General features: G+C 63.8%; 62 protein-coding genes and 1 pseudogene (1 of these 63 cut by a window edge). 33 read left to right on the top strand and 30 right to left on the bottom strand.

Annotated features, from left to right (window positions below):
* The 7 genes from crcB (AC0L3B_RS28800) to AC0L3B_RS28770 all read left to right on the top strand — a co-directional run.
* On the top strand, window positions 1–40 hold the 3' end of the coding sequence (crcB, locus tag AC0L3B_RS28800; RefSeq protein WP_249804690.1) for a fluoride efflux transporter CrcB. It extends 359 nt beyond the left edge of the window; 40 of the gene's 399 nt are visible here — the last part of the coding sequence; the start codon falls outside the window, past its left edge; it ends in the stop codon at window positions 38–40.
* A 6-nt stretch (window positions 41–46) separates the two neighbouring features.
* On the top strand, window positions 47–475 hold the full coding sequence (gene crcB, locus AC0L3B_RS28795; protein ID WP_247298690.1) for a fluoride efflux transporter CrcB: 429 nt from the start codon (window positions 47–49) through the stop codon (window positions 473–475).
* Between the two features lie 2 nt (window positions 476–477).
* Entirely contained in the window at window positions 478–819 is a 342-nt protein-coding gene (locus AC0L3B_RS28790; protein WP_085352544.1) for a DUF190 domain-containing protein, read from the top strand.
* Between the two features lie 43 nt (window positions 820–862).
* Entirely contained in the window at window positions 863–1,168 is a 306-nt protein-coding gene (clpS, locus tag AC0L3B_RS28785; RefSeq protein ID WP_007594672.1) for an ATP-dependent Clp protease adapter ClpS, read from the top strand.
* A 179-nt stretch (window positions 1,169–1,347) separates the two neighbouring features.
* On the top strand, window positions 1,348–1,542 hold the full coding sequence (locus AC0L3B_RS28780) for a hypothetical protein (RefSeq protein ID WP_085361372.1): 195 nt from the start codon (window positions 1,348–1,350) through the stop codon (window positions 1,540–1,542).
* 178 nt (window positions 1,543–1,720) lie between these two features.
* The gene (locus tag AC0L3B_RS28775; protein ID WP_026233118.1) at window positions 1,721–1,972 is read left to right on the top strand and encodes a hypothetical protein; all 252 of its coding nucleotides are present in this window, start codon (window positions 1,721–1,723) and stop codon (window positions 1,970–1,972) included.
* 61 nt (window positions 1,973–2,033) lie between these two features.
* Entirely contained in the window at window positions 2,034–3,200 is a 1,167-nt protein-coding gene (locus tag AC0L3B_RS28770; protein WP_204513892.1) for a sensor histidine kinase, read from the top strand.
* A 44-nt stretch (window positions 3,201–3,244) separates the two neighbouring features.
* Here the strand turns inward: AC0L3B_RS28770 and AC0L3B_RS28765 are convergent, their stop codons facing one another.
* The 4 genes from AC0L3B_RS28765 to fabI all read right to left on the bottom strand — a co-directional run bounded on the left by AC0L3B_RS28765 (window position 3,245) and on the right by fabI (window position 7,199).
* Window positions 3,245–4,435, bottom strand: coding sequence for an adenylate/guanylate cyclase domain-containing protein (locus AC0L3B_RS28765; protein WP_018456244.1), 1,191 nt, complete (start codon window positions 4,433–4,435; stop codon window positions 3,245–3,247).
* Window positions 4,436–4,515: 80 nt separating this feature from the next.
* Window positions 4,516–5,604: a chorismate synthase gene (gene aroC / locus AC0L3B_RS28760; RefSeq protein ID WP_018456243.1), complete on the bottom strand. Its 1,089-nt coding sequence runs from the start codon at window positions 5,602–5,604 to the stop codon at window positions 4,516–4,518.
* Window positions 5,605–5,769: 165 nt separating this feature from the next.
* A complete protein-coding gene (locus AC0L3B_RS28755) occupies window positions 5,770–6,369 on the bottom strand; it encodes a histidine phosphatase family protein (protein ID WP_204513890.1) in 600 nt (199 codons plus the stop codon).
* 14 nt (window positions 6,370–6,383) lie between these two features.
* Window positions 6,384–7,199 carry an enoyl-ACP reductase FabI gene (fabI, locus tag AC0L3B_RS28750; protein ID WP_027568710.1) on the bottom strand — a complete coding sequence of 272 codons (816 nt, stop codon included), beginning with the start codon at window positions 7,197–7,199 and terminating at the stop codon, window positions 6,384–6,386.
* 172 nt (window positions 7,200–7,371) lie between these two features.
* Between fabI and AC0L3B_RS28745 the strand changes: the two genes are divergently transcribed.
* On the top strand, window positions 7,372–7,860 hold the full coding sequence (locus tag AC0L3B_RS28745) for a sigma-70 family RNA polymerase sigma factor (protein WP_007594679.1): 489 nt from the start codon (window positions 7,372–7,374) through the stop codon (window positions 7,858–7,860).
* A 106-nt stretch (window positions 7,861–7,966) separates the two neighbouring features.
* On the top strand, window positions 7,967–8,737 hold the full coding sequence (locus tag AC0L3B_RS28740; protein ID WP_473381473.1) for an anti-sigma factor family protein: 771 nt from the start codon (window positions 7,967–7,969) through the stop codon (window positions 8,735–8,737).
* A gap of 327 nt (window positions 8,738–9,064) precedes the next feature.
* Here AC0L3B_RS28740 and AC0L3B_RS28735 read toward each other — a convergent pair whose 3' ends face one another.
* Both AC0L3B_RS28735 and AC0L3B_RS28730 read right to left on the bottom strand, forming a co-directional pair.
* Complete coding sequence (locus tag AC0L3B_RS28735; protein ID WP_018456238.1) at window positions 9,065–10,030, bottom strand: DnaJ C-terminal domain-containing protein; 966 nt, start codon at window positions 10,028–10,030, stop codon at window positions 9,065–9,067.
* Window positions 10,031–10,139: 109 nt separating this feature from the next.
* On the bottom strand, window positions 10,140–10,547 hold the full coding sequence (locus AC0L3B_RS28730) for an RT0821/Lpp0805 family surface protein (protein ID WP_473381472.1): 408 nt from the start codon (window positions 10,545–10,547) through the stop codon (window positions 10,140–10,142).
* Window positions 10,548–10,660: 113 nt separating this feature from the next.
* Here AC0L3B_RS28730 and pdxH point away from each other — a divergent pair, with 113 nt between their 5' ends.
* Together pdxH and AC0L3B_RS28720 are read left to right on the top strand one after the other, a co-directional pair.
* Window positions 10,661–11,302 carry a pyridoxamine 5'-phosphate oxidase gene (gene pdxH, locus AC0L3B_RS28725; RefSeq protein ID WP_018456236.1) on the top strand — a complete coding sequence of 214 codons (642 nt, stop codon included), beginning with the start codon at window positions 10,661–10,663 and terminating at the stop codon, window positions 11,300–11,302.
* 97 nt (window positions 11,303–11,399) lie between these two features.
* Entirely contained in the window at window positions 11,400–12,152 is a 753-nt protein-coding gene (locus AC0L3B_RS28720) for an SDR family NAD(P)-dependent oxidoreductase (RefSeq protein ID WP_026233115.1), read from the top strand.
* Window positions 12,153–12,358: 206 nt separating this feature from the next.
* Here the strand turns inward: AC0L3B_RS28720 and AC0L3B_RS28715 are convergent, their stop codons facing one another.
* Both AC0L3B_RS28715 and AC0L3B_RS28710 read right to left on the bottom strand, forming a co-directional pair.
* Window positions 12,359–12,577: a hypothetical protein gene (locus AC0L3B_RS28715; RefSeq protein ID WP_026233114.1), complete on the bottom strand. Its 219-nt coding sequence runs from the start codon at window positions 12,575–12,577 to the stop codon at window positions 12,359–12,361.
* Window positions 12,578–12,763: 186 nt separating this feature from the next.
* Window positions 12,764–13,741, bottom strand: a complete 978-nt coding sequence (locus AC0L3B_RS28710; protein ID WP_018456234.1) for a magnesium transporter CorA family protein — start codon at window positions 13,739–13,741, stop codon at window positions 12,764–12,766.
* Between the two features lie 333 nt (window positions 13,742–14,074).
* Here AC0L3B_RS28710 and AC0L3B_RS28705 point away from each other — a divergent pair, with 333 nt between their 5' ends.
* Window positions 14,075–14,761 carry a L,D-transpeptidase gene (locus AC0L3B_RS28705; protein ID WP_018456233.1) on the top strand — a complete coding sequence of 229 codons (687 nt, stop codon included), beginning with the start codon at window positions 14,075–14,077 and terminating at the stop codon, window positions 14,759–14,761.
* Window positions 14,762–14,798: 37 nt separating this feature from the next.
* Here the strand turns inward: AC0L3B_RS28705 and AC0L3B_RS28700 are convergent, their stop codons facing one another.
* Window positions 14,799–15,920, bottom strand: coding sequence for an extensin family protein (locus tag AC0L3B_RS28700; RefSeq protein WP_473381471.1), 1,122 nt, complete (start codon window positions 15,918–15,920; stop codon window positions 14,799–14,801).
* Between the two features lie 65 nt (window positions 15,921–15,985).
* On the opposite strand from AC0L3B_RS28700, the gene AC0L3B_RS28695 reads away from it, so the two are divergent.
* The gene (locus tag AC0L3B_RS28695) at window positions 15,986–17,614 is read left to right on the top strand and encodes a fatty-acid--CoA ligase (protein WP_085352551.1); all 1,629 of its coding nucleotides are present in this window, start codon (window positions 15,986–15,988) and stop codon (window positions 17,612–17,614) included.
* Window positions 17,615–17,856: 242 nt separating this feature from the next.
* Window positions 17,857–18,711, top strand: coding sequence for a DUF1499 domain-containing protein (locus AC0L3B_RS28690; protein ID WP_085352553.1), 855 nt, complete (start codon window positions 17,857–17,859; stop codon window positions 18,709–18,711).
* Window positions 18,712–18,718: 7 nt separating this feature from the next.
* On the opposite strand, the gene AC0L3B_RS28685 is transcribed toward AC0L3B_RS28690, so the two are convergent.
* The 4 genes from AC0L3B_RS28685 to AC0L3B_RS28670 all read right to left on the bottom strand — a co-directional run bounded on the left by AC0L3B_RS28685 (window position 18,719) and on the right by AC0L3B_RS28670 (window position 24,124).
* The gene (locus AC0L3B_RS28685) at window positions 18,719–19,642 is read right to left on the bottom strand and encodes an MBL fold metallo-hydrolase (RefSeq protein ID WP_473381470.1); all 924 of its coding nucleotides are present in this window, start codon (window positions 19,640–19,642) and stop codon (window positions 18,719–18,721) included.
* A 149-nt stretch (window positions 19,643–19,791) separates the two neighbouring features.
* Window positions 19,792–21,006: an acyl-CoA dehydrogenase gene (locus tag AC0L3B_RS28680; RefSeq protein ID WP_007594720.1), complete on the bottom strand. Its 1,215-nt coding sequence runs from the start codon at window positions 21,004–21,006 to the stop codon at window positions 19,792–19,794.
* Between the two features lie 160 nt (window positions 21,007–21,166).
* The gene (ribB, locus tag AC0L3B_RS28675; protein ID WP_018456228.1) at window positions 21,167–22,243 is read right to left on the bottom strand and encodes a 3,4-dihydroxy-2-butanone-4-phosphate synthase; all 1,077 of its coding nucleotides are present in this window, start codon (window positions 22,241–22,243) and stop codon (window positions 21,167–21,169) included.
* 153 nt (window positions 22,244–22,396) lie between these two features.
* A complete protein-coding gene (locus AC0L3B_RS28670; protein WP_473381469.1) occupies window positions 22,397–24,124 on the bottom strand; it encodes a cation:proton antiporter domain-containing protein in 1,728 nt (575 codons plus the stop codon).
* Between the two features lie 67 nt (window positions 24,125–24,191).
* Here AC0L3B_RS28670 and AC0L3B_RS28665 point away from each other — a divergent pair, with 67 nt between their 5' ends.
* Both AC0L3B_RS28665 and AC0L3B_RS28660 read left to right on the top strand, forming a co-directional pair.
* The gene (locus AC0L3B_RS28665; RefSeq protein ID WP_026233112.1) at window positions 24,192–24,719 is read left to right on the top strand and encodes a DUF3124 domain-containing protein; all 528 of its coding nucleotides are present in this window, start codon (window positions 24,192–24,194) and stop codon (window positions 24,717–24,719) included.
* Between the two features lie 91 nt (window positions 24,720–24,810).
* Window positions 24,811–26,043: an aminotransferase-like domain-containing protein gene (locus AC0L3B_RS28660; RefSeq protein ID WP_018456225.1), complete on the top strand. Its 1,233-nt coding sequence runs from the start codon at window positions 24,811–24,813 to the stop codon at window positions 26,041–26,043.
* Window positions 26,044–26,047: 4 nt separating this feature from the next.
* On the opposite strand, the gene AC0L3B_RS28655 is transcribed toward AC0L3B_RS28660, so the two are convergent.
* Complete coding sequence (locus AC0L3B_RS28655; RefSeq protein ID WP_018456224.1) at window positions 26,048–26,320, bottom strand: helix-turn-helix domain-containing protein; 273 nt, start codon at window positions 26,318–26,320, stop codon at window positions 26,048–26,050.
* 157 nt (window positions 26,321–26,477) lie between these two features.
* On the opposite strand from AC0L3B_RS28655, the gene AC0L3B_RS28650 reads away from it, so the two are divergent.
* Together AC0L3B_RS28650 and AC0L3B_RS28645 are read left to right on the top strand one after the other, a co-directional pair.
* Window positions 26,478–26,930: a hypothetical protein gene (locus AC0L3B_RS28650; RefSeq protein WP_026233111.1), complete on the top strand. Its 453-nt coding sequence runs from the start codon at window positions 26,478–26,480 to the stop codon at window positions 26,928–26,930.
* Between the two features lie 96 nt (window positions 26,931–27,026).
* Window positions 27,027–27,254 (top strand): hypothetical protein, encoded by a 228-nt coding sequence (locus AC0L3B_RS28645; protein ID WP_473381468.1) that lies wholly within the window; start codon window positions 27,027–27,029, stop codon window positions 27,252–27,254.
* A gap of 235 nt (window positions 27,255–27,489) precedes the next feature.
* Here the strand turns inward: AC0L3B_RS28645 and AC0L3B_RS28640 are convergent, their stop codons facing one another.
* The 7 genes from AC0L3B_RS28640 to AC0L3B_RS28610 form a co-directional block, all read right to left on the bottom strand.
* Entirely contained in the window at window positions 27,490–28,308 is an 819-nt protein-coding gene (locus tag AC0L3B_RS28640; RefSeq protein WP_446482498.1) for an aldo/keto reductase, read from the bottom strand.
* 227 nt (window positions 28,309–28,535) lie between these two features.
* On the bottom strand, window positions 28,536–28,928 hold the full coding sequence (locus AC0L3B_RS28635; protein WP_446482497.1) for a hypothetical protein: 393 nt from the start codon (window positions 28,926–28,928) through the stop codon (window positions 28,536–28,538).
* Between the two features lie 134 nt (window positions 28,929–29,062).
* Entirely contained in the window at window positions 29,063–30,064 is a 1,002-nt protein-coding gene (locus tag AC0L3B_RS28630; protein WP_247298610.1) for an NAD(P)H-dependent flavin oxidoreductase, read from the bottom strand.
* A 41-nt stretch (window positions 30,065–30,105) separates the two neighbouring features.
* Complete coding sequence (locus tag AC0L3B_RS28625; protein ID WP_473381467.1) at window positions 30,106–31,791, bottom strand: DHA2 family efflux MFS transporter permease subunit; 1,686 nt, start codon at window positions 31,789–31,791, stop codon at window positions 30,106–30,108.
* Window positions 31,788–32,942: an HlyD family secretion protein gene (locus AC0L3B_RS28620; protein WP_026233108.1), complete on the bottom strand. Its 1,155-nt coding sequence runs from the start codon at window positions 32,940–32,942 to the stop codon at window positions 31,788–31,790. The genes AC0L3B_RS28625 and AC0L3B_RS28620 overlap by 4 nt, the downstream gene beginning before the upstream one ends.
* A 199-nt stretch (window positions 32,943–33,141) precedes the next feature.
* Complete coding sequence (locus AC0L3B_RS28615) at window positions 33,142–33,300, bottom strand: hypothetical protein (protein WP_204513880.1); 159 nt, start codon at window positions 33,298–33,300, stop codon at window positions 33,142–33,144.
* Window positions 33,301–33,324: 24 nt separating this feature from the next.
* Window positions 33,325–33,699, bottom strand: a complete 375-nt coding sequence (locus AC0L3B_RS28610) for a PRC-barrel domain-containing protein (RefSeq protein WP_007594753.1) — start codon at window positions 33,697–33,699, stop codon at window positions 33,325–33,327.
* A gap of 157 nt (window positions 33,700–33,856) precedes the next feature.
* Here AC0L3B_RS28610 and AC0L3B_RS28605 point away from each other — a divergent pair, with 157 nt between their 5' ends.
* From AC0L3B_RS28605 to AC0L3B_RS28575, 7 genes and pseudogenes are all read left to right on the top strand, one after another.
* Window positions 33,857–35,644, top strand: a complete 1,788-nt coding sequence (locus AC0L3B_RS28605; RefSeq protein WP_018456213.1) for a thiamine pyrophosphate-requiring protein — start codon at window positions 33,857–33,859, stop codon at window positions 35,642–35,644.
* Window positions 35,645–35,652: 8 nt separating this feature from the next.
* Window positions 35,653–35,880 (top strand): hypothetical protein, encoded by a 228-nt coding sequence (locus AC0L3B_RS28600; protein ID WP_018456212.1) that lies wholly within the window; start codon window positions 35,653–35,655, stop codon window positions 35,878–35,880.
* A gap of 87 nt (window positions 35,881–35,967) precedes the next feature.
* Window positions 35,968–36,519, top strand: coding sequence for a DUF4142 domain-containing protein (locus tag AC0L3B_RS28595; protein ID WP_247402959.1), 552 nt, complete (start codon window positions 35,968–35,970; stop codon window positions 36,517–36,519).
* A 188-nt stretch (window positions 36,520–36,707) separates the two neighbouring features.
* A pseudogene (locus AC0L3B_RS28590) lies at window positions 36,708–36,806 on the top strand (SDR family oxidoreductase); the annotation flags it as partial.
* Window positions 36,807–36,940: 134 nt separating this feature from the next.
* Window positions 36,941–37,525 carry a phosphatase PAP2 family protein gene (locus AC0L3B_RS28585; protein WP_247298602.1) on the top strand — a complete coding sequence of 195 codons (585 nt, stop codon included), beginning with the start codon at window positions 36,941–36,943 and terminating at the stop codon, window positions 37,523–37,525.
* Window positions 37,522–37,869, top strand: a complete 348-nt coding sequence (locus tag AC0L3B_RS28580) for a DUF3147 family protein (protein WP_018456208.1) — start codon at window positions 37,522–37,524, stop codon at window positions 37,867–37,869. Before AC0L3B_RS28585 ends, AC0L3B_RS28580 begins: the two co-directional genes overlap by 4 nt.
* Window positions 37,869–38,357, top strand: coding sequence for a DUF3147 family protein (locus AC0L3B_RS28575; protein ID WP_247298599.1), 489 nt, complete (start codon window positions 37,869–37,871; stop codon window positions 38,355–38,357). Before AC0L3B_RS28580 ends, AC0L3B_RS28575 begins: the two co-directional genes overlap by 1 nt.
* On the opposite strand, the gene AC0L3B_RS28570 is transcribed toward AC0L3B_RS28575, so the two are convergent.
* A complete protein-coding gene (locus tag AC0L3B_RS28570; protein WP_162847273.1) occupies window positions 38,354–38,521 on the bottom strand; it encodes a hypothetical protein in 168 nt (55 codons plus the stop codon). The genes AC0L3B_RS28575 and AC0L3B_RS28570 overlap by 4 nt on opposite strands.
* A gap of 176 nt (window positions 38,522–38,697) precedes the next feature.
* Here AC0L3B_RS28570 and AC0L3B_RS28565 point away from each other — a divergent pair, with 176 nt between their 5' ends.
* Window positions 38,698–38,946: a hypothetical protein gene (locus AC0L3B_RS28565; protein ID WP_018456205.1), complete on the top strand. Its 249-nt coding sequence runs from the start codon at window positions 38,698–38,700 to the stop codon at window positions 38,944–38,946.
* A 137-nt stretch (window positions 38,947–39,083) separates the two neighbouring features.
* Here AC0L3B_RS28565 and AC0L3B_RS28560 read toward each other — a convergent pair whose 3' ends face one another.
* Both AC0L3B_RS28560 and AC0L3B_RS28555 read right to left on the bottom strand, forming a co-directional pair.
* Window positions 39,084–39,290, bottom strand: a complete 207-nt coding sequence (locus AC0L3B_RS28560; RefSeq protein ID WP_007594775.1) for a hypothetical protein — start codon at window positions 39,288–39,290, stop codon at window positions 39,084–39,086.
* Between the two features lie 315 nt (window positions 39,291–39,605).
* Window positions 39,606–39,800: a hypothetical protein gene (locus AC0L3B_RS28555; protein WP_026233106.1), complete on the bottom strand. Its 195-nt coding sequence runs from the start codon at window positions 39,798–39,800 to the stop codon at window positions 39,606–39,608.
* 96 nt (window positions 39,801–39,896) lie between these two features.
* Here AC0L3B_RS28555 and AC0L3B_RS28550 point away from each other — a divergent pair, with 96 nt between their 5' ends.
* Complete coding sequence (locus AC0L3B_RS28550) at window positions 39,897–40,409, top strand: DUF4142 domain-containing protein (protein WP_085352567.1); 513 nt, start codon at window positions 39,897–39,899, stop codon at window positions 40,407–40,409.
* Between the two features lie 4 nt (window positions 40,410–40,413).
* Here AC0L3B_RS28550 and AC0L3B_RS28545 read toward each other — a convergent pair whose 3' ends face one another.
* Window positions 40,414–40,710, bottom strand: coding sequence for a hypothetical protein (locus tag AC0L3B_RS28545; RefSeq protein ID WP_247298596.1), 297 nt, complete (start codon window positions 40,708–40,710; stop codon window positions 40,414–40,416).
* A gap of 281 nt (window positions 40,711–40,991) precedes the next feature.
* On the opposite strand from AC0L3B_RS28545, the gene AC0L3B_RS28540 reads away from it, so the two are divergent.
* Together AC0L3B_RS28540 and AC0L3B_RS28535 are read left to right on the top strand one after the other, a co-directional pair.
* Window positions 40,992–47,279, top strand: a complete 6,288-nt coding sequence (locus tag AC0L3B_RS28540; protein ID WP_231188781.1) for a HAMP domain-containing protein — start codon at window positions 40,992–40,994, stop codon at window positions 47,277–47,279.
* 13 nt (window positions 47,280–47,292) lie between these two features.
* Window positions 47,293–48,783 (top strand): HWE histidine kinase domain-containing protein, encoded by a 1,491-nt coding sequence (locus AC0L3B_RS28535; RefSeq protein ID WP_085352570.1) that lies wholly within the window; start codon window positions 47,293–47,295, stop codon window positions 48,781–48,783.
* On the opposite strand, the gene AC0L3B_RS28530 is transcribed toward AC0L3B_RS28535, so the two are convergent.
* On the bottom strand, window positions 48,780–49,001 hold the full coding sequence (locus AC0L3B_RS28530; protein ID WP_018456200.1) for a hypothetical protein: 222 nt from the start codon (window positions 48,999–49,001) through the stop codon (window positions 48,780–48,782). The two genes, AC0L3B_RS28535 and AC0L3B_RS28530, sit on opposite strands and share 4 nt — an antisense overlap.
* A gap of 138 nt (window positions 49,002–49,139) precedes the next feature.
* Between AC0L3B_RS28530 and AC0L3B_RS28525 the strand changes: the two genes are divergently transcribed.
* Both AC0L3B_RS28525 and AC0L3B_RS28520 read left to right on the top strand, forming a co-directional pair.
* Entirely contained in the window at window positions 49,140–49,397 is a 258-nt protein-coding gene (locus AC0L3B_RS28525) for a hypothetical protein (protein ID WP_018456199.1), read from the top strand.
* Window positions 49,398–49,492: 95 nt separating this feature from the next.
* A complete protein-coding gene (locus AC0L3B_RS28520) occupies window positions 49,493–49,741 on the top strand; it encodes a hypothetical protein (RefSeq protein ID WP_085352571.1) in 249 nt (82 codons plus the stop codon).
* A gap of 130 nt (window positions 49,742–49,871) precedes the next feature.
* Here AC0L3B_RS28520 and AC0L3B_RS28515 read toward each other — a convergent pair whose 3' ends face one another.
* Both AC0L3B_RS28515 and AC0L3B_RS28510 read right to left on the bottom strand, forming a co-directional pair.
* Entirely contained in the window at window positions 49,872–50,081 is a 210-nt protein-coding gene (locus AC0L3B_RS28515; protein WP_085352572.1) for a hypothetical protein, read from the bottom strand.
* Window positions 50,082–50,099: 18 nt separating this feature from the next.
* Complete coding sequence (locus tag AC0L3B_RS28510) at window positions 50,100–50,321, bottom strand: hypothetical protein (RefSeq protein WP_085352573.1); 222 nt, start codon at window positions 50,319–50,321, stop codon at window positions 50,100–50,102.
* A gap of 108 nt (window positions 50,322–50,429) precedes the next feature.
* On the opposite strand from AC0L3B_RS28510, the gene AC0L3B_RS28505 reads away from it, so the two are divergent.
* Complete coding sequence (locus tag AC0L3B_RS28505) at window positions 50,430–50,624, top strand: DUF3072 domain-containing protein (RefSeq protein ID WP_018456195.1); 195 nt, start codon at window positions 50,430–50,432, stop codon at window positions 50,622–50,624.
* Between the two features lie 85 nt (window positions 50,625–50,709).
* Window positions 50,710–51,027 (top strand): DUF6496 domain-containing protein, encoded by a 318-nt coding sequence (locus tag AC0L3B_RS28500; RefSeq protein ID WP_018456194.1) that lies wholly within the window; start codon window positions 50,710–50,712, stop codon window positions 51,025–51,027.
* A 6-nt stretch (window positions 51,028–51,033) separates the two neighbouring features.
* Here the strand turns inward: AC0L3B_RS28500 and AC0L3B_RS28495 are convergent, their stop codons facing one another.
* Together AC0L3B_RS28495 and AC0L3B_RS28490 are read right to left on the bottom strand one after the other, a co-directional pair.
* Window positions 51,034–51,408, bottom strand: coding sequence for a hypothetical protein (locus AC0L3B_RS28495; RefSeq protein ID WP_026233103.1), 375 nt, complete (start codon window positions 51,406–51,408; stop codon window positions 51,034–51,036).
* A gap of 267 nt (window positions 51,409–51,675) precedes the next feature.
* Window positions 51,676–52,819 (bottom strand): Do family serine endopeptidase (locus tag AC0L3B_RS28490; RefSeq protein ID WP_473381466.1); only part of this gene is annotated, 1,144 nt, incomplete at its 5' end.

Genomic DNA, 52,819 nt, shown 5'->3' with positions numbered 1-52,819 from the left:
CAGTTGCGGCTTCCTTCTCGCGGACACTCTGGGGGGCTAGAGGCAGATGAAGTCCTTCCCCTCTGCCGATCGCTGGCGCACCGCGACGCTCTATGCCTGGATTGCCGCCGGCAGCATGGTCGGCGGGCTGACGCGCTATCTGGTCGGGCTTGCGCTCGACACCGGCTCCGGCTTCCCGGTCGCGACGCTGTTCATCAACGCCACCGGCTCACTGATCATCGGCTTCTACGCGACGCTGACCGGGCCCGACGGCCGCCTGCTGGCGCGGCCCGAGCACCGGCAGTTCGTCATGACCGGGTTCTGCGGCGGCTACACGACCTTTTCAACCTTCAGCCTGGAGACCTTCCGCCTGTTCCACGGCGGCATGAAATATACGGCGCTCGCCTATCTCGCGGCATCCGTCATTTGCTGGCTGGTGTCGGTATGGGCAGGCCATATGATAGCCAGCGGCACCAACCGCTTGCGAAGGAGCTGACCATGCAAATCCCCAATCAGGCAGTTTCGCTCCGGATCTTCATTGGCGAGAACGACCAATTCGACGGCAAGCCGCTCTATGAAGCGATCGTGATGACGGCGCGCGAGCGGCATCTGGCCGGCGCCACCGTGCTGCGCGGCCCGATGGGCTTCGGCAAGTCCAGCCGGCTCCACACTTCCAAGATTCTGCGGCTCTCGGAAGACTTGCCGTTGCTGATCGAGATCGTCGACAGCGAGGACAACATCAATGCATTCCTGCCCATCCTGGATGGCATGATGTCGAGCGGCCTGATCACCTTGGAGAAGGTGCAGGTCCTGCAATATGGTGAGAAGGCCGCGCGCTGAGCGCGCCGGCAGGAACCCGAGCCCGCCATATCCGGGAGGCGGAATGAACGATACCGTTGCCAAACCGAAAACCAGGACGAAGACCAAGGTCGAGCGGCCGAAGCTGCATAAGGTCATCCTGATCAACGACGACTTTACGCCCCGCGAATTCGTCACGATGATCCTCAAGGCCGAGTTCCGCATGACCGAGGATCAGGCCTACAAGGTGATGATCACCGCCCACAAGCTCGGCGCCTGCGTGGTCGCGGTCTTCACCAAAGACGTCGCCGAGACCAAGGCTACCCGCGCAACGGATGCCGGCCGCACCAAGGGCTATCCCCTGCTGTTCACCACGGAGCCGGAGGAATAGTGGCACCGGTCCAGCTTTGGTGCTTTGGCGCCCGCTTTCGATTTCGGCGCCGAATCTGCTTTGCCGAATAGTGTATCTATTGGCTGTCAACAGGCGCATGCTGAGCCATCACCGGCTCATCACGGCATCCATCGGTGACTGAGAGAGTCTTTGCGCTCCCGCCCAATGCGGAGCGTCCTATGCAAGACACCACCAAGCGCACCATCCCGCTGAGCAATCGCCTTGCCCAATTGGCAGCCGAGGCTCGCCGTCGCGCAGAGATTGCCCCGCCCGGCGTTCAGCGGGAATCGCTGCTCAAGGCGGCGCGATTGAGTGAAACGGCCTCGCACATTCATGATTGGATAAGCCTGCCTGGCCCCAAAACCCCGAGGTAATGGCAAGCAAACCTTGTCGGCCGCCTGTTCACGTCGAGCGACGATCCGGGCCAAGGGCGGCATCCGCCTTCAAATCGCACTTCAAATATAAGTTGTATGAAATGAACTATATTTCATTTTGGTTGTTGTAACAGCATCCCCAAACGAAACGGGGCGGTCAACAGCCAAAGCAGCCCAGATGATGAAATCTCTTGTCGCGTTCGCGATGTTCGCGCTCCTCGGAGTGTCCGTAATGGTGCTGCCCGGTTTTGCTCCGCAAGTAAAAGCGCGCGAAACCGTTGCTTTGGCGAAGGCGGACCGGCTGGCGAGCCTTCCGGTGGCGCGGAATTGCCTGGGCCAGGTCTGGCCGGACTTCGAAGCATCGTGTCTGCGCCGGGGTGAATCCGATGTCAGGGTTCATGAAGCTCGTTTGGTGACGGCTCGCCGCTAGACCAACCATCGCAAAGCGCCGGCCGAGCTTGTCGGATGATCCAGGAAAGTGTCGTGCACAGATGTCAACGCCCCCAACCTCCTTGCCGAACGTTCTCGTCGTCGAAGACGAGATGATCCTGCGCATGCGCGCGGTCGATATCGTAGAGGATGCAGGCTTCTGCCCTGTGGAGGCCGTCAACGCCGACGAAGCCATCTCGATCCTCGAGTCGCGGTCGGACATCTCGCTTCTGTTCAGCGACATCCAGATGCCCGGGACCATGGACGGCCTGAAGCTGGCCCACGCGGTGCACGATCGCTGGCCTGCCATCAAGATCGTACTGGTTTCCGGTCAGGTAAAGCCGTCTGAAACCGAAACGCCGGCGGACAGCCGCTTCTTTCGCAAGCCGCTCGCCGTCGACGAAATGATCTCGCAGTTGCAGACGATGATCGGAGCGGGCGCGCTAAAAATCCTTCCGACCACAACGGATCCCGGGGAAAACCTTGGGGTTGCCCGCTCGCCACAGGAATCGGTTCTGGTGGCGGAGAACGACAATCTGCGCCTGTTGCTGGAACAGGCCGACACCGACGCCAAGGTCCTGCTCGCTCAAGCCGGCATCGAAGCCCACGAACGCGAGGCGGCCGACAAGTTGCAAAAGCTCATCCTCGGAGAGCTGCATCATCGCATCAAGAATACGCTTGCGACGGTGAGCGCAATCGCAGCCCAGAGCTTCCGGGCCGCAATCAATCTCGAGCAAGGCCAAAAAGCCATGGATGGCCGCTTGCTGGCGTTGGGGCGCGCCCACGACCTGTTGATACAGGTCAGCTGGTCCAATGCGAGCCTCACTCATACCCTGAGCGGCGCCACCGATCCCTATGACGGTCAGGGAGGTCGACGATTCCATTTCAATGGGCCGGATCTCCGGATCACATCCGGTGCCGTGATAGCGCTCGCGATGACGTTCAACGAGCTCTGCACCAACACGACGAAGTTCGGCGCACTGTCCAGTTCCTCCGGACATGTCGAGATCGCATGGACGGTGGACGAGATCGAGCAAAGGCTGCGCCTGAAGTGGAGCGAAAGCGGCGGCCCCGTGGTGGCGCCGCCGACACGACGGAGCTACGGCACCCGGATGATCGAGTCGCTCGGCCAGCAACTGAACGGACAGGTGCGGCTGGCCTACGAACCGTCCGGATTTGTCTATCAGCTGGATGTACCGCTGAAGTCGGTGATGGCGTCGAACGCCTGAATTCTGCTCACCAGGCTGACGGCGGCGGACATCCGAGGATGACCTCAGGCCATCACCACCGGCGTCTCCTCCGTCAGCCCGTACACGCGCTGCGCCTTGGAAAAGCCCGCGATCGGGAATTCGCCGAGCTCGTGCCAGTCGTGGCGGCAGACATTGGCGAAGCCTTCTGAGGCCACGACGGTCCGCCCCAGGCGACCCGTGATCTTCTCCAGCCGCGCAGCAAGATTGACCGCGGGGCCAATGCAGGTGAAGTCGAGGCGGTTGCCGCCGCCAATATTGCCGTAGAGGATGTTGCCGACGTGGAGCGCCACGCCGAAGCGGAAGCGCTCGACGACGTCGCCGACAGGATATGCGAGCGCCTCGACACTGGCGCGAGATTCGCGCGCTGCCTCCAGCACCCGCGTGCAGACATGCGCGGCATCGCCGACATATTCGTCGATCGGGAATACCGCGAGCAGGCCGTCGCCCATGAATTTCAGCACCTCGCCGCCATGGCCGCGGATCGCGGCAACCTGGCAGTCGAAATAATGGTTGAGGATCTCGACCACGGTCTCGGCCGGCAGCCGGTCCGACAGTGCCGTGAAGCCGCGCAGATCGGAGAGCCAGATCGCAGCCTGCATGGTGTCGTTGTGGCCGCGGCGGATCTGACCGCCAAGGATGCGCGCGCCGGCACGATTGCCGACATAGGTGTCGAGCAGCATCTCGGCGGTGCGGCGCAGGCTGATGATCTCGGTGATGCGCGCGAGCGGCTTGACGATGGTGTGAATCGCCGCGATGTGTTCATCGGTGAAGCCGCCTGGATGGCGCGTTGTCCAGCTCGTCGCGTGGACCGAGCCGTCGAGAAACTGCATTGGCGTCGCGACGTAGTCGGTTACGCCTTCGGCACGCATATCGTCGAAAAAAGGGAAATGCTTGCTGCCGGGATCGTCCATGCGTCCCCGCACCTCAAGTCCCTGCTCGAACACGACCCGCAGCGGACTTCTGGCGAATTCCGGCGTCTCCAGGATCTCGAAATCGACCGTGCCGATCTCGACCTCCTCGCCTTCCCGCCAGATGAAGTTGCGACCGAAAATTTCGGGATGCAGCGTGCGGATGAAGATGCCGAACCGCCATAGCGGCAGACCGGCTGCAACCATCCGTTCGCAGGCTTCGGCCGTCATCTCGGCCGGGGCCTTCGACGACCAGGCGCCGTCGATCAGCCAGTTGGTGATACGTTGGAGCTCGGAGCTTTCCATGCGCGCATTTGCGGACGAAGTTGTGGGATCGTCAAGCTGCGCGGTGGACTAGTGGCGCGATACAAGCGCCCTGCGGAACGCTAGCGCCCGACCTGGCCGCGGTCGCGCAGGAAATGATCCGCCAACACGCAGGCCATCATGGCTTCGCCGACGGGGACGGCGCGGATGCCGACGCAGGGATCGTGGCGGCCCTTGGTCATGATCTCGGTGTCGGCGCCGTTGCGATCGACGGTGAGACGCGGCTGCAGGATCGACGAGGTCGGCTTGACGGCGAAACGCACCACCACCGGCTGCCCCGTGGAGATGCCGCCCAGCACGCCACCAGCGTGGTTGGACAGAAAACGCGTGCCGTCATTGCCCGTGCGCATCTCGTCGGCATTCTCTTCCCCGGTGAGTTCGGCCGCGCCGAAGCCGGCGCCGATCTCGACGCCCTTCACCGCATTGATGCTCATCATTGCGGCGGCGAGCTCGGCATCGAGCTTGGCGTAGATCGGGGCGCCAAGGCCAGCCGGCACACCTTCGGCGACGACCTCGATCACCGCGCCGATCGAGGAGCCGCTCTTGCGGATGCCGTCGAGATAGGTCTCGAAGAACGCGGCCTTGTCCTTGTCCGGACAGAAGAACGGGTTTTTCGCGATCTCGTCCCAGTCCCATTTCGCGCGGTCGATCTTGTGTGGCCCCATCTGCACCAGCGCGCCGCGCACCTTCACATCGGGCAGCACCTTTCGAGCGATCGCGCCGGCGGCGACGCGCGTCGCGGTCTCGCGCGCCGAGGAGCGGCCGCCGCCGCGATAGTCGCGCAGGCCGTACTTCGCTTCATAGGTAAAGTCAGCGTGGCCAGGCCGAAACTTGTCCTTGATCTCGGAATAGTCTTTTGAGCGCTGGTCGGTGTTCTCGATCAGGAGCCCGATCGGCGTGCCCGTCGTCACCTGCACGCCGGTCTCCGGATGCGCCATCACGCCGGAGAGGATCTTGACCTGGTCCGGCTCCTGACGCTGGGTCGTGAAGCGCGACTGGCCGGGTCGGCGGCGATCAAGATCACCCTGGATGTCGGCCTCGACGAGCGGGATCATGGGCGGGCAGCCGTCGACCACGCAGCCGATCGCCACCCCATGGCTCTCGCCGAAGGTCGTGACGCGGAACATGTGGCCGAAGGTGTTGAAGGACATCCGTATCTAGCTCGTAAGTCAGTGCTGACTTAACTCGCCCTGAAATTGGGGTCAAATGCCTACACGGTCGTCATGGCCGGGCTTGTCCCGCCATCCACGTTCTTGGCCCACAAGCGCAAAAGGGCGCCCCGGGCATGACGGCGCAGGACGCGCAAGCGAACCGGCTTAACTAAACTTCTCCAACCGCCCGTCGCGGAACACGTAGACGGCGCCCTGCTCGATATAAAGTTCGGCGGCGCTCGCCGGCGTCTCCAGGCCGAGTGAAACCATCAGGGCCCGGCAGGTCCCACCATGGGCGACCGCGACGGTGTCGGTCCGGAGTTGGTCGTACCAAGCGCGCACGCGGACCTGCACATCGGCGTAGGTCTCTCCGCCCGCGGGGCCCACCGTCCATTTGTCGGCGAGGCGCCGGGCGTAGATGTCGGGATCGGAGGCCTCGCTCTCGGCCAGCGTCAGTCCCTCCCAGGTGCCGTAGCCGATCTCACGCAGGCGATCGTCGAGCGTATAGCCCGCAGTCGGCAGTTCGAGCTTGCTCCGCGCCAGTTCCATGGTCTCTCGTGCGCGGCCAAGCGGACTCGACACGTAGGGTAATGCGGCCTTGTCGCGGTCCTCGCGCTTGAAGAGATCGGCGAGAATGCCGCCGGCCTGCACCGCCTGACCGCGACCGCGTGCGTTCAGCGGAATGTCCTTGATGCCCTGAAGCCTCCCGAGCGCATTCCACTCGGTCTCGCCGTGGCGAAGGTAATAGATCGTGGGGACGGGCATTGCTGGGTGAAAAGTTAGTCCTTCCCGCCGAACGAAATGTCCGGCGCGTCCGGGCGCTTCATGCCGAGCACGTGATAGCCGGAATCGACGTGGTGCACCTCGCCGGTGACGCCGCGCGAGAGGTCGGAGAGGAAATACAGCGCGCTGCCGCCGACGTCTTCCGTGGAGACGTTGCGCCGCAGCGGTGCGTTGGCCTCGTTCCACTTCAGGATATATCTGAAATCGCCGATGCCGGACGCCGCGAGGGTCTTGATCGGCCCCGCGGAGATCGCATTGACGCGGATGTTCTTCTCGCCGAGATCGGCGGCGAGATAACGCACGCTCGCTTCGAGCGCCGCTTTCGCGACGCCCATGACGTTGTAATGCGGCATCCACTTCTCGGCGCCGTAATAGCTGAGCGTGATGAGCGAGCCACCGTCGGTCATCAGCTTCTCGGCGCGCTGCGCCACCGCCGTGAACGAATAGCAGGAGATCAGCAGGGATTTCGAAAAATTCTCCTGCGTGGTGTCGACGTAGCGGCCGTCGAGTTGCTCGCCATAGGCGATCGCATGCACCAGAAAGTCGATCTTGCCCCACTTCTCCTTCAGCACCGCGAAGGCCGCATCGATGGTCGCAGCATCGGTGACGTCGCAATGGCCGAGCACGAGCCCGCCGATCTCGGCGGCGAGCGGCTCGACGCGCTTCTTCAGCGCATCGCCCTGATAGGTGAAGGCAAGCTCCGCGCCGGCCGCGTGGCATGCCTTGGCAATGCCCCAGGCGATCGAGCGGTTGTTGGCAACGCCGAGGACCACGCCCCGCTTGCCCTGCATCAGACCTGAATTCTGCGCCATTTTGCTAACGTCCCGTCGAGCTCCCGGTGAGGTTTGGAGGTACACCAGCCCTCCGTTGCGGTACAGTCCTAATACGCGGCGTTAACGCTGTTTCAAGCGCCGGAATAGCCGTTCCGCTCGGGTGTTATGATCGTTGTGGCGCTCGCGCCGACATCAGGACGTCAAGACCGCAATGAGTGCGTTTCGCCAGAGTGTTGAAGCCATGATCCCGGCGTTGCGCCGCTACGCCCGCGCGCTCACGCGCGAGGCGGATGCGGCCGACGATCTGGTGCAGGATACGCTGGTGCGGGCGCTGCGTTCGGAGCGTCTGTTCCTCGGAGGCGACGTCAGGAGCTGGCTCTATACGATCCTGACCAACCTCAACAAGAACCGGCGGCGTTCGCTGGCACGACGGCCGCAATTCATGCAGCTGACGGAGAACAACCCGGATGCCAGCGGGACCGAAGCCGAAGGGCGCGATATCGAGAGGGCGCTGGCGACGCTCGTCGAGGAGCAACGCTCGGTGCTGCTCCTGGTGATGCTGGAGGGCATGAGCTACCGCGAGGTCGCCGACATCCAGGGCGTGCCGATCGGCACCGTGATGTCGCGCCTGGCACGCGCCCGCGCCCACGTCAAAGCCTCGCTGGAGGGCGAGCGCCCGGCGCTCAGGCGGGTGAAATGATGGCAGGATTGATGCATCGCGCCGGTCGTTTCTCCTGCATGGCGCGGGAAGCGGCGCAGTTGAACCACGAAGAACATTTTGGGCCGCAGAGCCAGAGACGATCGATATGAACGACCGCAAGATCCCAGTCACCGAGGACGAACTGCACGCCTATGTCGACGGCGAGCTGCCGGCCGAGCGCCGCGCCGATGTCGCGGCCTGGCTTGCCGCGCAGCCCGAGGATGGCGAGCGCGTGCAGTCCTGGCGCGCCATGGCCGAGATGCTGCACGCCCGCTACGATTCCGTCGCCCAGGAGCCGGTGCCGGCGCGGCTCGAGCTCGAACGGCTGGAGCGCCGCCCGCGGCACTGGCTCTATGGCGCCGCCGCGGCTGTGCTGGTGGCCTTCATGGCCGGCGGCACCGCCGGCTGGCTGGCGCACGGTGCCGCCAACGCGCCCTCGACTTTCCAGAGCTTTACGACCGACGCACTCGACGCCCACCGCCTCTATGTCGTCGAGGTTCGCCATCCCGTCGAGGTCGGCGGCAACGAGCGCGACCACCTCCAGGCCTGGCTGACCAGACGCTGCGGCTGGACCGTGTTTGCTCCGAACCTGGAGGCGAGTGGACTAAAGCTCGTCGGCGGCCGGCTCTTGCCGGGGCCGAACGGCCCGGCGTCGTTCCTGATGTATGAGGGCGCCTCGGGCGAGCGGTACACGATCTACACCGCCAAAACCGAGAATGGCGCGACGCAGATGCGGTATGCCAGAACGGACAAGGACGGGGCGCTGTTCTGGTCGGAGCGCGGCGTCGGCTACGTCGTCAGCGGTGGCGGCGACCGGGACCGGCTGACCAAAGTGGCGCAGGCGGTCTACGACCAAGCAGAGAAAAGCGGCACCTAGACAACCACGCAACGCGGTGCCTCGATTCCGACATTGAAAATTTGGAATGAAGACATCGGCGCGTCTCATTATCGCACCGGATGATCACGCGAAAATGAGCAGCGTTCGATCCGCCGATCGACGCGGGCGGCCTCGATTGGGGTTTTTGGTACCGCGCTGGTCCCCCTCTCGAGGCCGCACCTTTTTATCGGCTGCCCCGCCGGACGGCCGACACGTCGAGCACGTGAGCCAAGAAGGGCTACCACGCCTCGGGCATATGATGAGCATCATGTCGATGCACGACGCTCTCAGTCTTTAGGAGAACCCCTCACACTTTCCGGATCACACTTAGCCAAGCCCGCTACGTGGATTGTAGGGGCGCTGCTCCCGCCACTTTTCCATCAATGCTTCAAGCTCGGCGTCGTTCCCGTCCGGTAGCATAATCCTGACGGTGACGAAGAGATCCCCGGTTCCACCAGTTTTTGGCAATCCTTTGCCCTTGAGGCGGAAGGTCCGGCCGCTGGAGGTGTTTTGCGGAACCGAAAGCTCCACGGCATTGCCGAGGGTGGGCACGCGGACCTTGCCGCCAAGCACCGCCTCGTAGAGCGTGACCGGCAGGTCGATCCTGAGATCGGCGCCCTCGATCTTGAAGAACGGATGCTGCGCGATGCCGATCGTGATCAGGAGATCGCCCGGCGGATGGCCCTGAGCGCTCTCGCCCTGCCCCCGCAACCGGATCTGCTGGCCTTCGGTCACGCCGGCCGGAATCTTGACGTTGAGCTCCTTGCCGTTCGGCAGCCGGACGCGCTTCTCGCCGCCCTTCACCGCCTCCTCCAGCGAGACGGTCATGGCGACATTGACGTCGAGATCGAGCCCGATCCCGCCGGTGTCGAATTCGAACTGGGCACCGCCGCCGGCCCCGGGGCGCGGACGCGGCCCTCCTCCGAACATGCTGTTGAGGATGTCCTCGAACGCGCCGCCGCCCGGACCAGGGCCCGCGCCGCCACCGCGGAACGTATAGCTCTCGAACCCGCCGGGACCCGCGCGCCCGCGCGGCCCACCGCCGCCGCCCGGAAAACCCTGGAAGCGCGGCTTGCCGTCGGCGTCGATCTCGCCGCGGTCGAATTGCTTGCGCTTGTCCTCGTCGCCGAGGATCTCATTGGCCGTATTGAGTTCAGCGAAGCGCTCGGCCGCCTTCGGGTCGTTCTTGTTGCTGTCGGGATGGTGCTTCTTGGCAAGCTTGCGATAGGCGCTCTTGATCGCGGCAGCGTTGGCGCTCCGCGGCACCCCCAAGACCTCATAGGGGTCGCGCATCCGTCACGTCTCCTTCAAGAAATCGAATTGTTCAAAGGGCTCCCCGCCCCAACTGAGCCTCATGTGGGGGGCGAGTGGTATTTTTGCAACTAGCCTGGTGAAGCGATTCCTAGCTCCGCCACGGCTTTAGCGTATGAATCTCCCAACTGCCACGGCTGCTTTGGCAGCCCGCGCCCTGGAGCCAGCTTTCGGTGCTGCCATTGACGTAGCTCGCCAGGAAGTCGCGGCACTTGCGGCCGTCCTCGGCGGCATAGGATTGCGCGATCGGCGTGACCGAACCGCGCGCCCCGGTTTCCGGATTCTCCCAATGCTGGCTGGAATCCTTATCGTTCTTGCTGAGGACGTCGGAGGCGGCGTTGCGGGCGAAGGCGAGATCGGTCTCTGTCGGTGCCGCCACCCTGGCCGGCATTGCGATCGAGCCGGTAAGGTCGCTGTCATCGGCCGTGGCGTAGGCACTCTTGTCGTTGCGGGAAAAGCTGCAACCGCCGGTGCCGAGTCCGATCAGAATGATCGTCATGACGAAGCCGGACGGCCGGATCGCCGATAGGCCAACGCGTCCCCATACCCTATATAGGGCGGTAGCAGACAACAACGCGTTTTGGACCGCAGGACGCAACTCGGACCCCAGACATGACCGACACGACCTCGATGAAACACCAGACACCCTTAACATCTGGTGATTTCACCGCCGCCGACGAGCCGTTTGCGCTGTTCGAGGCCTGGCTGAACGAAGCCATCAAGAGCGAGCCGAACGATCCGAACGCCATGGCGCTCGCGACCGTCGATCCCGACGGCCTGCCGGACGTGCGCATGGTGCTGATGAAGGGCTTCGATACCGATGGTTTCGTCTTCTACAGCCACATCGCCAGCCAGAAGGGCCGCGAACTCGCCGCAAATCCTAAGGCGGCGTTACTTTTTCACTGGAAGTCGCTGCGCCGTCAGGTCCGCATCCGCGGCAACGTGACGCCGGTGACCGAGGCCGAAGCCGACGCCTATTTCGCCACCCGTCCCAAGCAGGCGCAGATCGGCGCCTGGGCGAGCAAGCAGTCGCAGGAGCTCGAGAGCCGCTTCGCTTTCGAGCAGGCGATCGCCAAGGTCGCCGCCAAGCACATGATCGGCAAGGTGCCGCGTCCGCCGGGCTGGAGCGGCTGGCGTATAACACCGTCGCGTATCGAGTTCTGGCACGACCGCCCGTTCCGCCTGCACGACCGCATTGAATTTCGCCGTGACGCGGCCGGCCAGAAATGGTCCAAGACGCGAATGTATCCCTAGAATTTTGTTCGAGAATGATCCCTTCGGAAAACCGCTGCACAGTTTGCGCTAACGCGGCCCTCCGGGTCCGGATCATGCTCCAGCCTGAAAGATGTCCATGCCGCAGTCGTCCAATGCGCCGCGCCGTACGCTGCTCCTGACCGGGGCGAGCCGCGGCATCGGCCATGCCACCGTGATCCGTTTCTCCTCGGCCGGCTGGCGCGTGATCACCTGCTCGCGGCATCCGTTCCCGGAGGATTGTCCCTGGGACGCGGGCCCTGAGGACCATATCCAGGTCGACCTCGCCACCCCCGCAGATACCACGCGCGCGATCTCCGACATCCGCGACCGTCTCGAAGGCGGCATGCTGCATGCGCTGGTCAACAACGCCGCGATCTCGCCGAAGGGGGCCGGCGGCTCCAGGCTCGGCTCGATCGACACCGACCTCGACACCTGGACGCACGTGTTCAATGTCAACTTCTTCGCGCCGATCATGATGGCGCGCGGGCTGATCGAGGAATTGAAGGCGGCCAAGGGCTCTGTCGTGAACGTCACCTCGATCGCGGGCTCGCGCGTGCATCCCTTCGCGGGCGCGGCCTACGCCACCTCGAAGGCCGCGCTGGCGTCCCTGACGCGCGAAATGGCCTCCGACTTCGGCCGCGTCGGCGTGCGCGTCAACGCGATCGCGCCGGGCGAGATCGACACCTCGATCCTGTCGCCGGGCACCGAGAAGATCGTCGACCAGCAGATCCCGATGCACCGGCTCGGCACACCGGACGAGGTCGCCAAGATCATCTACGTGCTGTGCACGGACACCAGTTCTTACGTCAACGGCGCCGAGATCCACATCAACGGCGGCCAGCACGTGTAGGCTACCGCGTCATTGCAAGCGCAAGCGAAGCAATCCAGACTGCCTCGGTGAGGACAGTCTGGATTGCCTCGTCGCTTCAGTGCAAAATTGCTTCGCAATTTTGTCGCGAGCTCCTCGCAATGATGATGTTGGAAATTACGCCGGAGAAGCAAGGCGATCCAGACAACGCCGCCGCAAGACCTGGATCGCCCTTAGCTTTCCGTTCCTCAATCGAGTCGAATCCGACGTGACCTCTCGCGTGGCTGCGGAGCGGCCGTGCTGATTGCAGTCGAGCAATCGTCGTCGTTCTCGCCGTCGAGCAGCGGAGCACCACAGTGCCGGCACATGCGCGCCGACATCGACGACGCCTTGCCGCTCGTCGCGACGTGGCGATAGCTCGCCAGATCGATGACGTTGGGGGGCGTCGTTATGTGTTTTTCAACCATGGCTGTTCCTCGCGGCTTACCTGCTCCTTATCGCAGACAAGTTTCGCGCAAACGTTCAGCCCACCGCTCAAATTTTACCGGAGGAATTGGGGCGGCGAGCACACATCGCCGTGCGGCCGCAATCCCGCTCTATTCTGCGACACCAGACACTGTGTCTCTGCGTCCGGCGTAAGGTCTCGGTCACTATTACAGCCACTTCTTCCACTTGAAGATCCAGTACGGAACGATCGCCGCAATCAGCATCAGCACCAGCGCGAACGGATAACCGTGCACCCATTCGAGTTCCGGCATCGACTTGAAGTTCATGCCGTAGATCGAGGCGATCAGCGTCGGCGGCATCAGGACAACCGCCATGACCGAAAACAGCTTGATGATGTTGTTCTGCTCGAGATTGACGACGCCGAGCATGGCGTCGAGCACAAAGGTGATCTTGCTGGAGAGATAGGAGGCATGATCGGTCAGCGAGACGACGTCACGCTGCATGGTCTTGAGCTGCTCGCGCATGTCCTTCGACCATTTCACGCCCTCCACCACCGCGGAAAGGAAGGCGACGACGCGGCCGATCGAGACCAGGCTCTCGCGAACCTTGGAGGTCAGATCGCCCTTGCGGCCGATCGAGATCAGGATTTGCGAATATTGCTTGGCGTGACCGTGGCGCTCGCTCTCCGGCTCGAAAATGTCATGGGAGACCTGATCGATCTCGGCGCCGCAGCGCTCCAGGATGTCGGCGCAGCGGTCGATCACGGCATCGAGCAGCTCCATCAGCACCATCTCGCCGGTGATGGCCGGTGTGCAGGAACGGGCCAGCTTGGCCTCGACCAGCGCAAAGGGCTTGGGCTGGTCATAGCGCACCGTTACCAGGCGGTGGTCGCCCAGAATGAACGTGACCGCCGTGGTCCTCGGCATATCGGTATCGGATTGGCACATCAGCGTCGCGGTCATGTAGCGCGCGCCGTTCTCCATATAGAGGCGGCTCGAGATCTCGATCTCCTGCATGTCCTCCCGGGTCGGGATTGCGATCCCCGAGAGCTTCTCGACGGCTTTGTCCTCGGCCGCGGTGGGGTTGACCAGGTCGATCCAGACCGCATGCTCCGGGACTGCTGCGAGATCCTCGATGACGGCCTTCTTGAGGGAGGACTCGAAGGGAACGAACACAGAAAACATGCACAACTCCAGCAGGGGCCTGCGACAGACTGACAGCGCTTAGCGCGATTCTGACAAGTTGATGATGACAAGCACATTAACGAGCGTTTGCATTTGTGGCGACGGCATGGCCCAACTGTGGCACGGAATCGACACTTACGACCGTTTTGCCCAAAAACCGGCTCTGGCCCGCAAAACTTGCGGCAGAAAAGCCACAGGTAAGGTCTTGCAGCGCGGGAGAAGCGTCGTGAGGCTGGAATTGTGGCAGATTTCAACGATAATGGGCCAACGGAATCGTGGAATTGGGCTTACTCAAGCTCCACGAAGCTTGTTGTTGTCGATTGGAACCAAATCATGTCGTCGCTGAAAGTTACGCTGGGTATTTTGGCCGCTGGCCTGATGCTGTCGGGCTGCATGCAGGCCACGCATTTTGAAGCGACCGACACCAAGGCCTTCAAGCCGAAGGACAAGGAACTCCTTGCCAAGGTTCGGTACGAGAACACCCCGGTCGCAGAGCCGTTCCGCCGCGCCATCGTTGAGTACCACCGCAAGGAATCGCCGGGCTCGATCGTGGTCGATTCCGACAACCATTACCTCTACTACGTTCTGGATGGCGGCAAGGCGATCCGCTACGGCATCACCGTCGGTGAAGAAGCCATGGCTTGGTCGGGCATCGCCAAGGTGGGCAGCAAGACCGAGTGGCCGGCCTGGCACCCCACCCCCGGCGAAATTTCGCGCCTAGGCGTGCCCACCTTCGTCGCCCCCGGTCCGGACAATCCAATGGGCTCCCGCGCGATGTATCTCTACTCGGGCGGCAAGGACACATTGTTCCGCATTCACGGCACCAACCAGCCGGAATATATCGGCGCGTCGATCTCGTCGGGCTGCATCCGCCTGACCAACGAGGACGCTATCGACCTCTATGATCGCGTCAAGGTCGGCACCCTCGTTGTGGTGCTCGAGCCCAAGCATGGCGACTCGCCCTACAATTCACGGCTTGCGCTCGGCGGCAGCCAAACTGGCCAGGCGGGCAGCTACTGATCAGGTACCTGATCTCTGACATTCAAAAGCGCCGGTCTCACCGGCGCTTTTTTGTTGCCGGCTTGTGCGGCCGGACTTTGTGGCCGTCGGCCGCCGGCTTGTCCGCAGAGGCAGCCGATGTCTCCGCCGCCTCGTCGTCAATTCCTTGCTTCGTCTCGGGCTTGGCCTCGGGCTTCGCTTCGGGTTTGGCCGCGACCTCACGCGGCGGCGCCTCCTCGGGCCGTTCCGCCGGCAGCAGCGGGGCAACCTGCGGCAGCGGATCCCAGACGTTCCACTGGCAGATCCGGTAGTCGTTGCGCCGCTGCGCGAGATCGAGATGGATATGGTCCTCGTGGTACCAATCCGAGCCGGGGCCGAGCACGGTCGAAAAGCGCGAGCAGACCGAATGCAGCACGCGCTCGCGCACCTCGCGCGGCATGGTGCGGTCGGTCAGGCCGATCGACTGCCCGTTAGCGAGGTTGATGGCGCGCACATCGATCGCATTGGCCTTGCCGTGCTCGGACAGCATGGCGCCGACGACGCGGTTGCGGCCGCGACACTCGAAGCTGTCGAAATTGTCGAGATCGCTGATGGTCGAGCCGAGGCTCGCGGCCAGCGGCACCACGTCCTTGCGCACCCAATCGGCGATTGCGGACGCCATGGTGCAGCGGAGGATCGCCGCCGGCTTGACCGCCACCTTGCGCTTGTCCGGCAGCACGATGGCCTCGAGCCGCACCAGATCCTCGCCGCCGCAGGCGCCCGGGCCGCGGATATCCGGGATCGAAGGCGCGATCGCGATCTCCTCGGTCAGCGCGAGGCGGCACGCCGAGGCCTGCTTCTCGGGCGGCGGCGCGGCTTCGGCGGGCTGGGCGGCGCCAGGTTTGTCCGCGGAAGGCTTGTCTTCGGTCTCCGCAGGAGCCTCGTCCGATGCCTTGGCCGACCCCTTGGGGGCCTCCTCGGGGCGAGGTCTTGGGAGCGGGATCCTGCCAGAGATATTGGCAGAATGAACCGTGGCGCGCGGCCGTGGTGCCGCAATACCAAAGATGTCCAGCGGGGACCCATATTTGCGCGCCTCTGCCCGATCCGCGAGCCCGAGCGCGACGGTAACCATTGCCGCGCCGACGGACATATAGCCGCGATAAGACCATTTGCGGCGAAAGGCGGGCAGGCTAAAACTCATGACAATTCTTTGGCCCAACGCTGAGAGCGACAATCCGCCCAGCGGCTTCTCGGAGGAACGACGGAATGCTTGGTTTGATGCAAGACTGGCCCCTGCTCTGCCACAGGATCATCGAACACGCCGCCAAGATTCATGGCAAGCAGGAGGTCGTGACGCGCTCGGTCGAGGGACCGATCCATCGCACCACCTATGCCGATATCCACAAGCGCGCGCTCAAGGTCTCGCAGATGCTGGAGCGCGACGGCATCAAGCTCGGCGACCGTGTCGCAACGATCGCCTGGAACACCTGGCGCCATCTTGAGGTCTGGTACGGCATCATGGGGATCGGCGCCATCTGCCATACCGTCAATCCCCGCCTTTTCCCCGAGCAGATCGCCTGGATCATCAACCATGCGCAGGACCGCATCGTGATGACCGATATCACGTTCATTCCGGTCCTGGAGAAGATCGCCGACAAGCTGACAAGCGTGGAACGCTATGTCGTGCTCACCGACAAGGCGCACATGCCGCAGACGACGCTGAAGAACGTGGTCGCCTACGAGGACTGGATTGCGGAGGCCGACGGCAAGTTTAAATGGAAGGACTTTGACGAGAACACGGCGGCCGCGATGTGCTACACATCGGGCACCACCGGCGATCCCAAAGGCGTGCTGTATTCGCATCGCTCCAACGTGCTGCACGCGCTGATGGCCAACAATGTCGACGCGCTCGGTACCAGCGCCTCCGAAACCATGCTTCCCGTGGTGCCGCTCTTCCACGCCAACAGCTGGGGCATCGCCTTCTCCGCGCCGTCGCAGGGCACCAAGCTCGTCATGCCCGGCGCCAAGCTCGACGGCGCCTCGGTCTATGAGCTGCTCTCGACCGAGAGGGTGACGCATACCGCCGGCGTGCCCACGGTTTGGCTGATGCTGCTCCAGCACATGACCGCGAACAATCTGAAGCTGCCGGACCTGAAGATGGTGATCTGCGGCGGCTCGGCGATGCCGCGTTCGATGATCAAGGCCTTCCTCGACATGGGCTCGAACGTCCGTCACGCCTGGGGCATGACCGAGATGAGCCCGATCGGCAGCGTCGCGGCGCTGAAGCCGCCGTTCCAGAATGCGACCGGCGAGGCGCGGCTCGACGTGCTCCAGATGCAGGGCTACGCGCCGTTCGCCGTCGAGATGAAGATCACCGACGATGCCGGCAAGGAACTGCCGTGGGACGGCACGACCTTCGGCCGCCTCAAGGTCGCCGGCCCGGCCGTCGCCAAGGCCTATTACCGGGTCGACGCCAACATTCTCGACGAGGACGGCTTCTTCGACACCGGCGACGTCGCGACCATCGACGAAGCCGGCTACATGCGGATCACCGACCGCTCCAAGGACGTGATCAAGTCCGGCGGCGAGTGGATTTCCTCGATCGAGCTGGAGAACCTCGCAGTCGGCCATCCCGCGGTGGCGGAAGCCGCCGTGATCGGCGTGTTCCATCCCAAATGGGACGAGCGTCCGCTGCTGATCGTGCAGCTGAAGCAGGGCCAGCAGGCCAGCCGCGAGGACATCCTGAAGTTCATGGATGGCAAGATCGCCAAATGGTGGATGCCCGACGACGTTGCCTTCGTCGACGGTATCCCCCACACGGCGACGGGCAAGATCCTGAAGACCGCGCTGCGCGATCAGTTTAGGGAATACCGCTTCCCGAACGCGGCGGCGTAGGCCATCTCGGACGTCGTGCCCGGGCTTCGTCCCGCCTGCGGGGCCAAAGCCCCTTCGGCGCGGCGACGGCCCGGACATCCGCGTCCTCATGGCAAAAAGACGTGAATGGCCGGTCAAGCCCGGCCATGACGATGCAGCCTTCTGCGGAACTCTTGAATTTGCCCGCGGGCCGTGGTCTCAACGGCCCATCGTCGTGCCAGATCGGCCGGCACCGTCCCCAAGATCCCGGCAGAGCTGACCCGATGGCCCGCAGGTTTTCCGCTCCCTACCAGTCGGAGCCCGTCTCCAGCCTCGCGAGCTGGGCGCGCAATCTGGCCGTGTTCGCCGTGGTGGCGGTGGTGGTCTCGATCATCATCGTCCGGTTCGGCTTCCTGGAGATGAAGCCGGCGCTCGCGACCTTCTTCGGCGGGCTCGGGATTGCCGCGCTCTCGATCCTGTTCGGGCTCGCCGGCTTCGCCGCGATCTGGCAGAACGGCTCGCGCGGCATGGCGCGCATCCTGCTTGCGTTCCTGATCGACGGCGCGATCCTCGCCTATCCCGCTTATCTCGGCCTGCAATACCGCAAGCTGCCGGCGATCCACGACATCACCACCGACCCGATCGACCCGCCGCGCTTCGACGCCCTGGCCCGCCTGCGCACCGGCGATGGTGCCAATACCGCTGTGTATGCCGGCCTCTATTCGGCCGAGCAGCAGCGTCAATTCTATCCCGATATCGAGCCGATCGAGCTCGAGATTTCAGTCGACCGCGCCTATGCGATCGCGCTTCAGCTGGTCAACAAGCGCAAATGGTTGATCATCGACGAGCGCGCGCCGCAGCCCCCGCGCCGCATCGGCCGCATCGAGGCGGTGGCGCGCTCACCGATCATGGGTTTCCGCGAGGACATCGCCATCCGGGTCGTGCCCGACGGCGAGGATTCCCGCGTCGATATCCGCTCCGCCTCGCGCTATTTCGAGAGCGACCTCGGCAGCAACGCCGCACGCGTGAAGAAATTCATCGACGATCTCAACACCGCCGCCGATGCCGACGCACTCAAGCCGGTGAAGAAGACGCCGGTGGCGCCGCCGAAGGCGCCGGCGAAGACGGTGAAGAAGTGACGGAAGGCTAAGCGTTCGCCATCCGATAGGTCCCGCCGATCACGGGATCGCCGTCCGTCGCCACCACGCCGCGGGCGACCAGGTCTTCCAGATGCGCCAGCACGGAATAGCCCGCCGCGGTGGTGAGCCTCGGATCGATGCCGATATAGATCGCCCGGACCATGGTCGGGATGTCGGTCTCGCCCTTGGCAAGGCGGTGCAGGATGGAGGCCTCGCGCGCCTTGCGGTGACGGATCAGGAAGCGCACGAAGCGCGGGCCTTCTGGAATTTCGGGGCCGTGACCGGAGAAATACACATCCTCCTCGCGCGCGGCGAGACGATCCAGCGATTCCATGTAGTCGATCATCGAGCCGTCGGGCGGGGCCACGATCGAGGTCGACCATCCCATCACGTGATCGCCGACGAAGTTGAATTTTCGCTCGGGCCAGGCAAAAGCGAGGTGGTTGGCGGTATGGCCGGGTGTCGCCACGGCCTCGAGCCGCCAGCCATCTCCTTCGACCACGTCGCCATGGCCGATCCTGATATCGGGCGCGAAGTCGCGGTCGGCGCCGGATTCCGGGTTGTGCTTCTCGCTCTCGAAGCGCGGGCGCGAGGCGCGGTGCGGGCCTTCGGCGTAAACTGGCGCGCCGGTCGACCGCTTGATCCGCGCGGTGTTCGGCGAATGGTCGCGGTGGGTGTGGGTGACGAAGATATGGCTCACCGTCTCGCCGCTGACGGCATCGAGCAGCGCCGCCGCATGCGCCTCGTCGTCCGGACCGGGATCGATGATCGCGACGTTGCCCCGGCCCACGATGTAGCTGACCGTGCCGGTGAAAGTGAACGGACTCGGATTGTTACAGAGCACGCGCCGCACGCCGGGGCGGACTTCCTCGACGATGCCGGGCTTCAGCGGAAAGTCGTGTTTGAACGGGACGTCGTCGTTGTCGGACATGGCTTGCTCGTACCTTGCTGACTTCGTCATGCCCGGCCTCGTGCCGGGCATCCACGTTCTTCGCGTGGTCTAAGACGTGGATGGCCGGGACAAGCCCGGCCATGACGCGATTGGAGAGTTCAGTCGCATCCCACACTGGGGCGGTTTGCTCAGAAAAACGCCTGAATGCCCGTGATCGCGCGGCCCAGGATCAGGGCGTGGACGTCGTGGGTGCCCTCGTAGGTGTTGACGGTCTCGAGGTTATGGACGTGGCGCATCACGTGATACTCGATCGAGATGCCGTTGCCGCCGTGCATGTCGCGCGCGACGCGGGCGATGTCGAGCGCCTTGCCGCAATTGTTGCGCTTCATGATCGAGATCATCTCGGGAGCGAACTTGCCCTCGTCCATCAGGCGACCGACGCGCAGCGAGCCCTGAAGGCCCAGCGCGATCTCGGTCTGCATGTCCGCGAGCTTCTTCTGCACGAGCTGGGTCGCGGCGAGCGGCTTGCCGAACTGCTTGCGGTCGAGCGTATACTGGCGGGCGCGGTGCATGCAGTCCTCGGCCGCGCCGAGCACGCCCCAGGAAATGCCGTAGCGGGCGCGGTTGAGGCAGCCGAACGGGCCTTTCAGGCCGGAGACGTTGGGCAGCAGCGCGTCTTCCGGAACCACGACACCGTCCATCACGACCTCGCCGGTGATGGAGGCGCGAAGCGACAGCTTGCCGCCGATCTTCGGTGCCGACAGGCCCTTCATGCCCTTCTCCAGCACGAAGCCGCGGATCTGGTTGTCGTGCGCGGCCGACTTGGCCCAGACCACGAACACGTCGGCGATCGGCGCGTTCGAGATCCACATCTTGCTGCCGGTCAGGCGATAGCCGTCCGACACCTTCTCGGCGCGCGTTTTCATGCCGGCCGGATCGGAGCCGGCATCAGGCTCGGTCAGCCCGAAGCAGCCGACCCACTCGCCGCTGGCGAGCTTCGGCAGGTACTTCTTGCGCTGGTTCTCGTCGCCATAGGCGTAGATCGGATACATCACCAGCGAGGACTGCACCGAGTTCATCGAGCGGTAGCCGGAATCGACCCGCTCGATCTCGCGCGCGACCAGACCATAGGCGACATAGCCTGCATTGGCACAGCCATATTCCTCCGGCAACGTGATGCCGATCAGGCCGAGTTCGCCCATCTCGTTGAAGATCTCGCGATCCGTCTTCTCTTCGAGATAGGCCTTGGCGACGCGCGGCAGCAGCTTGTCCTGGGCGTAGGCGCGCGCGGTGTCGCGCACCATGCGCTCGTCTTCGGTGAGCTGCTCGTCGAGCAGGAACGGATCGTCCCACTGGAAAGAAGCCGAAGCCGGCTTGTCCTTGGCCTGAGGGCGCGCGGTCATGAAACGTCCTTTCGTCTGGTTCCGTCAAAATTTGCCCGACAAAGTAAAGCGCCGCGGCAACAAGTGCAATTGCGTTGCAGATGTACGGGTCTGCGTGATTCCCGGGGACCCGCGAGGCGCGCCTCGGGGGATGCGCTTCGCGCACCCCTGGATGACAGCGCTAGCTTTCGAGTAGCTCGTTGGCGACGATCTCGATGCCGAAGCCCGAAAGGCCCTTGTAGTCGTGCACCGAGGAGGTGAGATGCCGGATCGAGGTGACGCCGAGATCGCGCAGGATCTGTGCACCGACGCCGACTTCGCGCCACTGGCGGTTGCGGTCGGCCTCGGTCGCGCTCTCATCGGGCAGCGGCGCCACAGGGACACCGGCCGCACCGTCGCGCAGATAGACCAGAACGCCACGGCCCGATTTCTTGAAGTGCTCGAGCACCGCCGCCATGCGCTTGTGGCCGGTGAAGATGTCCTTGACGATGTTCGGCTTGTGAAAGCGTGTCAGGACGTTCTTGCCGTCGCCGACGCCGTTGTAGACGAAGGCGACATGGGCGATGGAATCGAACGGCGAGCGGTAGGCATAGCCCTGCAGCGGCCCGATCGGGCTCTCGGTGACGAAGGTCGAGACCCGCTCGATCAGTTTCTCGCGCACCTGGCGGTAGGCGATCATGTCGGCGATGGTGACGTGCTTGAGCTTGTGCTGGGCGGCGAAGCGGGCGACCTGCTCGCCCTTCATCACGCTGCCGTCGTCGTTCATCAACTCGCTGATGACGCCGACCGGCGGCAGGCCGGAGAGCTTGCACAGGTCGACCGCGGCCTCGGTATGGCCGGAGCGCAGCAGCACGCCGCCGTCCTTGGCGATCAGCGGGAAGATGTGACCGGGACGGGCGAAGTCGTTGGCGCCGGCATTGGGATTGGACAGCGCGCGGCAGCACGAGGCGCGCTCCTCGGCCGAGATGCCGGTGCCGCCGTCGGGCTTGTAGTCGATCGAGACCGTGAATGCGGTGGTGTGCGCTGAGTCGTTGTGGGCCACCATCGGATCGAGCCGCAGGCGGCGCGCATCTTCGCTGGTGATCGGGGCGCAAACGATGCCGGAGGTGTGGCGGATGATGAACGCCATCTTCTCGGCGGTGCAGAACGAGGCGGCGACGATCAGATCGCCCTCGCCCTCGCGGTCTTCGTCGTCGGTGACGACCACGAGCTCACCCCGGGCAAAGGCCTGCAAGACTTCCTGGACGTTATCCGGCATTTCCCAATCTCTATCGGTTATGGCCCGGAGGCTTAGCCGGACTTGAGCCGGGGCGCTAGTGTCCCCGGCGCAACCGCATATGCCGGACCGCAGCCCTGCCCGACGGGCGGCTCGCGTCGGGCCTAAGCCCGGTGAGAAGCCGGCCGGGAGCGGTCAGGGCAGCACTTCGCGCCGCTCGCCGAGCCGCTGATCGAGCTCGGCCCGCTTGTCGGCCAACAGGCCGGCCTGGGCGGCCTCGATCACCGTGAACAGCTCATGGGCGTCGCTGAGCCGGGTCACGGTGACATAGCTGGCGCCAGCCGCGTAGAGTTCGTCTACATCCGACAACAGATCGGCCGTGGCAATGATCATGGCGGTCGGGTTGAGGGTGCGGACGTGGCGGACCAGCTTCTCGTTGCTGGCACCCTTCAGAAGCGCATCCGGGACGCTGAGGATGATCATCTCGGATTTGCCGACGCCGGCATGGAGCAGCGTGTCGGCGCTGCTGATATCGCCATAGATCACGTGCAGGCCGCGCGACAGCAACGTCTGGTACACATTCGGATTAAAGTCGATCACGGTGATCTGCTCGAGCAGCACCGGTGCCTGCCGTTCGATCTCGGCCAGCAGCGCGCTCGCCGCACGGAAAAAGCCGAGGATGACGATGCGGCGCGCCTCGCCATGGCCCTCGTGTCCTTCCTCGCCGTGGCCATTGCCGTGGTCGAGATCGCGCAGGCCGATCCGCTTCAGGGGACCGATCGCCCAGCGGGTGATCTCGTCGCTGCGGGTCATCACGAATGTCGAGAGCACCGCCAGCACCACGAAGGCGAAGGAGGCCGCGTTCGCCGTCTGGAATGCGATGTGGTGGTCGGCGACGCCGGTCTGGATCACCACCAGCGAGAACTCGGAGATCTGCGCGAGATTCAGGGCCGGCAACAGGCTGGCGCGCAGGCCCTGCCTCATCAGATAGAGCGGGACGAAGGTGGTCACGAGGCGGCTCACCACCGTGAACGCCGCGATCATCAGGGCAAGTCCGATCACGGAGAGGCCGGGCACGGGAATGGTCATGCCGAGCGCGACGAAGAACAGCGTGATGAAGAAATCGCGAAGCGTGGTGACCTTGGCCGTGACATCGAGCGCGTAGGGAAAGGTCGAGAGCGAGACGCCGGCGATCAGGGCGCCCATCTCGCGCGACAGCGACAGCCGCTCGGCGGTCTCGGCGACCAGGAAGCACCAGGCGAGCGCGCCTAGCAGGATCAACTCGGGGCGGCGGGCGATCTGGTGAAACAGGCGCGGCAGCACGTAGCGGCTCACCAGCAGTGCCGCGGCGACCAGCACCGCGACCCGCCCGATCGAGAGCAGGATCACGCTGATTTCCAGATTGGCAAGGCTCGGCTGCACCGCCAGAAACAGGATGGCGAAGATGTCCTGGAGCACCAGCACGCCGAGGGTGATGCGGCCGGGCAGCGTGTCGAGCTCGCGCTTCTCGTAGAGCACCTTGACGATGATGACGGTGCTCGACAGCGCGCAGGCGACACAGAGGTAAACCGCATCGAACTGTCCGCCCCCGAGCGACAGGCCGATGCCGACGAAGAACAGCACCCCGAGCAGGCAGCCGCCGAGGAGCTGGCCGCCCGCCGCGAAGAGGATGACCTTTCCGGCCCGCACGATCTTCTTCAGGTCGATCTCCAGGCCGATCATGAACAGCATGAAGATCAGGCCAAGCTCGGAGATGACGCTGATCGATTCCTGCGACTTGACCCAGCCGGCGCCAAATGGACCAATGCAGAAGCCGGCGATAAGATAGGCCAGGATCAGCGGTTGCCTGGAGAAGTGGGCAAGCAGGCCCAGCATCCAGGCAAACAGGATACAGAGAGTGATGTCGCGAATGAGCTCGTGCATGCCAGATTGGTCCGTTTTGCCGCACCCTATTGATCGAGTGCGTTGCGGCAAGCGAGCAATTCGTCACATGCGGATGGGGCTCGCCATTGCACTGCTGCTATGCCCCCTCGCCTGCTCCGTGCCCGCAGCCGCTCAATCCAAGGTGAATATCGAACAAAACTTTGCAGATTCCCTCACCGCACTGCCGAAAGAAGAACTCGCCGTCGCCGGGGGGTTCTACGTGCCCGCCTATTCCAGTGTCGCGATGAGCCAGGGCAAGCTGCGCGTCGACTTCTCGGTGACCCTGAGCGTGCACAACGCCTCCGAGACGCAAGCACTGGTTGTCAAACGCATCGCCTATTTCGACACCGCAGGCAAGCAGGTCGAGAGCTATCTGAAGGCGCCCGTCGCGTTGAAGCCCCTCGCCACCGTCTCAATCTTCATTCCGACCGACGACGTACGCGGCGGGACCGGAGCCAATTTCCTGGTCGATTGGGCCGCAGCAAGCGAGATCGCCGAGCCTGCTGTCGAGGCCTTGATGGTTGGCGGCGTCGCCAATGCGCATTACGCTTTCATCAGCCAGGGCCGTCCGACCCGGACGGCCGGCAAGAACTAAGGCCGTCTGTCCGCCGGATGCGGGCAAAAGAAATAGGCATGGCCGACGCAACGCCGGCCGGCTCAAAAAGAAAACAACGAGGAACGCTCCCATGACGTCCAGCTTCGATTTTGCGCCCCTGTTTCCCGCAGGGCTGCCGGCCCCCTCTGCGCGCTGGACGGGCCTCGCCAAATACAGTTTTGTCGGCGGCAACAACGACTCCGAGCAGGTGCCGCTCGATGATCTGATCGAGGCGGCCAATCTGGCTCTGCAACGCGAAGGCCGCTCGCTCGCCACTTACGGGCTGGCACATGGTCCCCAGGGCTATCTGCCCTTGCGCGAATTCCTGGTGGCAAAACTCAAGCGCGATGCCGGCATCAACTGCACGGTCGACGATCTCCTGATCGTGTCCGGCTCGCTGCAGGCGCTCGACCTCGTCAACGCCACGCTGCTGACGCGCGGCGACACCGTGATCTTCGAGCAGGATAGCTATCAGGGCTCGCTGACCCGCCTGGCACGGCTCGGAGTCAACGTGATTGGCATTCCCCTCGACAACGACGGCATGCGCATGGACGTGCTGGCCACGACGCTGGCCGACCTCAAGGGCCGCGGCATCCGTCCGAAATACATCTACACCATTCCGACCGTGCAGAACCCGACCGGCAGCATCATGCCGGAGGGCCGCCGCACCGAGCTGTTGCGGCTGTCGGCAGACTACGGCGTGCCTGTTTTCGAGGACGATTGCTATGCCGATCTGGTCTGGTCGGGACAGCGGCCGCCGGCGATCCATGCGATGAGCCCGAACGGCGGCGTGATCCATATCGGCTCGTTCTCCAAGTCGATCGCGCCGGCGCTGCGCGTGGGCTTCATCGTCGCGCCCTGGGATGTGATGTCGCGGATGCTGGCGCTGAAGACGGACGCCGGCTCAGGCGCGCTGGAGCAGATGGTGCTCGCTGCCTATTGCAAGCCGCATTTTTCGACCCACGTGCCGGCACTGACGAAGGCGCTACGGACCAAGCTTGATACGCTCATGGAGGCCGTCAACGAGCAGTTCGGGACGGCCGCCGAGTTCGAGGAGCCCAAGGGCGGGATCTTCCTGTGGGTGAAGCTGCCCGATCAGGTGGATACGCTGAAGCTGTATCAGGCCGCGCTTGCCGCCGGCGTATCGATCAATCCGGGGCCGGAATGGTCGACTGACAAAAACCACTCCAGATCGCGACTGCGGCTGTGCTTTGCGAGCCCCTCGCATCAGCAGATCCGCGAGGGCGTGGCCGTGCTGGCCGAGGTCTGCCGCAAGGAGTTCGGCGTGCCGGCCCGCAGTGCCAATGTGGAGAATCGAGCTTGAGCCTTCAGACGATCTGGGGCTGGCTGCCGTGGATCGCGGAGGCCAGCCGCAGCAGCAGCACAATCGAGACGTTGCCCTTTCCGGCCTCGATCTGGGCGATGTAGCGCTCGGATATCCCGGAGCGGCGGGCGAGCTCCCGCCGCGACAGGACGCAGCGCATGCGCGAGGACTTCAAGCGGTCGCCCAGCTCGGCTAGAAACGCGCTCTCGGAATAAGGCGGCACGGCGCAGCTCCCCGGCAGCACCTCGCCTGCGAAATCCCTGACTTGATTCAGCATCGGTTTATCCAATTTCCCTTCGGGAGCGCCATCCTACCGGGGAAACGGGCTGCCTCATTGACGCGGATCAAATTCGCGCGCGAATGGCGGTCAGCGTGGACGATGGCGCGCGGGATGCTACACTTCGGAATTCTTTGCAGGTGGGGCCTTTCAGGACATGAGACGTTGTTTGTGCCGCTCTATCGCGGCAGCAGTGCTGTGGGTTGCGTTCACGCCCGCGGCCGGTGCCGAGTCGCTTGCGGCGACCGTCGAGCAATGGGGCCTGCTCGGCTCATGGGCGGTCGATTGCGCCGGCCGGCCCGACCGCGAGAAGGGCGCGCTCTTGACTTACGAGATCCGGAAGGACGGAAGGGTGATGTACCGGCGCAATTTCGGCGAGGCCAAGGACGAAAACGAAGTGGTATCGGCGATGGTCAACGCCGACGGCCTGCTCAATGTGATGGTGTACTTCCCCTTGCTGCAGCAGACGCGCGAGTTCGGTCTGCTACTCTCGAAGCAAGGCAGCTTGCGCGCAATCTACAATCGCAGTGAGCGCGGCGAGTACACGATCAGGGACGGCAAATACGTCGCGACCGGCGCGCCAACACCTTCACAACAGCGCTGCGATTAACCCACCTGAACAGGCGTTCAGAAATCTCCTGCGATTCCTCCGGAACGTTCCCGCGAATGCGCCGTTTAGATTTGCATTCCATTGGAGGAGGACATCATGAAGAAGCTTGGTTATGTGCTTGCCGCTATCGGCGCGCTCGCGGTTGCATTGCCGACGCTCGCCAGCGCGGAGACGGTAGTGATCAAGCGCGGTGGTCATCATCACGGCATGTATGGCGCCCGCGCCGAATACGGCATGCATCGCGATCGCGGCTGGCATCGCGGCTGGCACCATCGCGACCGCGTCGTCGTGATCAAGCGTGGTCACCGTCATCATTGGGACTAATGCGCAACGCAATATGGAAATGGCCCTTCACGGGGCCATTTTCTTTGCGTGCCTTCTTCCTTCTCCCCTTGTGGGAGAAGGTGGCGCGAAGCGCCGGATGAGGGGTATCCCTCGGCGAATTCAAACTGACAAATGTGCGCGCGGAGAGAGACCCCGCACCCTTCTCGCCGCTGCGCGGCGAGCCACCCTGTCCCACAAGGGGAGAGGGTCCGGCGGTGCGGCCCAGCGTCGACTCTCAGTCCCATGCCGGTGCGAAGCCGGGATTGACGCAGCGCCTGTCCTTCGGCAGCGCGGCGATCTTGTTGCGGTCGGCATCGTCGAGCGTGATCTTCAGCGCGTCGAGATTGGCCTGCTGGCTCTCTCGGCGCGAGGCTTTCGGGATCGCGGCCACACCGTCCTGGTCCAGCAGCCATTTCAGCGCGACCTGCGCCGCAGTTGCATTATGCTTGGCGCCGATCTCGGCCAGCACCTCATCTGACGCGATGCGTCCCTGCGCCAGCGGGCAATAGGCGACCAGCGGGATCGACTTGGCGTTGAGATAGGCCAGCACCTTCGATTGATCGAGCAGGGCGTGGTATTCGATCTGATTGCATGCGATCGGCGCCTTGATGTCCTCGACCGCGATCTTCAGCAGCGCCGTGGTGAAGTTGGCGACCCCGATCGCCCGCGTCCGCCCCTCCTGCTTCAGCGTCATCAAGGTCTCGAACACAGCACCCCAGTTCGCCGCCTTGGACGGCCAGTGCACGAGATAGAGGTCGACATGGTCAAGCCTGAGCTTGGTCAGGCTGGCGTCGAAAGAGCGGCGGATGGCGTCGGGGCTGAGGTTCTCGTGCCAGACTTTCGTCGTGACGTGCAGCTCGCCCCGCGGCAGCCGGGCCGCGGCGAGCGCCGCGCCGATCGGTTCTTCGTTGCCGTACATCTCGGCGGTATCGATATGGCGATAGCCGATCGACAGTGCGCTCTCGACCGCCGCGCGGCAGGTATCGCCCTGCATGCGAAAGGTCCCGAGGCCAAGCTTGGGCATGCTGATGCCCTGTGTCTTGAGATGGTCCATGAAAAGGCTCCTGACATCGTTCAGCCCGCCGGAGGCCCGCAGCGATGCTGCGTGAGCAGACTCTTCGGGGATGGAACAGAGGTGGCGGGAGCGGACAGCATAGTGCGGCAGACGCACGGCGGCCAATCAAGATCGGGTTAGGTGCTTCCTCACCGTCCCCCGGCTTACGGTTTCTTGACCGCGGGCCTACGGTTTTGCAACGTGCCGGATGACGGCTCGGAGCTGACCTAGTGCTTCCAGTTGCAGATGCCGCCGCTGCGGCACGGCCAGGTCTGGATGCGGGTGTCCATCGCCTGCGCGTCGAGCGGATTGCCGTGGCGATGCGCGAGCTTGGTGCGTGCCGCGCCGCGTGGCTGCGCGGGCTTGACGTGCGCGACCTTCGGCTCCGACACGCGCACGCGTTCGGCGGCGACCTTCTTCGGCACGTGGACCGGCTCGGCGCGCGCCTGCGCCTCGTTGCCACCGCGCGCCTCCAGCGCGACAGGCGCGAACCGGGTTTCGGGCCCGAGCCGCTTCGGCGACAACACCGCCTTCGAAAGATCGAGGCCGAGATATTCGTCGGGCTTGTAGTCGTCAGCGCGCGCGACGCCGCCCCATGCGAGCACGAGGGCAACGGCCATTGCAAAAGGAGCGCTCTTTGGAATCACGGACGCCTCCTGAAATTGTTTGTTAAGATGTAATTTACCTCTATTTAGGACGCGTCGCGAGCAATTCCAGCGGTCGACTGCCGCCGTGGTTAAGAAGTTTGGCGGTGTCAGGCGACCTTTCGCGGTGCACCCGTCTCTTCAAGAAACCCCATCAGACGGGTACGAATGATGGTTTCTGCCTCAGCCATGATCCTGTCGACGAGTTCCTTGCAGGTTGGGATATCATGGATGAGGCCCGCGACCATGCCGCAGCTCCAGGCGCCCGCGTCCATCTGCCCGTCCAGCATGATCCTGGGATAGACGCCCGCGACCTGGTCGTGGATGTCGTCGATCTTCAGCTTGTCGCCCTTCTCGCGTTCGATCTCGAGCAGGCGGTCGACATTGGCGTTCTTCAGCACGCGCTCGGTGTTGCGCAGGCTCCGCATGATCAGGCGGGTGTCGAGCTCGGTCGCCGCGACCAGTGCATTCTTGACGTTCTGATGCACCGGCGCTTCCTTGGTGGCGATGAAGCGCGTGCCCATGTTCATGCCGGCCGCACCCAGCGACAGCGCCGCGACGAGGCTGCGGCCGTCGGCCATGCCGCCGGATGCGACGAACGGAATCTTCAATTCCTCCGCCGCGCGCGGCAGCAGAATCATGTTGGGAATGTCGTCCTCGCCGGGATGGCCGCCGCACTCAAAGCCGTCGACGCTGACCGCGTCGCATCCGATGCGCTCGGCTTTCAAGGAGTGGCGCACCGAGGTGCATTTGTGGATGACCGTGATCCCGGCGGCCTTCAGCGCCGGCATGTAGGCTTCCGGGCTGCGGCCGGCGGTCTCCACGGACTTGATGCCGCCTTCGACGATGGCGGCGATGTATTCCGGATAAGGCGGCGCGGCGAAGGTCGGCAGGAAAGTGAGGTTCACGCCGAACGGCTTGTCGGTCATATCGCGGCAGCGTGCGATCTCTTTTGCCAGCAGCTCCGGCGTCTTCTGCGTGAGACCGGTGATGATGCCGAGTCCGCCGGCATTGGAGACGGCAGCCGCCAGCTCGGCAAAGCCGACGAAATGCATGCCGCCCTGGATGATGGGGTGCTCGATGCCAAACAGTTCGGTGATCGCGGTCTTCACTTAAATTACCTCCCGGGCTTTTGCTCGACGTTCGCGCCAGTCTAGCCGGACTTTTGCGCCGCGGTCATCCTTTCTCTCTCGCCATTTCTCTCAGAACGGCCGTAGGCTCGATGCCCCCGCGCGGGAGCGCCCAGCTTGATCGGGCGCAGCACCGCGGCGGTCGGGATCATCAGCACCGCGATGATCGCGAGCGTCCAGAACACGTCGATATAAGCGAGCAAATCGACCTGCTGCTGCAAGGTGCGCCCAACCCAGGCGACCGCCTGCGAGGCTGCATCACTCGCGTTCGAGCCCTGAGCCTGGAAAAAGCGGGTCATCGTCTCGATGGTCTGCTGATAGCCGAGGTCCGATGGCGCGGCGTGCTCGATCAGGCGGCTCTGGTGGAATTGCTGGCGCTGCGCCAGAATTGTCTGCGCCAGCGCGACGCCCATGGAGCCGCCGATATTGCGGGCGACGTTGATCAGCGCCGACGCCTGGTTGGTCTTGTCGGGAGGCACACCGTCATAGGACGCGGTCGTGACCGGCAGGAACAGGAAAGGAAGACCGAGCGCGAGGAAGATCCGCGACATCGCGGCATAGCCGTAGGTGATATCGCCGGTAAGGCCCGTGAGATGCCACATCGAGAAGGCGACGATGGCGGCACCGAACATGATGAGATATTTCGGCTGCACGCTGCTGACGAGGCGGCCGACCACTGGCATCAGCACCAGGGTCGCGACGCCGCCGGGCGACAAAGCGAGACCGGCCAGCATGGCGGTGTAGTTCAAATCGCTCTGGAGCAGTTGCGGCAAAAGCTGTGTCGTCGAGATCAGCACCGCGCCGGTCGCAAGCATGACCATGAAGCAGGCGGCGAACTGGCGACGGCCCAGCAGGCGGAGATCGACGATGGGATCCTCCCGCGTCAGCTCCCACGGGATCAGCGCAAGCAGTGACATGGCCGAAAGTACCGCGAAGAACACGATCATGTTCGAGCCGAACCAGTCGTTGCGCTGGCCCTCGTCCAGCACGTATTCGAGCGAGCCGAGCCCGATCGCGACCAGCAGGAAGCCGACATAGTCGACGCGCAGGCCCTTGCTCAGCAGCTTCTCCCTCTCCTCCTCCGCGCCCGAGGGCTCCTTGACCAGCGTGCCGACCAGGAACAGCGACAGCAATCCCATGGGGACGTTGATCAGAAACACCCAGTGCCAGGTGTAGGTGTCGGTGATCCAGCCGCCGAGCGTCGGACCGACCACGGGCGCGACCACGACCGCGACGCCATAGATCGCGAACGCCTGGCCGCGCTTGTGCGGCGGGAAGGAGTCGGCGAGGATCGCCTGCTCGCTGGTCGCCATGCCGCCGCCACCAAGGCCCTGAAGGATTCGGAACAGCACCAGCGCCTGCAGATTCCAGGCGAAGCCGCACAAAAGCGAGGAGACCGTGAAGATCGCAACGCACATCATGTAGAAGCGCTTGCGGCCGATCACGGTCGACAGCCAGCCCGAGATCGACAGCACGATGGCGTTGGCGACGAGATAGCTGGTGATGACGTAGGTGCTCTCGTCGATGCCGACGGCAAGCCCACCGGCGATGTGGCGCAAGGCAACGTTGGCAATGGTGGTGTCGAGCACCTCCATGAAGGTCGCGATCGAGACGACGAACGCGATGAGATAGGGATTATGACCGCCCGCCGCCGAGCGCTCCGGCGACCAGCCGCCCGCGGATGCACTGCCCTGCGCCGTGTCGGTCATCGCACCCTGGTCCAGGGCACGACCGACATGCCGGGACCAACGGGCAGATCGGCCGGCCAGCTGTCGACCACGATCTTCACCGGCACGCGCTGCACCACCTTGACGTAATTTCCGGTGGCGTTCTCCGCCGGCAACAGGCTGAACGCGGTGCCGGAGCCCGGCTGCACGGAGTCGACATGGCCGGTGAGCTTGCGCGCGGGATAGGCATCGATGCGGATCTCGACCGGCTGACCCGGCCGCATGTCGTTGAGCTGCGTCTCCTTGTAGTTGGCGACGATCCAGACCTCGTCAGGCACGAACATCATCAGGCTCTGTCCGGCTGTCACGAAAGTGCCCTTGGCGCCGCTGAGCTTGACGACGCGGCCGGACTGCGCCGCAACCACGCTGGTATATTGCAGGTTCAGCTTGGCCTGATCGAGCTGCGCCTGCGACTGCTGGAGCTGCGCCCGGGCGCCCTCGAGCTGCGCCTGCAGCGTCTTGATGCCGACCTGCGCGGCCGTCACAGCGGTCTTCGCGCGTTCCGTGTTGGCCTGCTGCGCCTGAAGATCGGAGCGGGTCTGCTGCTGGCGCTGCACGGTGCCGGCGCCCTTCTCGACCAGATCCTGGGCGCGCGCGAATTCTTCCTGCGAGAACTGAAGCTGGGCCTGGGCCTGTTCGAGCTGCGCCTCCGCCTGCTTGATCTGCTCCTGCTGGGAGACGATCTGCGCCTCGACATTGGCGATGTTCGCCCTGGCGACCGCGACCTGCGCATTGGCCTGATCGATGGCGATGCGATAGTCGCGCTCGTCGATCTTGGCGAGAAGGTCCCCGGCTTTGACATGCTGGTTGTCCGTCACGGGTATGTCGGTCACGTAGCCGCCAACCTTGGAGGCCACGGAAAAGCTGCGCGCGGCGACGAAGGCATCGTCGGTGGATTCATAGTGGCGCACCTGGAGCCAATAGAGCACTCCGCCGATAAGGGCCGCGAGCAAGACGATGGTGCCAACGCTTGCCAGCAACCAATGCTCGCGAATCCGCTCTCGCAGCGACGGCGCCTTGGCCGGCTTCGAGTCCGTGGCGTCACGGGCCTGATCAGGAGATATCTTCGGAGCTTCCTTCGCCCTCTGCGGCTGCTCCGCGGACGGTCCACGCTCCCGTGTTTGAGCATCCACGGTGAACACCTTTCTCGGGGATCAAACTGGCGGCAGAGCCGCCAAGGCCGGCACACGCGCCGCGAGCCCAACTGCAACTCCTGATCATGGTTCCGCTTGTTGCGAGCACCATCGCGTTCGTGAACGCCTGCCCAAAAAGCGAGCGCGGCACAGTGCATGCCGCGCTCGCCTCGATATCTCATGGGAAGCGCACCCGGTCTCAGTGCGTCTTCGTCGCGTGCCATTTCTCGAGATCGGGTTTCACCTCGTCCGATCCCTGCTCCTTTTCCGGAGTGCCCTTCCAGGGCTTGTCCGTCTGCTTGTGCGAACCCCAGTCGCTCTGCTGCCGGGGATCGTCGTTAGGCCATTCCTTGCTCATCGAGCTTCCTTTCGTTGGAAACGCTTACGCGAAGGGGACACCGTAATAGGAGTTGATCCCGCGAACCGCGGCGTCATCACCCCAGTTCCAATCACTCCGTTCGCCGTATTTGGGCGCGCCTTCCAGTTCCTTGGTGGTGATGCCGGTGACGTAACCGCCGAGCTCCGTGTCGTATTTCAGCGACTGCCACGGCAGCGGATAGTGGTCGTTGCCGAGGCCCAGAAATCCGCCGAAGCCGAGCACGGCGTAGGACACCTTGCCGCTGATCTTGTCGATCATCACGCGTTCGATCGAGCCGATTTTGTTGCGATCGGCACCGTAGACCGATGTTCCCTCGACCTTGTCGCTGCCGATCAACCGACCCATCTCGTTTTGGTCCAGTTCACCCTGATTCAACATCTCAATTCTCCACTCAGCCAGTTGTGGAGACAACCCGAAGAGGTGCGCGATCGTTCCGGCATGTTCCGTCAGACTTGAGGAACATCGCCGGAAACGGGTGGTTCTCTCAACTTCAAATCCCGGAAACCAAATACCGGAAAACGAAGGGCCGCCCTTGATGTCCCAGACCGTCTCCGACTTCATCGTTCAACGTCTGCATCAATGGGGCGTGCGCCACCTCTTTGGCTATCCTGGCGATGGCATCAACGGCGTGTTCGGAGCCCTTCAGCGTGCTGAGGGCAAGATCGGCTTTGTTCAGACCCGGCATGAGGAGATGGCCGCTTTCATGGCGAGCGCCTATGCGAAGTTCTCTGGCCAACTCGGGGTCTGTATCGCAACTTCGGGCCCCGGCGCCTCGCATCTGATCACCGGGCTCTACGATGCCCTGCTGGATCACCAGCCCGTGCTCGCGATCGTCGGCCAGCAGGCACGCAATGCGCTGGGCGGGCAATATCAGCAGGAACTCGATCTCGTCTCGATGTTCAAGGATGTGGCTGGCGCCTACGTCATGCAGGCCTCCTCGCCGGCGCAGATCCGGCATCTGATCGATCGATCGATCCGGATCGCGCTGGCCCGGCGGACGCCAACGGTGATCATCCTGCCCAACGATATCCAGGAGGAGCCCTACGAGGACCCGCCGCGCGCTCACGGCACTCTGCACTCCGGCATTGGCTATAGCGCTCCAAGCATCAAGCCTCGTGACGCTGACCTCGACCGTGCCGCCGAGGTGCTCAATGCCGGCAAGAAGGTCGCGATGCTCATCGGCGCCGGCGCGCTCCACGCCACCGAGGAGGTGATCGCGGTCGCCGACCGCTTGTCCGCCGGCTGCGCCAAGGCGCTGCTCGGCAAGGCGGCGCTCCCCGACGATCTGCCGTGGGTCACCGGCTCGATCGGCCTGCTCGGCACCGAACCCAGCTACAACATGATGATGGAATGCGACACACTGCTGATGGTCGGCTCCGCCTTTCCCTATGCCGAATTCCTGCCGAAGGAAGGCGCGGCGCGCGGCGTGCAGATCGACATCGACGCCAGCATGATGTCGATCCGCTTTCCCATGGAGGTCGGCCTCGTCGGCGATGCCGCCGAGACGCTGCGCGCCCTGCTGCCGCGACTGAAACCCAAGAGCGATGGCGCCTGGCGCCAGGGTATCCAGGACGACGTCGCGAAATGGTGGAAGACGCTCGATGATCGGGCACATCAGCCCGCAGCACCGGTCAATCCGCAGCTCGTCGCCTGGGAGCTGTCTCCGCGCCTGCCCGACCGCGCCATCGTCACCAGCGATTCCGGCTCCTGCGCCAACTGGTTCGCGCGCGACCTGAAGATGCGCCGCGGCATGACGGCCTCGCTCTCAGGCGGGCTCGCCTCGATGGGTGCCGCGGTGCCCTATGCGCTCGCCGCGAAATACGCCCATTCCGACCGCCCGGTGATCGCACTCGTCGGCGACGGCGCGATGCAGATGAACAACATGGCCGAGCTGATCACCGCCGCCAAGTATTGGCGCGACTGGAAGGATCCGCGCTTCATCGTCTGCGTCTTCAACAACGAAGACCTCAACCAGGTGACCTGGGAGCAGCGCGTCATCAACGGCGATCCGAAATTCGAGGCATCGCAGCGCATACCAAACGTGTCCTATTCGCGCTTTGCCGAACTGATCGGCCTCTCCGGCATCTATGTCGACAGCCCGCGGCTGCTGGGCTCGGCCTGGGAACAGGCGCTGGCGAGCGAGATGCCGGTGGTGCTGGAGGTGAAGACCGATCCCGAAGTGCCGCCGCTGCCGCCGCACATCACCTTGCAGCAGGCCAAGAACTTCTCGCTTGCGCTGCTGAAGGGCGATCCCAACGAGAGCGGAGTGATCAAGGGGGCGGCGCGGCAGGTGCTGGAAAAGATCCTACCTGGAAACGAATGAGGTGAAGCATGAGCGATTTCCGCGATATCCAGCACGGCGTCAACGATCCCGTGGATGGCCTCGACGTGAAGCGGCAGATCAACGACAACCGGACGCCGCATGAACGGGCACAACGCCATGCAGACGTGCGTGCCGAGGCCACTGCCACGCCGAGCGAGCCATTTCTGCCCGAACGGCTTCGGCGCAAGCCTACCGATCCAATCAACCCGCGGAGCGGGCGGAGACCGACGGATTAGCCGTTAGGAACTCCGGCCGCTGCAGTGTGTTGGTGGGCGCAACGTCGCGCGGCGAGAGGCTGCGCGCCCATTCGGAGGGATCGGTCCATGAAACGAATGATTATCGCAGCTGCTTGCGTGCTGCTCGCAGGCCCCGCACTCGCCCAGTCGCTCGGCGAGAAAACCGGCGTCAACTCGGCGCTCGGCGTCGCGCCCGCCACCGCCGACTTCGTCAAGGAAGTCGCCATCAGCGATATGTTCGAGATCGAGTCGAGCAAGCTCGCCGAGCAGAAAGGCAACAGGCAGGAGAAGACCTTTGCGCAACAGATGGTGACCGACCACACCAAGACCAGCAGCGAACTTAAGGGCCTTGTCAGCGGCGGCAAGGTGCAGGCGACGCTGCCGACAGCACTCGACAGCTCGCATCAGAGCGAACTCGACAAGCTCAAGAGCGCGAATGGCAAGGACTTCAGTTCGGATTACAATTCGTACCAGGTCAGCGCCCATGAGGACGCGGTCTCGCTGTTCGAGCGTTACGCCAAGGGCGGCGACAATTCCGACCTGAAGGATTGGGCCGGCAAGACGCTGCCGGCGCTCAAGCACCATCTCGACATGGCCAAGGAGCTCGGCAAGGCGCCGAGCGTCGGTCAGACCAAGTAAACATCTTACGAGGACGCCGGCCCTACCGGCGTCCTCTCGTTTTGCAACGATGCCTGTCTCCGCGCAGTGAGATCGAAGATCGCGGAGATCGTCATGACACATCACGACAAGACTTCAGTATCCCGCCGGCACGTCGTCCAAGCGGCGAGCGCAACGCTCGCTGCTGCTTCGCTGGCCTCTTCGACAGCGGAGGCATGACGCCGCTCGGCCGTTCCGGCCAGCCCGCCGAACTGGCCTCGATTTATGTGCAGCGTGCCGCGGCCGACGCGAGCAATGCGACCGGCTAGGTGTATGGGTCCGCTGGTGGATCGGGACAGCCGTAGTCGGCGCGGCAGACTTATGCCACGAGGCAGAGCCCAGGAACCTTCTTTGTCTCCGGGCTTTACAAAACTGTCATGAAGGACATCACGCTTGCAGACCGATGGCATTAGTAGAGGTTAAACCTAGCCGGATCGACACCGCGATCGCGGATACGATCGCTGATCACACCAATTCAGGCATCGAGCACACGGCGCAGACATTGACCTGGGCTGCCGACGAGCACGTGCTGCTCGCGCTGGCCGCGGCAGGGTGGCTCTACACTCATATTTGGCAGCCCCAACAGCGCCCCGTTGCAAATCACGTTGTGGCCGTGTCGCTGGCGACTGCCGTCCTCCCGCATGTCCTGAAATCCATATTCGATCAGACCAGGCCAGACCGGCTGACCATACGCGGACACCGACATGGAGTACCCATCTCAGGACAGGCGCGCGACGCCTTCCCGTCCGGTCACGCGGTCCATATGGGCGCACTTGCCTCGGCGGCGGGCCTGCTGCCGAAAACGCCGCGTCGGTTGGTGCGTGCGATTGCGGTCGCACTTTCGCTGACACGGATTGCGGTACTCGCGCATTGGGCAAGCGACGTCGTCGCAGGCTTTGCGCTGGGCGCGGCTGTAGAGAGACTCTTGCGGCCATGGACACTGACGCAATCGTTGCGCAAGCAGCTCACTTGGCGGAAACGGCCATGACCGAATATGTCGTGCGCTTCATCGCCGGTGGCATCATCGTCTCCGCTTTTGCGATCTTGGGCGATATGCTCAAACCCAAAAGCTTTGCGGGGTTGCTCGGCGCAGCACCGTCAGTTGCACTGGCGACGCTCGGCATCGCCGTCGTCCAGCACGGCCCGCAATACGCCGCGGCAGAAAGCTGGACGATGATCTATGGCGCGGTCGCGCTCGGCTGCTACAGCGTCGTCGTCTGCCATCTGCTGATCAGATACTGTGTGTCCGCGCTGCCGGCGACCGTCCTTGCTGGTATCGTGTGGCTTGCGGTCGCCTTCGGCCTGCTCGCCGGCTTTGGAGGTGCGGCCTGATGCCGGTCAAGCTGTCGCTCTCCGCGCTGAAGCAGACGCGCTGGTACGAATACGGCATTCGTTTCCTGCTCGGTGGCCTGGCGACCGTGCTCACGGGGGTTCTGGGAGCGCGCTTCGGTGTTTCCGTCGGCGGACTTTTCCTTGCGCTTCCCGCCATCTTCTGCGCGAGCGCAACGCTGGTCGAAAGCCATGAACGCCGCACCAAGGAGAAGGCCGGCCTCAGCGGCACGCGCCGCGGACAAGAGGCCGCCGGGCTCGACGCGGCTGGTGCCGCCTGGGGAAGCATCGGTCTCCTGGCATTCGCCGCCGTCTTTCATGTTACCGTGGCCGCAAGCGTTCCGGGCGCTTTCGCCGCCGCGTTGATAGCTTGGGCCGTGGTTTCGGTATTGGCCTGGGGGCTCAGGCGCAAGCTGCGCATCGTCTCCCGCAAACCGCCCCGGTCAGCCCATTCGCCATCAGCAAAGGATTCTCCCCTTACGAAGCGTTAGCCCGCTTTGGCATGCATTGACGGCTGCAATCTCGGCGGTTGAAGGCCCGGGCTGTTGGCCCAGCGCTCGACCTGCTCGATGACCTTCTGGTGGCTGGGGCGCACCGGCCTGGGTGCTTCGCTCTCTTCGACATGTGTGCGGGGCAATCTGACTTCGTTCGTCATGACGTCTCTCCCATTTGCCGGGAGTATACACCTGTCAAAGGATCCCTGCATCACATAAGTTATTGATTTCGTTATATTTTTTGGCTAACTTGGCGTCATAGCCGCATCTTGTGGAACCGCGGCCGAATGAGTTCGTTGAGTAAACTACTCAACTTGCTCATTTTGGGTGATTGATCATGAACGACCTTCGCGCCGAGCGGCTCCAAGTCATGCTGTCACCGGAAGAACTGGCCGCGGTGGACGACTTCCGGTTCAAACATCGCATGCCGACGCGAGCCGCGGCCGTGCGCGAGCTCCTGAAGCTCGGACTGGCCACCGCCGCAGTCGATGCAGGGGCGAATGTCAAATCGAGCAGGTTCGGAGTTTTCGGGCGCGGCCCGGACGGCCATACGCAACCGCATCCCGAGCGCGGCTCCGAGGATTAGTCCAGCCTGATGCTCAAGCAAACGGCCCCGGCACGGGGTGCCAGGGCCGTCCTTGGAGATTACTTCCGGATCACCGGGGGCATGACAACCGGAAGCAATCCCTCGACTCTTCGCGTGCGAATTCGTTCCTGAAGGAATTAGCCGCTCGGCGCGTCGCCGGAATCATCGGGCGCCATGCCGGAACCGGGCGTCTTGCTGTTGTCGTTCAGCTTGGGATCGCGCGTGGCCTCACGAGAGGGCGAGCCCTTTGGCTCCGACTTGTGCACGGTCTGCGCACGCTGCTTGTCCCGCGGCTGCTGTTCACCACGCTGATCTCTGATGATGCCTTGGTCGGAATGGGCCATGATAGCTCTCGCCTCTTTGCTGTCTCGAAGCGCTTACGCGCCGGAGCGTCGAAGGTTCCGACCCGCGAGATCAGACTGCTAACTGTGCGCTGAGTGCACCGGGGTCGATGCATTTTCGTGATGCACCTGCCGCACTGTCGTCACGGTGGCGAACGCGACCGACACGCCAAAGGCGAGGATGAGCGAAAGAAGAGCCAGACGTGGAGCCATTGCAAAAACCTCCTGAAATAGGAAATCAACGCGATCGACTGTTACGAATGATCCTGCTTGTTGTCCGTGCGCAGTCTCACACGCAGATCCACGAACACGACAGAATTACGCATCCTGCTTTTGAGGCCTGCGCGTTGGAACGGGCGGCACCTCGCCGTCGAGCCAATCCTGCTCGTCGGCAAGTGCCGTCCACGCATTCGCCATGCGCAGAAAACGATTGTGTGCCGGCTGTGCTTCGGCCCTCTCGGCGAGCTGGAGGCAGTTGTCGGCGTTATCCCTGAAGATCTCGGACTGTTTCATCAACATGAATTGGGGACGGAACCGACGCGTCGCAACCGCCCTTACCGGATCGTAACATCTGCGGAACTTTCGACCGCCGTCCGCCATTGGACGTCCATGCGGATTCTTCTCGCGATGGTTTTGGCGTTCATCAGCACTGCACCGCTTGCCGACAGCACCGGAGAGCGACGGCCGACCGGCCGCACGCCGACCGCAACCGAGACCATCAGCGACCTCTACACTTTCAGCCGCTTTCAGCAGGGCTTGCTGGAGAGCACCGACCTGAAGGGCAATGCCGAGGTCAAGAACCTCGCCGCCCTGCGCGCCGAAGAAGCAGCCCGGCGCGACAAGGCCCTGAAACAGATTCAGGAGACGATCGGCACCGAACCGCGCGTCGCCAAGACGACCTCGGCGAGCGCGAGCCTGGTCGAGCCCGAAACTTCGGACGGACCGACTTTCGTCAGAAGCTTCTATGCCGCGCAGATTCCCGAGTATGAATCGGTGATCGACCTGCTCGAGCGCTATCTGAAGGCGCCCGACAATGCCGCGCTTGCAACATTCGCGCGCGAGCAGCTCCCACTGTTGCGCTCACAGGTCAAAGACGCCGAGCGCACCATGGCAGACAAGTAGCCGTTTATTTAGTGTTCGGATGACTTTGCTGGCTCGCCGGCCGCACGGTGCGGTCGCTCTCCGGCATCCGGTCCCGGCCGGCATCCCCATTGTCATCCTTGCCGCCCGAAGTCGAGGTGCCGCTACCGCTGGGATTGGACCGGGTCGACGCACCCGTAGTTGGTGTGTCCGCGCGTGGGGTGGCGGAGCTTGCGGCGGGGTCGCCGGTCACCGCACCACGGCCGCTGGGCGCGCCGCCTTGTGCGAACGCCGATCCAGCCAACAACATCACGGTGCCGATCACGGCAAATCCTGCTTTCATGTGCGCTCTCTGTATTCGAGGCTAACAGCAGGACCAGCGGTCCGTTCCGGAAGCGATGACCGAGGCCCCGAAACGGGCCCCCAAGGTGTCTTCCCTCGGCAGAAATCAGGAACCCAATGGAACCATTCCGAGGTATCGCTATTATGTTAATCGGGCTGAGCAAAGCAGGTTCCACGTCCTGGCGCCTTAACGTTGGCGCTTGATTTCGAATTTGGCTGACGCTCTATTTTGATAATCCGCGTCTTGCCTGGGAATCGGCTGACGCCTGCGGGGGACAAATTATGAGCGACCTCGATCCCGGATCTGCATCACGTTCCGGTCGTCGCGTTCCAAAGCCAAAAACCAACGGCATGTCGGAGCCCGATTCCCGGGCAGAATTGCTGCTCGCCCTGCAGGCCATGCGCAACGGCGATTTCTCCGTGCGCATGAGCGGCGACTATCTCGGCATCGACGGCAAGCTCGCCGACACTTTCAATGACATCATCGCCGCCAATCAGCGCATGGCGCAGCAGCTCGAACTGGTCGGCCAGGTGGTGGGCCGCGAGGGCAAGACCCGCCAGCGCGTGAAGTTTGGGCTGGCCTCCGGCTCCTGGGCCGACATGGAAGGCTCGGTCAATACGCTGATCGACGATTTGCTGTGGCCGACGCGCGAGGTGACGCGCGCGGTCGCAGCCGTGGCGCAGGGCGACCTGCTCCAGACCGTCAAGCTCGACGTCGATGGACGCCCCCTGCGCGGCGAATTCCTGCAGTCGGCGACCATCGTCAACACCATGATCAAGCAGCTCGGCGTGTTCACCTCCGAGGTGACGCGCGTGGCGCGCGAGGTCGGCACCGAAGGCAAGCTCGGCGGCCAGGCCCAGGTGCCTGAGGTGACCGGCGTCTGGAAGGATCTGACCGAGAGCGTCAACTCGATGGCGAACAACCTGACCAACCAGGTTCGCAACATCGCCGAGGTGACGATCGCAGTTGCGAACGGCGACCTCTCGAAGAAGATCACGGTCGACGTCCGCGGCGAGATCCTTCAGCTCAAGGAAGCCATCAACACGATGGTGGACCAGCTCCGCTCCTTTGCGTCGGAAGTGACGCGCGTGGCGCGCGAGGTCGGCACCGACGGCAAGCTTGGCGGCCAAGCCATCGTGCCAGGCGTCGCCGGCACCTGGAAGGATCTCACCGACAGCGTCAACGCGATGTGCGGCAATCTCACCGCACAGGTGCGCAACATCGCCAACGTCACCACCGCCGTGGCCCGCGGCGACCTGTCGCGCAAGATCACGGTGGACGTGCGCGGCGAAATCCTGGAGCTGAAGGACACCATCAACACCATGGTGGACCAGCTCAACTCGTTCGCCTCGGAAGTGACGCGCGTCGCGCGCGAGGTCGGCACCGAAGGCAAGCTCGGCGGCCAGGCCCAGGTGCCGGGCGTCGCCGGTACCTGGAAGGACCTCACCGACAACGTCAACTTCATGGCGTCGAACCTCACCGCGCAGGTCCGCAACATCGCCGACGTTGCCACCGCCATCGCGAGCGGCGACCTCTCCAAGAAGATCACGGTGAACGTCTCGGGCGAAATCCTTCAGTTGAAGGAAACGCTCAACACGATGGTCGACCAGCTCAACGCCTTCGCCGGCGAAGTCACGCGCGTCGCGCGCGAGGTCGGCACCGAGGGCCGGCTCGGCGGCCAGGCCAACGTGCTCGGCGTCGCCGGCACCTGGAAGGACTTGACCGAGAGCGTCAACTCGATGGCCTCGAACCTCACCGCGCAGGTCCGTAACATCGCCGAGGTGACGACCGCGGTCGCGGGCGGCGATTTGTCGAAAAAGATCACCGTCGATGTCCGGGGCGAGATCCTCGAGCTGAAAGACACCATCAACACCATGGTGGACCAGCTCAACGCCTTTGCCGGCGAAGTCACGCGCGTTGCCCGCGAGGTCGGCACCGAAGGCAAACTCGGCGGCCAGGCCCAGGTGCGCGGCGTCGCCGGCACCTGGAAGGATCTCACCGACAGCGTCAACTCGATGGCCTCGAACCTGACCGGGCAGGTCCGCAACATCGCCGAAGTCGCGACCGCGGTGGCCAAGGGCGATTTGTCGAAGAAGATTACCGTCAACGTGTCAGGCGAAATCCTTCAGCTGAAGGAAACGCTCAACACCATGGTGGACCAGCTCAACGCCTTCGCCGGCGAAGTCACGCGCGTCGCGCGCGAAGTCGGCACCGAAGGCAAGCTCGGCGGCCAGGCCGAAGTCCCCGGCGTCGCCGGCACCTGGAAGGACCTCACCGACAGCGTCAACTCGATGGCGGGCAACCTCACCGCCCAGGTCCGCAACATCGCCGAAGTTGCGACCGCGATCGCCGGCGGCGACTTGTCGCGCAAGATCACCGTGGACGTGCGCGGCGAGATCCTTCAGCTCAAGGACACGCTGAACACGATGGTCGACCAGCTCAACCGCTTCGCGGGCGAGGTGACGCGCGTGGCGCGCGAGGTCGGCACTGAAGGTCGGCTCGGCGGCCAGGCCAACGTGCCCGGCGTCGCCGGCACCTGGAAAGACCTCACCGACAGCGTCAACTCGATGGCGGGCAACCTCACCGCCCAGGTCCGCAATATCGCCGAAGTCACCACTGCCGTGGCGCGCGGCGACCTCTCGCGCAAGATCACCGTCGACGTCCGTGGCGAGATTTTGGAGCTGAAGAATACCATCAACACCATGGTGGACCAGCTCAACGGCTTTGCCGGTGAAGTGACGCGCGTCGCGCGCGAAGTCGGCACCGAAGGCAAGCTCGGCGGCCAGGCCGAGGTGCCCGGAGTTGCCGGCACGTGGAAGGATCTCACCGACAACGTCAACTTCATGGCCTCGAACCTCACGGCTCAGGTCCGCAACATCGCCGAGGTCGCGACCGCGATCGCCGGCGGCGACCTCTCAAAGAAGATCACGGTGGACGTGCGTGGCGAGATTCTGCTGCTCAAGGACACCTTGAACACCATGGTCGAGCAGCTCCGCTCCTTCGCCGCCGAAGTGACGCGCGTCGCGCGCGAGGTCGGCACCGAGGGCCGGCTCGGCGGCCAGGCCGTCGTGCCCGGCGTCGGCGGCACCTGGAAGGACCTCACCGACAACGTCAACCTGCTGGCCGCGAACCTCACCACCCAGGTCCGCAACATCGCCGAAGTCACCACCGCCGTCGCGCGCGGCGACCTGTCGCGCAAGATCACCGTCGACGTGAAGGGCGAAATTCTCGAGCTCAAGAACACCATCAACACCATGGTGGACCAGCTCAATGCCTTCGCCGGCGAAGTCACGCGCGTTGCCCGCGAGGTCGGCACCGAAGGCGAACTCGGTGGCCAGGCCCAGGTGCCCGGCGTCGCCGGCACCTGGAAGGATCTCACCGACACGGTCAACTTCATGGCGGCGAACCTGACCGAGCAGGTCCGCGGCATCGTCAAGGTGGTGACCGCGGTCGCCAACGGCGATCTCAAGCAGAACCTCACCGTGAAATCGAAGGGCGAGGTCGCGGCGCTCGCCGACACCATCAACAACATGACCGAGACGCTCGCGACTTTCGCCGACCAGGTGACGTCGGTGGCGCGCGAGGTCGGCGTCGAGGGCAGGCTCGGTGGTCAGGCCGACGTGCCCGGCGCCGCGGGCACCTGGAAGGACCTCACCGGCAACGTCAATTTGCTGGCAGCCAACCTCACCTCGCAGGTGCGTGCGATTGCGGAAGTGGCGACCGCCGTGACCAAGGGCGACCTGACGCGGTCGATCCAGGTCGACGCCCGCGGCGAGGTCGCAGAGCTGAAAGACAACATCAACACGATGATCACGAACCTCCGTCTCACGACGGACGTGAACACCGAGCAGGATTGGCTGAAGACCAATCTGGCGAAATTCACCAACATGCTTCAGGGCCAGCGCGACCTCACCACCGTCGGTCGCCTGCTGCTGACCGAATTGTCGCCGCTGGTGAACGCGCATACCGGCGTGATCTACCAGGTCGAGAATGAAGAGAATCCGCGGCTCCTGCTGCTTGCCTCCTATGCCGGCGACGGCGTCTATCCGTATCCGCGCGTGCTGCCATTCGGCGACGGCCTGATCGGCCAATGCGCGCTCGACCGGCGCCCACGCGTGATCGCGGACATTCCGCCCGACGTGGTGCCGATCAATTCCGCGCTGCTTCGCGTCGCGCCGAAGAACCTCGTGGTGCTGCCGGTGCTGTTCGAAGGCCAGGTCAAGGCGGTCATCGAGCTCGCCTCGCTCACCTCCTTCACGACCTCGCAGATGACCTTCCTGGAGCAGCTCACGGACTCGATCGGCATCGTGCTCAACTCGATCGAGGCGACGATGCAGACCGAAGGCCTGCTCAAGCAGTCGCAGCAGCTCGCCGGCGAGCTCCAGACCCAGCAGCGCGAATTGCAGCAGACCAACGACCAGCTCGAACAGAAGGCGCAGCAGCTCGCCGAGCGCAACGTCGAAGTCGAGCGCAAGAACCAGGAGATCGAGCAGGCCCGCCGCGCACTGGAGGAAAAGGCAACCGAGCTCGCGCTGACCTCGAAGTACAAGTCCGAATTCCTCGCCAATATGAGCCACGAGCTGCGCACGCCGCTGAACTCGATCCTGATCCTGGGCCAGCAGCTCACCGACAATCCGGACGGCAATCTTACCGGCAAGCAGGTCGAATTCGCCCGCACCATCCATGGCGCCGGCACCGACCTGCTCAATCTCATCAGCGACATTCTCGATCTCTCCAAGATCGAGTCCGGTACGGTGACGGTCGACGCCGAGGAAATCCTGACCGCGAATCTGCTCGAGACGGTCGGGCGGCCGTTCCGTCACGAGGCGGAGAACCGCAATTTGTCGTTCAAGATCGACGTCGATCCGAATCTTGCGCGCAGCCTCGTCACCGATTCCAAGCGCCTGCAGCAGGTTTTGAAGAACCTGCTCTCCAACGCCTTCAAGTTCACCGCCGAAGGCGAGGTGCGCCTGAAGGTCGCCGCCGCGGTCGGCGGCTGGGGCACGGATCATCCCGTGCTGAACTCGGCGCCGGCCGTGATCGCATTCGAAGTGTCCGATACCGGCATCGGCATTCCGCTGGAGAAGCAGAAGCTGATCTTCGAGGCGTTCCAGCAAGCGGATGCCGGCACCAGCCGCAAATATGGCGGTACCGGCCTCGGCCTTGCGATCAGCCGTGAACTCGCAAGCCTGCTCGGCGGCGAGATCCACCTGCGCAGCTTGCCGGGCAAGGGCTCGTGCTTCACGCTTTACCTGCCGCTGAAATATTCCGGCCCGACGCTCGCGCCCCGCGCAACGCCCCAACAGAGCCAGCCGCCGGCGCTGCAGCCCGCGACAGCCGAACCGCAGCGCGTGATCGAGCAGCTTCCCGACGACCGGCTCAACCTCGAACCCGGCGATAGCATCCTCCTGATCGTCGAGGACGACCCGCACTACGCGCGCGTGTTGGTCGACCTCGCCCGCGACAAGGGATTCAAGGTGCTGGTCGCGGCCCGCGGCGCGGAGGCGCTGGAGCTTGCAAAGCAGTACCAGCCGAGGGCTGTCTCGCTCGACGTATTCCTGCCGGATATGCTCGGCTGGACCGTGTTGAGCCAGCTCAAGCACAATCCGCTGACCCGCCACATCCCCGTGCAGATCATCACGCTCGACGAGGACCGCCAGCATGCGCTGGCGCGCGGCGCCTTCTCCTTCGTCAACAAGCCGACGACGACCGAGGGTGTCTCGGCCGCGCTGACCCAGATCAAGGAATATGCGCGACCGCGGCGCAAGCGGCTGCTCATCGTCGAGGACAACGAGGCCGAGCAGCTGTCGATCCGCGAGCTCCTGCATCACGACGACATCGAGATCGTGACGACCGGCACCGGTGCCGACGCGCTCTCGATGCTGCGTGAGAACCCCTGTGATTGCGTCGTGCTCGACCTGCGCCTGCCCGACATGACCGGCTTCGAGGTGCTGGACCAGATCCGCAATGACGAGGCGCTCTCGAACGTTCCGGTGGTCGTCTTCACCGGCCGCGAGCTGTCGGCCGAGGAAGATGCGGAGCTCCACACCATGGCGCGGAGCATCGTGGTCAAGGGCGTGGAATCGCCGGAGCGCCTGCTCGACGAGACCGCGCTGTTCCTGCACCGCGTGATCACGGAGTTGCCGATCGAGAAGCAGCGCATGCTCGAGAAGCTGAACAGTTCCGACGAAGACCTGATCGGCAAGACCGCCCTGCTCGTCGACGACGACGCCCGCAATATCTTCGCGCTGTCGAGCGTGCTGGAGCGGCGCGGCATGAAGGTGCTGACGGCCACGACCGGCAACGAGGCGGTGGCCCTGGTCGAATCCAACCCGGAGATCGCCATCGTGCTGATGGACATCATGATGCCGCAGATGGATGGCTATCAGACCATCGGCGTCATTCGTGAAAACCCCACCTTCGCCCGTCTTCCGATCATCGCGTTGACGGCCAAGGCCATGAAGGGCGACCGCGAGAAATGCCTCGAGGCCGGCGCGTCCGACTATCTCGCCAAACCCGTCAACACCGATCAATTGCTGCTTGCAATCCGCATGTGGCTGCACCGCTGAGTTGGATGCCCGTATGGACCACGAAAAGGTCAACATCCTCCTCGTCGACGACCAGCCGGCCAAGCTGCTCGCCTATGAGGTGATCCTGAAGGATCTCGGCCAGAACCTCGTGATCGCCTCGTCCGGTCGCGAGGCTCTGGAGGTGCTGCTCAAGACCGAGATCGCGGTGATCCTGGTCGACGTCTGCATGCCCGAGCTCGACGGCTTCGAGCTCGCCGCGATGATCCGCGAGCATCCGCGCTTCCAGAAGACCGCGATGATCTTCATCTCGGCCATTCAAGTCAGCGACATCGACCGCCTGCGCGGCTACGAGATGGGCGCCGTCGACTACGTCCCGGTGCCGGTCGTGCCGGAGGTGCTGCGCGCCAAGGTCAAGGTGTTTGCAGAGCTCTATCGCAAGACGCGCGAGCTCGAACGGCTGAACCAGGATCTCGAGGACCGCGTGCGTGCACGCACCGCCGAGCTGGAGAATTCGACCGCAAAGCTGCGCGAGAGCGAAGAGCGGCGCAGCATGGCGATCGCCGCCGGCAAGATGGGCTCCTGGGACTGGGACTGGATCACCGGCGACTGGATGTGGGACGAGGGACAATACCGCATCTTTGGTGTTGGCCCGGAGAGCTTCGAGGTGAATCCGGCCAACGTTCAGGCGCTGTTGCATCCGGATGACGTCGATCAGTTGCGCAAGGCGATCGCCGAATTCAACAAGGGCACGCGCTCCTATGAAACGGAGTTCCGCATCGTGCGGCCCGACGGCGATGTGCGCTGGTGTGTCGGCACGGCCGCCGCCACGGTTGACGATAGCGGTCGGGTCATGCGCGTCAGCGGCGTGACGGTGGACATCACCGAACGCAAGCGCGCCGAGGAACGGCAGACTCTCCTGGCGCGGGAAGTCGATCATCGCGCCAAGAATGCGCTGGCGCTGGCGCAATCGATCGTGCGCCTCACCCGCGCCGACGAGGTCAAAGCCTATGTCAGCGCCGTCGAGGGACGCATCAATGCACTGGCGCGCGTGCACACGATCCTGTCGCTATCGAGCTGGCAGGGCGCCGAACTCTCGAAGCTGATCGACGAGGAGCTTGCGCCCTATTCCCTCGGCGGCCAGATCAAATTGGCGGGGTCGGAAGTTCAGTTGCTGCCGGCAACCGCCCAGACGCTGGCGCTGGCGCTGCATGAGCTTTTCACCAACTCGGCGAAATATGGCGCGCTCTCGACGCGGACGGGACGGCTCGCAATCGGCTGGCAGGTCGAGGACGAGCTGCTCACGCTGACCTGGGAGGAATCCGGCGGCCCGCTCGTCATGACGCCAAAATCCCGCGGCTTTGGTACGCGTAGCCTGCTTGCGAGCGTCGAGTCCCAGCTCGGCGGGCAGGCGCGATTCGATTGGCGCGCCGAGGGTCTGCTGTGTCGGCTCGAGGTGCCGTTGGTCCGCAAGACTGCCGCGACGACCGCGCCCGGCAACTTCGAAGCCGCCAGCTCCGCCGAATTGCAGCGCGCTTCCGGCTAACCGGAGGCCGCACTCTTCCTGCGCTGCGTCGTTTGCGGCTCGCGCGCGACCCGTCCTTCGAGCCAGGCTTCTGTTTGGGCGAGATCGCGCAGAGCCTTGGCATAGCGGCACGCCGCGCTTCGCTCCGCGCCGCGGGGCAGCTTGCGCGCTTTGCGGAGGATGTCCGCAGCGGCGTTACGATAAGCCAGAGAGCGATAGAGAAAGACCACCTTACCCATATCGAATGTTCCCGTGTTGCGCGGTCATTCTCGCCCACCCGGCATGAACGTCGGATGAAGCGGATGATGACAATTCCTTCATGCGGGTGGAACCGGCGCGTGTCGCAGGCGTTGCATGCGAGATTGGGATAGAGTTCCATGCGCGCGAAGAAGTCGTCTGACCTGATCTCTCCCAGCGGGCTCGTCAAGCTGATGACGCACGCGATGATGGGCGCAGCCTTAGGACTCGCTTTCAGCCTCTTGCTCGTGCTGTCCAATCCCGGCGTCGCCAATTTGCTGAGTCACGGCGGAAGGCAGGCCGTGGTCGTTTTCGCCCTCACCTTGGTGACGACGTTCGCGATCGGCGCGACACTGACCGGCGTCGTATTCATCCTCGCCGAGGACAAGCAATCTTGAACTATGCGTGCTTTACCGGAATTTCTTCGTTCGGAACTCCTGCGACGAATGGCAGTTTGCTGCCTGCGTCAATTCAACTCAGGGAGTTCCCGCAGATGAAGACCACCAAGCTCGCTCTTGCCGTGATGTTGGCAACCGGCCTCGCCGCCGCACCGTTCGCAGTGCAGGCCAAGTCGCATAAGGCAAAACACGGATCATCGATGTCGACGTCGCAGACCACCACGGGCGCCAACACCAAGTCCTCCAAGGGTGCTGATCCCTCCGGTCAGGGCGGCTCCGGCCCCGGCTCCGACCAGGGCGGCACCATGACGAACAACAAGGCCGGTATGAGCAACACCAAGTAGGCGTTCGGCGAAAACACGAAGGCCCCGCGATCGCGGGGCCTTTTGCTTTGGGATTCGAACAGACTTCTCTCGGGCCGCTTCGTCAACATGCGGTATCGACGAGCCCCGCACCTCGCGTTGCGCGCAGGCTTCAGCTACGATGGCTGCCCAGGATGTCAGGATGAACGCCTGCAGGATCTGACTTCACCAAATGGTCGAGTCGTGCGCGCTTGCGCGCGATCAAGAGCTGGGCCGCGGCGTCGTCGAGCCCCTCGCGTTGCAGCTGCCGGATGGCAGAGCCCAGTTCGAGAATCTCGGCGCGCAGCTTTAGAATCCGGTATGCATCCGGGACTTCCTCCACCGTGCGCTCCCAAGGCTCTCAGCGGCTCGCGATCACGCGCAGAGGACTACCTGATGTCTTCGCGGAACGAAGGCGCATCCTATCGCGGACATTCGGCAGGACATCGCCGCCACCTGCAGCCTTCCATTCGCCGATCAGCAGATTGATTTTCCGGCGCAGATCCATTTGCGCCAGGGCCTTCTCCGTGCAGTCCCGATCGCGCTCGACGAGCTCGCGTACGGCCGCCTCGACATCGGCCATTTCCAGCCTCAAGGCGCTGATTTTACGTCGAATTTCATTAATTCTGTTGTCCATGAGAACAAAATAAGAACATATAGTCAAGTCACGATTTCAGAAGGGAGAAGCGACATGCAGGTTCAAGGTAAATACGATGCCAAGTCTTTCCTCACCGAGCAGATGACGCGGGCGCAGGGCCTCCGGCTGAAACGGCTGAGCGAAGAGGCGTATCAGCCCGCGCAATACGCGCGGGATCTGTCCTCCAGCGAGGCAGCACGGCGCATTCAGGTGCTGGAAGCGGAGATCGAGCTGGCGGATTCGTTCTAGGCTAGGTCGCCTATCCGGAACGTTGCTTGCACTTTCGGAACCATGCCTGTCCCGGATTGTTTTCCCAGGCCAAGGGAGAACATGCATGGCACGCAAGGCAAAGAAGCGCCGCTACTCGCGCAGCTCCGGCAGCGATGTCGAAGGCGAGATGAAGCGCTACAAGAAGGGGACCGCGAAAAGCGGACCGGGCGGTCGAGGCGGACGCGTGAAGAGCCGCAAGCAGGCAATCGCGATCGGCCTGTCGAAAGCGCGCAAGAAGGGCAAGAAGGTCCCGAAGAAGGCCGCGAAACGAAAGACGTCCAAGAAGACGTCAAAGAAGACATCTCGGAAAACATCCAAGAAGACTTCGAGAAAGAGTTCGAAGAAGACGTCGAAGCGCAAATCCTCCAAACGGTCGCGCTGACCTCAGTCAGATCATGCTGCCCGGCATGAAGCAGCGGATCGAAACGCCGAACGCGGTCTTCACCGGCCACACCATGGTGCGGCCGGCCCGGTTCGGCTCGGTGATCACGGCTTCGTCCGGTACCTCGACCCACTCGCCGTCGAGCCGCACGCGGTAATGTCCATTGTGCGAGTCCCAATCGGGATCGGCGACCGCAAACCCATCCGCATCCGAGCAGCACGGACCGAGATGGCTGCGCAGGCCGTCGAACCACGGCTTGAGAGGTGAGTCCGCGTAGCGGCCGTCGTCGCGCCCGAGAGCGTTTCCACCCCATAGCACGAGTGGCGCTACCAACGGCGCCACAAGCAGCGCACTTCTCAGCGAGAGCTTCAATCGATCCATGTCGGCACCGATCAAATACGAATTGCCGGCCGGCTCAGCGGCGGCAAGTTCGAAGTTCCACGCTTGCAATCGTCGGCGGCTTCATTGCCGCCGAGTCTGTACGAGATCCGCAATTGTGATGAGCGAACACGGCTTTTTCGGACGAAACCGGGTCATCCTCCCTGCCGTTAACGAGAATGTTATCGGCGATCTGCGGAAATCCTGAAGGCGAACGGGAAAGGCGGCCAGAAGGCCGCCTTTTTGGAGTTGCGCCGATCGACGTTCGCCTTATGCGAGCGGCACCGCGACGAACCGGGTCGCCTGTGCGCTTCGGACCTGCAGCAGCACGCTGCGCTTGCCGGACGATTTCGCCTGCGCCAGTTCCGAACGGACATCGCCGATATTGGCGACGGCCTTGCCGCCCACATTGAGGATGACGTCGCCGGTCTGGATGCCGCGTTGCGCGGCCGGCCCTTGCGGATCGACTTCAGTGACGACGACGCCCTTCTGGCCGGCGCCCTGCACGTCGCCGGCCGGAGCCAGGCTGAGCCCCAGACGCGGCGGCATGCCGGCATCTGGCTGCGACTTGCCCTCGTCGGTCCTAGCCTGCCGCTCGTTCGGCAACTCGCCAAGCGCCAGTGTCACCGTCTTGCTGTCGCCTTTGTGGACGACATCGAGCTTCACGGACGTGCCGGGCGCCAGGGTGGCGATGGTGCGGGCGAGATCGCGGGAATCCTTGATCGCGGTGCCGTTGACGGCGGTGATGACGTCGCCCGCCTCGATGCCCGCCTTCGCCGCCGGGCTGCCGTCCTGCGGATTGTCGACGATCGCGCCGCGCGCCTCCTTGAGGCCCAGACTGTCGGCGATATCCGACGTCACCGGCTGCACCTGGACGCCGAGCCAGCCGCGTGTGACCGCGCCCTTGTCCTTCAACTGTGCGACGACGAGCTTTGCGGTCGAAGCCGGAATGTCGAAGCCGATGCCGACCGAGCCGCCGGAGGGCGAGAAGATCGCAGTGTTCACGCCGATCACGTTGCCATTCATGTCGAAGGCCGGGCCGCCGGAATTGCCCTTGTTGATCGGCGCGTCGATCTGGATGAAGTCGTCATAGGGACCATTGCCGATGTCGCGGCCGCTGGCCGAGACGATGCCGGCGGTCACGGTGCCGCCGAGGCCGAAGGGATTGCCGACCGCGACCACCCAGTCGCCGATACGCGGCTTCTGGTCGGAGAATCTGACGAACGGAAAATCCTTCTTGCCCTCGACCTTGATCAGCGCGAGATCCGTTTTCGGATCGGTGCCGACCACTTTCGCGCTGTAGATGGTGCCGTCGTCCATCGTCACTTGCACCGATTCGGCGTGATCGACGACGTGGTTGTTGGTCACGGCATAGCCGTCGGCGGAGATGAAGAAGCCGGAGCCCTCACCCGTG

This window comes from Bradyrhizobium sp. Kon56 (genome assembly GCF_055807635.1).
The sequence above is the reverse complement of the archived record's forward strand: the minus strand, read 5'-3'. Positions and strand labels throughout refer to the sequence as shown.

Excerpts from the sequence above, each read along its gene's own strand:
- crcB (WP_247298690.1), top strand. The coding sequence starts at position 47 with ATGAAGTCCTTCCCCTCTGCCGATCGCTGGCGCACCGCGACGCTCTAT.
- AC0L3B_RS28790 (WP_085352544.1), top strand. The coding sequence starts at position 478 with ATGCAAATCCCCAATCAGGCAGTTTCGCTCCGGATCTTCATTGGCGAG.
- clpS (WP_007594672.1), top strand. The coding sequence starts at position 863 with ATGAACGATACCGTTGCCAAACCGAAAACCAGGACGAAGACCAAGGTC.
- AC0L3B_RS28780 (WP_085361372.1), top strand. The coding sequence starts at position 1,348 with ATGCAAGACACCACCAAGCGCACCATCCCGCTGAGCAATCGCCTTGCC.
- AC0L3B_RS28775 (WP_026233118.1), top strand. The coding sequence starts at position 1,721 with ATGATGAAATCTCTTGTCGCGTTCGCGATGTTCGCGCTCCTCGGAGTG.
- AC0L3B_RS28770 (WP_204513892.1), top strand. The coding sequence starts at position 2,034 with ATGTCAACGCCCCCAACCTCCTTGCCGAACGTTCTCGTCGTCGAAGAC.
- AC0L3B_RS28765 (WP_018456244.1), bottom strand. The coding sequence starts at position 4,435 with ATGGAAAGCTCCGAGCTCCAACGTATCACCAACTGGCTGATCGACGGC.
- aroC (WP_018456243.1), bottom strand. The coding sequence starts at position 5,604 with ATGTCCTTCAACACCTTCGGCCACATGTTCCGCGTCACGACCTTCGGC.
- AC0L3B_RS28755 (WP_204513890.1), bottom strand. The coding sequence starts at position 6,369 with ATGCCCGTCCCCACGATCTATTACCTTCGCCACGGCGAGACCGAGTGG.
- fabI (WP_027568710.1), bottom strand. The coding sequence starts at position 7,199 with ATGGCGCAGAATTCAGGTCTGATGCAGGGCAAGCGGGGCGTGGTCCTC.
- AC0L3B_RS28745 (WP_007594679.1), top strand. The coding sequence starts at position 7,372 with ATGAGTGCGTTTCGCCAGAGTGTTGAAGCCATGATCCCGGCGTTGCGC.
- AC0L3B_RS28740 (WP_473381473.1), top strand. The coding sequence starts at position 7,967 with ATGAACGACCGCAAGATCCCAGTCACCGAGGACGAACTGCACGCCTAT.
- AC0L3B_RS28735 (WP_018456238.1), bottom strand. The coding sequence starts at position 10,030 with ATGCGCGACCCCTATGAGGTCTTGGGGGTGCCGCGGAGCGCCAACGCT.
- AC0L3B_RS28730 (WP_473381472.1), bottom strand. The coding sequence starts at position 10,547 with ATGACGATCATTCTGATCGGACTCGGCACCGGCGGTTGCAGCTTTTCC.
- pdxH (WP_018456236.1), top strand. The coding sequence starts at position 10,661 with ATGACCGACACGACCTCGATGAAACACCAGACACCCTTAACATCTGGT.
- AC0L3B_RS28720 (WP_026233115.1), top strand. The coding sequence starts at position 11,400 with ATGCCGCAGTCGTCCAATGCGCCGCGCCGTACGCTGCTCCTGACCGGG.
- AC0L3B_RS28715 (WP_026233114.1), bottom strand. The coding sequence starts at position 12,577 with ATGGTTGAAAAACACATAACGACGCCCCCCAACGTCATCGATCTGGCG.
- AC0L3B_RS28710 (WP_018456234.1), bottom strand. The coding sequence starts at position 13,741 with ATGTTTTCTGTGTTCGTTCCCTTCGAGTCCTCCCTCAAGAAGGCCGTC.
- AC0L3B_RS28705 (WP_018456233.1), top strand. The coding sequence starts at position 14,075 with ATGTCGTCGCTGAAAGTTACGCTGGGTATTTTGGCCGCTGGCCTGATG.
- AC0L3B_RS28700 (WP_473381471.1), bottom strand. The coding sequence starts at position 15,920 with ATGAGTTTTAGCCTGCCCGCCTTTCGCCGCAAATGGTCTTATCGCGGC.
- AC0L3B_RS28695 (WP_085352551.1), top strand. The coding sequence starts at position 15,986 with ATGCTTGGTTTGATGCAAGACTGGCCCCTGCTCTGCCACAGGATCATC.
- AC0L3B_RS28690 (WP_085352553.1), top strand. The coding sequence starts at position 17,857 with ATGGCCCGCAGGTTTTCCGCTCCCTACCAGTCGGAGCCCGTCTCCAGC.
- AC0L3B_RS28685 (WP_473381470.1), bottom strand. The coding sequence starts at position 19,642 with ATGTCCGACAACGACGACGTCCCGTTCAAACACGACTTTCCGCTGAAG.
- AC0L3B_RS28680 (WP_007594720.1), bottom strand. The coding sequence starts at position 21,006 with ATGACCGCGCGCCCTCAGGCCAAGGACAAGCCGGCTTCGGCTTCTTTC.
- ribB (WP_018456228.1), bottom strand. The coding sequence starts at position 22,243 with ATGCCGGATAACGTCCAGGAAGTCTTGCAGGCCTTTGCCCGGGGTGAG.
- AC0L3B_RS28670 (WP_473381469.1), bottom strand. The coding sequence starts at position 24,124 with ATGCACGAGCTCATTCGCGACATCACTCTCTGTATCCTGTTTGCCTGG.
- AC0L3B_RS28665 (WP_026233112.1), top strand. The coding sequence starts at position 24,192 with ATGCGGATGGGGCTCGCCATTGCACTGCTGCTATGCCCCCTCGCCTGC.
- AC0L3B_RS28660 (WP_018456225.1), top strand. The coding sequence starts at position 24,811 with ATGACGTCCAGCTTCGATTTTGCGCCCCTGTTTCCCGCAGGGCTGCCG.
- AC0L3B_RS28655 (WP_018456224.1), bottom strand. The coding sequence starts at position 26,320 with ATGCTGAATCAAGTCAGGGATTTCGCAGGCGAGGTGCTGCCGGGGAGC.
- AC0L3B_RS28650 (WP_026233111.1), top strand. The coding sequence starts at position 26,478 with ATGAGACGTTGTTTGTGCCGCTCTATCGCGGCAGCAGTGCTGTGGGTT.
- AC0L3B_RS28645 (WP_473381468.1), top strand. The coding sequence starts at position 27,027 with ATGAAGAAGCTTGGTTATGTGCTTGCCGCTATCGGCGCGCTCGCGGTT.
- AC0L3B_RS28640 (WP_446482498.1), bottom strand. The coding sequence starts at position 28,308 with ATGGACCATCTCAAGACACAGGGCATCAGCATGCCCAAGCTTGGCCTC.
- AC0L3B_RS28635 (WP_446482497.1), bottom strand. The coding sequence starts at position 28,928 with ATGGCCGTTGCCCTCGTGCTCGCATGGGGCGGCGTCGCGCGCGCTGAC.
- AC0L3B_RS28625 (WP_473381467.1), bottom strand. The coding sequence starts at position 31,791 with ATGACCGACACGGCGCAGGGCAGTGCATCCGCGGGCGGCTGGTCGCCG.
- AC0L3B_RS28615 (WP_204513880.1), bottom strand. The coding sequence starts at position 33,300 with ATGAGCAAGGAATGGCCTAACGACGATCCCCGGCAGCAGAGCGACTGG.
- AC0L3B_RS28610 (WP_007594753.1), bottom strand. The coding sequence starts at position 33,699 with ATGTTGAATCAGGGTGAACTGGACCAAAACGAGATGGGTCGGTTGATC.
- AC0L3B_RS28605 (WP_018456213.1), top strand. The coding sequence starts at position 33,857 with ATGTCCCAGACCGTCTCCGACTTCATCGTTCAACGTCTGCATCAATGG.
- AC0L3B_RS28600 (WP_018456212.1), top strand. The coding sequence starts at position 35,653 with ATGAGCGATTTCCGCGATATCCAGCACGGCGTCAACGATCCCGTGGAT.
- AC0L3B_RS28595 (WP_247402959.1), top strand. The coding sequence starts at position 35,968 with ATGAAACGAATGATTATCGCAGCTGCTTGCGTGCTGCTCGCAGGCCCC.
- AC0L3B_RS28585 (WP_247298602.1), top strand. The coding sequence starts at position 36,941 with ATGGCATTAGTAGAGGTTAAACCTAGCCGGATCGACACCGCGATCGCG.
- AC0L3B_RS28580 (WP_018456208.1), top strand. The coding sequence starts at position 37,522 with ATGACCGAATATGTCGTGCGCTTCATCGCCGGTGGCATCATCGTCTCC.
- AC0L3B_RS28575 (WP_247298599.1), top strand. The coding sequence starts at position 37,869 with ATGCCGGTCAAGCTGTCGCTCTCCGCGCTGAAGCAGACGCGCTGGTAC.
- AC0L3B_RS28570 (WP_162847273.1), bottom strand. The coding sequence starts at position 38,521 with ATGACGAACGAAGTCAGATTGCCCCGCACACATGTCGAAGAGAGCGAA.
- AC0L3B_RS28565 (WP_018456205.1), top strand. The coding sequence starts at position 38,698 with ATGAACGACCTTCGCGCCGAGCGGCTCCAAGTCATGCTGTCACCGGAA.
- AC0L3B_RS28560 (WP_007594775.1), bottom strand. The coding sequence starts at position 39,290 with ATGGCCCATTCCGACCAAGGCATCATCAGAGATCAGCGTGGTGAACAG.
- AC0L3B_RS28555 (WP_026233106.1), bottom strand. The coding sequence starts at position 39,800 with ATGAAACAGTCCGAGATCTTCAGGGATAACGCCGACAACTGCCTCCAG.
- AC0L3B_RS28550 (WP_085352567.1), top strand. The coding sequence starts at position 39,897 with ATGCGGATTCTTCTCGCGATGGTTTTGGCGTTCATCAGCACTGCACCG.
- AC0L3B_RS28545 (WP_247298596.1), bottom strand. The coding sequence starts at position 40,710 with ATGAAAGCAGGATTTGCCGTGATCGGCACCGTGATGTTGTTGGCTGGA.
- AC0L3B_RS28540 (WP_231188781.1), top strand. The coding sequence starts at position 40,992 with ATGAGCGACCTCGATCCCGGATCTGCATCACGTTCCGGTCGTCGCGTT.
- AC0L3B_RS28535 (WP_085352570.1), top strand. The coding sequence starts at position 47,293 with ATGGACCACGAAAAGGTCAACATCCTCCTCGTCGACGACCAGCCGGCC.
- AC0L3B_RS28530 (WP_018456200.1), bottom strand. The coding sequence starts at position 49,001 with ATGGGTAAGGTGGTCTTTCTCTATCGCTCTCTGGCTTATCGTAACGCC.
- AC0L3B_RS28525 (WP_018456199.1), top strand. The coding sequence starts at position 49,140 with ATGCGCGCGAAGAAGTCGTCTGACCTGATCTCTCCCAGCGGGCTCGTC.
- AC0L3B_RS28520 (WP_085352571.1), top strand. The coding sequence starts at position 49,493 with ATGAAGACCACCAAGCTCGCTCTTGCCGTGATGTTGGCAACCGGCCTC.
- AC0L3B_RS28510 (WP_085352573.1), bottom strand. The coding sequence starts at position 50,321 with ATGGCCGATGTCGAGGCGGCCGTACGCGAGCTCGTCGAGCGCGATCGG.
- AC0L3B_RS28505 (WP_018456195.1), top strand. The coding sequence starts at position 50,430 with ATGCAGGTTCAAGGTAAATACGATGCCAAGTCTTTCCTCACCGAGCAG.
- AC0L3B_RS28500 (WP_018456194.1), top strand. The coding sequence starts at position 50,710 with ATGGCACGCAAGGCAAAGAAGCGCCGCTACTCGCGCAGCTCCGGCAGC.
- AC0L3B_RS28495 (WP_026233103.1), bottom strand. The coding sequence starts at position 51,408 with ATGGATCGATTGAAGCTCTCGCTGAGAAGTGCGCTGCTTGTGGCGCCG.